General features: G+C 70.9%; 54 protein-coding genes. 21 read left to right on the top strand and 33 right to left on the bottom strand.

All coding sequences use genetic code 11. The annotated features are described in order from the left end of the window. Positions 1-4 precede the first annotated feature (4 nt). Positions 5-631, bottom strand: coding sequence for a 3-oxoacid CoA-transferase subunit B (locus AB0878_RS11535; RefSeq protein WP_366578909.1), 627 nt, complete (start codon positions 629-631; stop codon positions 5-7). Beyond that, entirely contained in the window at positions 628-1,338 is a 711-nt protein-coding gene (locus AB0878_RS11530; RefSeq protein ID WP_366579352.1) for a CoA transferase subunit A, read from the bottom strand. Before AB0878_RS11530 ends, AB0878_RS11535 begins: the two co-directional genes overlap by 4 nt. Positions 1,339-1,480: 142 nt before the next feature. On the opposite strand from AB0878_RS11530, the gene AB0878_RS11525 reads away from it, so the two are divergent. Continuing rightward, a complete protein-coding gene (locus tag AB0878_RS11525; RefSeq protein WP_366578908.1) occupies positions 1,481-2,239 on the top strand; it encodes an IclR family transcriptional regulator in 759 nt (252 codons plus the stop codon). An 11-nt stretch (positions 2,240-2,250) separates the two neighbouring features. Here the strand turns inward: AB0878_RS11525 and AB0878_RS11520 are convergent, their stop codons facing one another. The 3 genes from AB0878_RS11520 to AB0878_RS11510 form a co-directional block, all read right to left on the bottom strand. Beyond that, positions 2,251-3,234: a hypothetical protein gene (locus AB0878_RS11520; RefSeq protein WP_366578907.1), complete on the bottom strand. Its 984-nt coding sequence runs from the start codon at positions 3,232-3,234 to the stop codon at positions 2,251-2,253. 748 nt (positions 3,235-3,982) lie between these two features. Next, positions 3,983-4,471, bottom strand: a complete 489-nt coding sequence (locus tag AB0878_RS11515) for a hypothetical protein (protein WP_366578905.1) — start codon at positions 4,469-4,471, stop codon at positions 3,983-3,985. Further along, on the bottom strand, positions 4,468-5,919 hold the full coding sequence (locus AB0878_RS11510; protein ID WP_366578903.1) for an aromatic amino acid ammonia-lyase: 1,452 nt from the start codon (positions 5,917-5,919) through the stop codon (positions 4,468-4,470). Before AB0878_RS11510 ends, AB0878_RS11515 begins: the two co-directional genes overlap by 4 nt. 42 nt (positions 5,920-5,961) lie before the next feature. Between AB0878_RS11510 and AB0878_RS11505 the strand changes: the two genes are divergently transcribed. Both AB0878_RS11505 and AB0878_RS11500 read left to right on the top strand, forming a co-directional pair. Then, positions 5,962-6,831, top strand: coding sequence for a MurR/RpiR family transcriptional regulator (locus AB0878_RS11505; RefSeq protein WP_366578902.1), 870 nt, complete (start codon positions 5,962-5,964; stop codon positions 6,829-6,831). Next, positions 6,828-8,051 carry an MFS transporter gene (locus AB0878_RS11500; protein WP_366578900.1) on the top strand — a complete coding sequence of 408 codons (1,224 nt, stop codon included), beginning with the start codon at positions 6,828-6,830 and terminating at the stop codon, positions 8,049-8,051. Before AB0878_RS11505 ends, AB0878_RS11500 begins: the two co-directional genes overlap by 4 nt. Before the next feature lies 1 nt (position 8,052). Here AB0878_RS11500 and wrbA read toward each other — a convergent pair whose 3' ends face one another. Further along, positions 8,053-8,703 (bottom strand): NAD(P)H:quinone oxidoreductase, encoded by a 651-nt coding sequence (gene wrbA, locus AB0878_RS11495; RefSeq protein WP_366578898.1) that lies wholly within the window; start codon positions 8,701-8,703, stop codon positions 8,053-8,055. A 173-nt stretch (positions 8,704-8,876) separates the two neighbouring features. Between wrbA and AB0878_RS11490 the strand changes: the two genes are divergently transcribed. Beyond that, positions 8,877-9,332, top strand: coding sequence for a hypothetical protein (locus AB0878_RS11490; protein ID WP_366578896.1), 456 nt, complete (start codon positions 8,877-8,879; stop codon positions 9,330-9,332). Here the strand turns inward: AB0878_RS11490 and AB0878_RS11485 are convergent. Further along, on the bottom strand, positions 9,324-9,797 hold the full coding sequence (locus AB0878_RS11485; protein WP_366578895.1) for a nuclear transport factor 2 family protein: 474 nt from the start codon (positions 9,795-9,797) through the stop codon (positions 9,324-9,326). The genes AB0878_RS11490 and AB0878_RS11485 overlap by 9 nt on opposite strands. A 64-nt stretch (positions 9,798-9,861) precedes the next feature. Here AB0878_RS11485 and AB0878_RS11480 point away from each other — a divergent pair, with 64 nt between their 5' ends. Beyond that, on the top strand, positions 9,862-10,719 hold the full coding sequence (locus tag AB0878_RS11480) for a sigma-70 family RNA polymerase sigma factor (RefSeq protein ID WP_366579350.1): 858 nt from the start codon (positions 9,862-9,864) through the stop codon (positions 10,717-10,719). A 26-nt stretch (positions 10,720-10,745) separates the two neighbouring features. On the opposite strand, the gene AB0878_RS11475 is transcribed toward AB0878_RS11480, so the two are convergent. Continuing rightward, the gene (locus tag AB0878_RS11475) at positions 10,746-12,053 is read right to left on the bottom strand and encodes a Bcr/CflA family multidrug efflux MFS transporter (RefSeq protein ID WP_366578893.1); all 1,308 of its coding nucleotides are present in this window, start codon (positions 12,051-12,053) and stop codon (positions 10,746-10,748) included. A 578-nt stretch (positions 12,054-12,631) separates the two neighbouring features. Between AB0878_RS11475 and AB0878_RS11470 the strand changes: the two genes are divergently transcribed. From AB0878_RS11470 to AB0878_RS11455, 4 genes are all read left to right on the top strand, one after another. After that, positions 12,632-13,069 carry a VOC family protein gene (locus AB0878_RS11470; protein WP_366578892.1) on the top strand — a complete coding sequence of 146 codons (438 nt, stop codon included), beginning with the start codon at positions 12,632-12,634 and terminating at the stop codon, positions 13,067-13,069. Positions 13,070-13,183: 114 nt separating this feature from the next. After that, complete coding sequence (locus AB0878_RS11465; protein WP_366578890.1) at positions 13,184-14,236, top strand: zinc-binding dehydrogenase; 1,053 nt, start codon at positions 13,184-13,186, stop codon at positions 14,234-14,236. 34 nt (positions 14,237-14,270) lie between these two features. After that, positions 14,271-14,759, top strand: coding sequence for a VOC family protein (locus AB0878_RS11460; protein ID WP_366578888.1), 489 nt, complete (start codon positions 14,271-14,273; stop codon positions 14,757-14,759). Between the two features lie 14 nt (positions 14,760-14,773). Further along, a complete protein-coding gene (locus AB0878_RS11455; protein WP_366578886.1) occupies positions 14,774-15,562 on the top strand; it encodes a MerR family transcriptional regulator in 789 nt (262 codons plus the stop codon). 163 nt (positions 15,563-15,725) lie between these two features. On the opposite strand, the gene AB0878_RS11450 is transcribed toward AB0878_RS11455, so the two are convergent. The 6 genes from AB0878_RS11450 to AB0878_RS11425 all read right to left on the bottom strand — a co-directional run bounded on the left by AB0878_RS11450 (position 15,726) and on the right by AB0878_RS11425 (position 22,491). After that, positions 15,726-16,700, bottom strand: coding sequence for an NmrA/HSCARG family protein (locus AB0878_RS11450; RefSeq protein ID WP_366578884.1), 975 nt, complete (start codon positions 16,698-16,700; stop codon positions 15,726-15,728). Between the two features lie 115 nt (positions 16,701-16,815). Then, the gene (locus AB0878_RS11445; protein ID WP_354881654.1) at positions 16,816-17,424 is read right to left on the bottom strand and encodes a response regulator transcription factor; all 609 of its coding nucleotides are present in this window, start codon (positions 17,422-17,424) and stop codon (positions 16,816-16,818) included. Further along, a complete protein-coding gene (locus AB0878_RS11440) occupies positions 17,421-18,527 on the bottom strand; it encodes a histidine kinase (RefSeq protein WP_366578882.1) in 1,107 nt (368 codons plus the stop codon). The genes AB0878_RS11445 and AB0878_RS11440 overlap by 4 nt, the downstream gene beginning before the upstream one ends. Before the next feature lie 25 nt (positions 18,528-18,552). Beyond that, a complete protein-coding gene (locus tag AB0878_RS11435) occupies positions 18,553-18,987 on the bottom strand; it encodes a hypothetical protein (RefSeq protein ID WP_366578880.1) in 435 nt (144 codons plus the stop codon). A gap of 109 nt (positions 18,988-19,096) precedes the next feature. Next, positions 19,097-20,716 (bottom strand): ABC-F family ATP-binding cassette domain-containing protein, encoded by a 1,620-nt coding sequence (locus AB0878_RS11430; protein ID WP_366578878.1) that lies wholly within the window; start codon positions 20,714-20,716, stop codon positions 19,097-19,099. Positions 20,717-21,003: 287 nt separating this feature from the next. Then, on the bottom strand, positions 21,004-22,491 hold the full coding sequence (locus tag AB0878_RS11425; RefSeq protein WP_366578877.1) for an alkaline phosphatase family protein: 1,488 nt from the start codon (positions 22,489-22,491) through the stop codon (positions 21,004-21,006). A gap of 227 nt (positions 22,492-22,718) precedes the next feature. On the opposite strand from AB0878_RS11425, the gene AB0878_RS11420 reads away from it, so the two are divergent. Both AB0878_RS11420 and AB0878_RS11415 read left to right on the top strand, forming a co-directional pair. After that, complete coding sequence (locus tag AB0878_RS11420; protein WP_366578875.1) at positions 22,719-23,075, top strand: hypothetical protein; 357 nt, start codon at positions 22,719-22,721, stop codon at positions 23,073-23,075. Positions 23,076-23,193: 118 nt separating this feature from the next. Further along, entirely contained in the window at positions 23,194-23,529 is a 336-nt protein-coding gene (locus tag AB0878_RS11415) for a DAK2 domain-containing protein (protein WP_366578874.1), read from the top strand. A gap of 55 nt (positions 23,530-23,584) precedes the next feature. On the opposite strand, the gene AB0878_RS11410 is transcribed toward AB0878_RS11415, so the two are convergent. From AB0878_RS11410 to AB0878_RS11390, 5 genes are read right to left on the bottom strand one after another with little or no spacing between them, the layout of a single operon-like run. Then, positions 23,585-24,583, bottom strand: a complete 999-nt coding sequence (locus tag AB0878_RS11410; protein WP_366578872.1) for a hypothetical protein — start codon at positions 24,581-24,583, stop codon at positions 23,585-23,587. Between the two features lie 42 nt (positions 24,584-24,625). Next, the gene (locus AB0878_RS11405; protein ID WP_366578870.1) at positions 24,626-25,924 is read right to left on the bottom strand and encodes an aldehyde dehydrogenase family protein; all 1,299 of its coding nucleotides are present in this window, start codon (positions 25,922-25,924) and stop codon (positions 24,626-24,628) included. Between the two features lie 21 nt (positions 25,925-25,945). Beyond that, positions 25,946-27,475 carry a CoA transferase gene (locus tag AB0878_RS11400; protein WP_366578868.1) on the bottom strand — a complete coding sequence of 510 codons (1,530 nt, stop codon included), beginning with the start codon at positions 27,473-27,475 and terminating at the stop codon, positions 25,946-25,948. Then, positions 27,472-28,392, bottom strand: coding sequence for a 3-hydroxyacyl-CoA dehydrogenase NAD-binding domain-containing protein (locus AB0878_RS11395; protein ID WP_366578866.1), 921 nt, complete (start codon positions 28,390-28,392; stop codon positions 27,472-27,474). The genes AB0878_RS11400 and AB0878_RS11395 overlap by 4 nt, the downstream gene beginning before the upstream one ends. 9 nt (positions 28,393-28,401) lie before the next feature. Beyond that, positions 28,402-29,136, bottom strand: a complete 735-nt coding sequence (locus AB0878_RS11390) for an acetoacetate decarboxylase (protein ID WP_366578864.1) — start codon at positions 29,134-29,136, stop codon at positions 28,402-28,404. Positions 29,137-29,219: 83 nt separating this feature from the next. Between AB0878_RS11390 and AB0878_RS11385 the strand changes: the two genes are divergently transcribed. After that, positions 29,220-29,987, top strand: coding sequence for a methyltransferase domain-containing protein (locus AB0878_RS11385; RefSeq protein WP_366578862.1), 768 nt, complete (start codon positions 29,220-29,222; stop codon positions 29,985-29,987). Here the strand turns inward: AB0878_RS11385 and AB0878_RS11380 are convergent. The 5 genes from AB0878_RS11380 to AB0878_RS11360 all read right to left on the bottom strand — a co-directional run bounded on the left by AB0878_RS11380 (position 29,984) and on the right by AB0878_RS11360 (position 37,148). Then, positions 29,984-31,150 (bottom strand): S53 family peptidase, encoded by a 1,167-nt coding sequence (locus tag AB0878_RS11380; protein ID WP_366578860.1) that lies wholly within the window; start codon positions 31,148-31,150, stop codon positions 29,984-29,986. The two genes, AB0878_RS11385 and AB0878_RS11380, sit on opposite strands and share 4 nt — an antisense overlap. A gap of 14 nt (positions 31,151-31,164) precedes the next feature. After that, positions 31,165-33,198, bottom strand: coding sequence for a hypothetical protein (locus AB0878_RS11375; RefSeq protein WP_366578859.1), 2,034 nt, complete (start codon positions 33,196-33,198; stop codon positions 31,165-31,167). Positions 33,199-33,414: 216 nt separating this feature from the next. After that, complete coding sequence (locus AB0878_RS11370; protein ID WP_366578857.1) at positions 33,415-34,869, bottom strand: NAD(P)/FAD-dependent oxidoreductase; 1,455 nt, start codon at positions 34,867-34,869, stop codon at positions 33,415-33,417. Further along, positions 34,859-36,325: an AMP-binding protein gene (locus AB0878_RS11365; RefSeq protein WP_366578855.1), complete on the bottom strand. Its 1,467-nt coding sequence runs from the start codon at positions 36,323-36,325 to the stop codon at positions 34,859-34,861. The genes AB0878_RS11370 and AB0878_RS11365 overlap by 11 nt, the downstream gene beginning before the upstream one ends. Before the next feature lie 70 nt (positions 36,326-36,395). Then, complete coding sequence (locus AB0878_RS11360) at positions 36,396-37,148, bottom strand: SDR family oxidoreductase (protein WP_366578853.1); 753 nt, start codon at positions 37,146-37,148, stop codon at positions 36,396-36,398. 127 nt (positions 37,149-37,275) lie between these two features. Here AB0878_RS11360 and AB0878_RS11355 point away from each other — a divergent pair, with 127 nt between their 5' ends. Beyond that, positions 37,276-37,872: a TetR/AcrR family transcriptional regulator gene (locus AB0878_RS11355; RefSeq protein ID WP_366578852.1), complete on the top strand. Its 597-nt coding sequence runs from the start codon at positions 37,276-37,278 to the stop codon at positions 37,870-37,872. A gap of 45 nt (positions 37,873-37,917) precedes the next feature. Here AB0878_RS11355 and AB0878_RS11350 read toward each other — a convergent pair whose 3' ends face one another. Then, entirely contained in the window at positions 37,918-38,748 is an 831-nt protein-coding gene (locus AB0878_RS11350; RefSeq protein WP_366578850.1) for an alpha/beta hydrolase, read from the bottom strand. A gap of 260 nt (positions 38,749-39,008) precedes the next feature. On the opposite strand from AB0878_RS11350, the gene AB0878_RS11345 reads away from it, so the two are divergent. After that, on the top strand, positions 39,009-40,583 hold the full coding sequence (locus tag AB0878_RS11345; protein ID WP_366578848.1) for a hypothetical protein: 1,575 nt from the start codon (positions 39,009-39,011) through the stop codon (positions 40,581-40,583). 13 nt (positions 40,584-40,596) lie between these two features. Here AB0878_RS11345 and AB0878_RS11340 read toward each other — a convergent pair whose 3' ends face one another. The 4 genes from AB0878_RS11340 to AB0878_RS11325 all read right to left on the bottom strand — a co-directional run bounded on the left by AB0878_RS11340 (position 40,597) and on the right by AB0878_RS11325 (position 44,361). Next, positions 40,597-41,265, bottom strand: coding sequence for a response regulator transcription factor (locus tag AB0878_RS11340; RefSeq protein WP_366578846.1), 669 nt, complete (start codon positions 41,263-41,265; stop codon positions 40,597-40,599). Beyond that, complete coding sequence (locus AB0878_RS11335) at positions 41,262-41,894, bottom strand: HAMP domain-containing sensor histidine kinase (protein WP_366578844.1); 633 nt, start codon at positions 41,892-41,894, stop codon at positions 41,262-41,264. Before AB0878_RS11335 ends, AB0878_RS11340 begins: the two co-directional genes overlap by 4 nt. 102 nt (positions 41,895-41,996) lie before the next feature. Beyond that, a complete protein-coding gene (locus tag AB0878_RS11330; RefSeq protein ID WP_366578842.1) occupies positions 41,997-42,629 on the bottom strand; it encodes a hypothetical protein in 633 nt (210 codons plus the stop codon). Between the two features lie 211 nt (positions 42,630-42,840). Next, positions 42,841-44,361, bottom strand: coding sequence for a polysaccharide deacetylase family protein (locus tag AB0878_RS11325; RefSeq protein ID WP_366578840.1), 1,521 nt, complete (start codon positions 44,359-44,361; stop codon positions 42,841-42,843). A 180-nt stretch (positions 44,362-44,541) separates the two neighbouring features. Between AB0878_RS11325 and AB0878_RS11320 the strand changes: the two genes are divergently transcribed. The 5 genes from AB0878_RS11320 to AB0878_RS11300 are packed head-to-tail and all read left to right on the top strand — an operon-like array spanning position 44,542 to position 50,351. Beyond that, positions 44,542-45,234, top strand: coding sequence for a response regulator transcription factor (locus AB0878_RS11320; protein WP_366578838.1), 693 nt, complete (start codon positions 44,542-44,544; stop codon positions 45,232-45,234). Positions 45,235-45,239: 5 nt separating this feature from the next. Next, positions 45,240-46,523, top strand: a complete 1,284-nt coding sequence (locus tag AB0878_RS11315; RefSeq protein WP_366578836.1) for a nucleotide sugar dehydrogenase — start codon at positions 45,240-45,242, stop codon at positions 46,521-46,523. Between the two features lie 29 nt (positions 46,524-46,552). Next, positions 46,553-47,536 carry an NAD-dependent epimerase/dehydratase family protein gene (locus tag AB0878_RS11310; RefSeq protein ID WP_366578835.1) on the top strand — a complete coding sequence of 328 codons (984 nt, stop codon included), beginning with the start codon at positions 46,553-46,555 and terminating at the stop codon, positions 47,534-47,536. A 44-nt stretch (positions 47,537-47,580) separates the two neighbouring features. After that, entirely contained in the window at positions 47,581-48,609 is a 1,029-nt protein-coding gene (locus tag AB0878_RS11305; protein ID WP_366578833.1) for a glycosyl hydrolase family 18 protein, read from the top strand. After that, positions 48,606-50,351, top strand: a complete 1,746-nt coding sequence (locus tag AB0878_RS11300; RefSeq protein WP_366578831.1) for a glycosyltransferase family 2 protein — start codon at positions 48,606-48,608, stop codon at positions 50,349-50,351. The genes AB0878_RS11305 and AB0878_RS11300 overlap by 4 nt, the downstream gene beginning before the upstream one ends. Positions 50,352-50,839: 488 nt before the next feature. Here the strand turns inward: AB0878_RS11300 and AB0878_RS11295 are convergent, their stop codons facing one another. Next, positions 50,840-51,745 carry an aminoglycoside phosphotransferase family protein gene (locus AB0878_RS11295; RefSeq protein ID WP_366578829.1) on the bottom strand — a complete coding sequence of 302 codons (906 nt, stop codon included), beginning with the start codon at positions 51,743-51,745 and terminating at the stop codon, positions 50,840-50,842. Between the two features lie 95 nt (positions 51,746-51,840). Further along, the gene (locus AB0878_RS11290) at positions 51,841-52,983 is read right to left on the bottom strand and encodes an FAD-dependent monooxygenase (protein ID WP_366578827.1); all 1,143 of its coding nucleotides are present in this window, start codon (positions 52,981-52,983) and stop codon (positions 51,841-51,843) included. A 98-nt stretch (positions 52,984-53,081) separates the two neighbouring features. Here AB0878_RS11290 and AB0878_RS11285 point away from each other — a divergent pair, with 98 nt between their 5' ends. Continuing rightward, entirely contained in the window at positions 53,082-53,783 is a 702-nt protein-coding gene (locus AB0878_RS11285) for a TetR family transcriptional regulator (RefSeq protein ID WP_366578826.1), read from the top strand. A 201-nt stretch (positions 53,784-53,984) separates the two neighbouring features. Here AB0878_RS11285 and AB0878_RS11280 read toward each other — a convergent pair whose 3' ends face one another. Continuing rightward, complete coding sequence (locus AB0878_RS11280) at positions 53,985-54,341, bottom strand: arsenate reductase family protein (protein WP_366579348.1); 357 nt, start codon at positions 54,339-54,341, stop codon at positions 53,985-53,987. 19 nt (positions 54,342-54,360) lie between these two features. Further along, a complete protein-coding gene (locus AB0878_RS11275; protein WP_366578825.1) occupies positions 54,361-54,960 on the bottom strand; it encodes a hypothetical protein in 600 nt (199 codons plus the stop codon). A 151-nt stretch (positions 54,961-55,111) separates the two neighbouring features. Between AB0878_RS11275 and AB0878_RS11270 the strand changes: the two genes are divergently transcribed. Continuing rightward, positions 55,112-55,642, top strand: coding sequence for a GNAT family N-acetyltransferase (locus AB0878_RS11270; protein WP_366578823.1), 531 nt, complete (start codon positions 55,112-55,114; stop codon positions 55,640-55,642). Positions 55,643-56,008: the final 366 nt, after the last annotated feature.

Genomic DNA, 56,008 nt, shown 5'->3' with positions numbered 1-56,008 from the left:
ACCTTCACACCACCGGGGCACCGGTCCGGGCCCGGACACCGGCCGCGTCCTCCCCCGGCGCCACTTCCACCAGGCGCAGGCCGTCCGGGGTGACGTCGAGGACGGCGAGGTCGGTGATGATGCGGTCGACCACGCCGGCACCGGTCAGCGGGAGGGTGCAGCGCGACACCAGCTTCGGCTCGCCGTCCTTCGTGACGTGGTCGGTCAGCACCACCACGCGTTTCGTGCCGGCGACCAGGTCCATCGCGCCGCCCATGCCCTTCACCAGCGTGCCGGGCACGCTCCAGTTGGCGAGGTCCCCGTTGGCGGCGACCTGCAACGCGCCCAGCAGCGCCAGGTCGATGTGGCCGCCGCGGATCATGGCGAACGAGGTGGCCGAGTCGAAGAAGCTCGCGCCCCGGGCGACGGTGACGGTCTGTTTGCCGGCGTTGATGAGGTCGGCGTCCTCCTCGCCCTCGACGGGGAACGGGCCCAGGCCGAGGATGCCGTTTTCGCTCTGCAGCGTGACGTGGACGCCGTCGGGCACGTGGTTGGCGACCAGTGTCGGAATGCCGATGCCGAGGTTCACGTAGTCGCCGTCGCGCAGTTCGCGGGCGGCGATGGCGGCCATTTCGTCGCGGGTCCAGCTCATGCGTGCGCCACCTCCTTGGGGCGGACGGTGCGTTTCTCGATGGCTTTTTCCCGTTTCCTTGCGAGGACGAGCCGTTGGACGAACACACCCGGCGTCATCACGTGTTCCGGCTCGACGAAGCCGTCCAGCAGGATCTCGGCTTCGGTGAGGCAGACGCGTCCGCAGGCCGCGACGAGCGGGTTGAAGTTGCGCGCGGCCAGGCGGTAGGTGAGGTTGCCGGCGCGATCGGCCGTGTGGGCGTGGACCAGCGACACGTCGGCGACGATGCCGCGTTCGAGCACGTAGGTGCGGCCGTCGAACTCGGCGTGGGGCTTGCCTTCGGCCACCGGGGTGCCGACGCCGGTCGGCGTGTAGAACGCGGGGATGCCCGAACCGCCGGCACGCAGGCGTTCGGCGAGAGTGCCCTGCGGGACGAGCTCCACGTCGAGCTCTCCGTCGAGGAACTGGCGGGCGAAGAGCTTGTTCTCGCCGACGTAGGAAGCGACCACTTTGGACACCTGGTGGTTCTCGAGCAGGAGCCCGAGGCCCTGGCCGTCGACGCCCATGTTGTTGGACACCACGGTCAGGTCGCGCACGCCGGAGTCGCGCACGGCCTCGATGAGGTCCGTGGGGTTGCCGCTCAGGCCGAACCCGCCCACGGCGAGGGTGGCGCCGTCGGTGAGCAGGTCCGCGAGTGCTTCGGCGGCACTGGGGTGGATCGTCGGCAAGGTGTTCCTCCCGTCCACTGAATGATCGGACGGAGTCACTCAAGGGCACGCCAACGGGCCTGGTCAACGGTGTCGCTGCGGTCGCTCGGTCGGCGGTCACTGGTCGATGGCGGCGTTCACTCAATGAACGTAAGCTGCGGGCATGACCAGCGCCCCGGACCACCTCGTCGGCCGCGCGGCCGCCGTGCTGCGTGCGCTGTCCCACGGCCAGGGCGCCACGACCACCGAGGTCGCCCGCGCCGCCGGACTGGCTCGCCCGACCGCGCACCGCCTGCTCACTGCGTTGGGCGACGAAGGGTTCGTGGACCGTGACCAGCGCACCGGCCAGTGGCACCTGGGCCCGGAGCTGTACCTGCTCGGTGAGGTCGCCGCCCAGCGCTACGACGTGACCGAGCACGCCCGCGCGAGCGTCCACCGGCTGGCCGAGGCCACCGGCGAGAGCGCGTTCTTCTCCGCTCGCCGCGGCGACGAAACCGTGTGCCTGCTGCGCGAGGACGGCAGCTTCCCGATCCGCTCCTTCGTCCTTTACGAGGGCGCGCGCTTCCCGCTCGGCGTGGTCTCGGCGGGGCTCGTCGTGCTGTCCTTCCTGCCCGACCGTGACATCGACGAGTACCTCGGCCGCGTCGACCTGACGCAGATGTGGGGCGCGGCGCACAGTGCCGGCGAGCTCCGCGCCCGCATCGCGCGCACCCGTGAGACGGGCTACTCGCTCAACCCGGGCCTGGTCGTCGAAGGCAGCTGGGGCCTGGCGGCCGCGGTGTTCGGCCGCTCGGGCGCCCCGGCGTGGGCGCTTTCGCTGACGGGTGTCGAGTTCCGCTTCCCGCCGGACCGGCTCACCGAGCTGGGCGCGCTGCTGCTGCGCGAAGCCCATGCGCTGACGCGGAAACTCGCGTCGGCGTAGGCGGACGGCACTCAGTTCTTGCGCGCGAGGGGCCAGCGGCGGCCGATCGCGACGTGCAGGATCACGGACACGCCGAGGGCGTTGAGGGTGACGTGGCCGACCCAGCCGATCGGCGTGCCGCGGTTCCAGTGCAGTCCTTCGGCCAGCGCCAGCAGGGCCACGTGCAGCACCGCGGCGAGGGCCAGCGTCAGCAGGAGTGACACGGTTCGTTCGAGCCACGCGGGCCAGCGCGCGGGCAGGGCGTCTTCGAAGAGCATGCCGACCACGAGCCCCGCGGCCACGAAGTCGCCGGCGAGCGCGGACAGCGTCGGAACGGGCAGCTCCCGCAGCACCACGTAGGTGAGGATGCCGGCGCCGATCGTCGCGACGTTCGCGCAGACGAACCGCACCCACTGCTTGCGCAGGTAGTGGAACGGCCAGCCGCGCCACATCACGAACAGCAGCACCTGCCACACGCCGATGAACGTGAGCACCGCGCCGAACACACCGGGATCGATCAGTCCGGGGCCACCGCCGCGGAACGGGGTTCCGCCGAGCAGCAGCACGTACAGCAGGATCGCGACCGCCCACGACAGCACCACCGCGCAGATCCCGCCGGGGATCGGCTTGAGCCACAGCCGCAGCGGCCAGTGCTCGCTCACCAGTGTCAGCTCCAGCATCACCACGAACGCCGCGCCCGCGAGCGGCAACGTCACGGGGAACGTGCTCAGCTCGAGCCTTTCGGGCGTCGGATCGAAGATCGCCGCGAACGACAGGTGCCCCACCACGGCCTCACCGAAGAACGTGAGCACGATCCCGCCCACCGCGATGAGCGCCAGGTCCGCCCAGCCCGCCCAGTCCGGCCCGAGCCGCGTGCCCGGCCAGTCCTCCCACCAGAACGCGATCATCGACACCACCGGCAACGCGAACGTCACGATCGGCGCCAGCACCAGCAACGACGACTCCGCACCCCCGGCCCCCACGGCGATCAGCACCGCCACCACGACCACCGGCACGAGGCCCGCCAGGCCGAGCCCGGGCTGCCGCGCCCAGCGCGACGTGCCGGGCCCGGTCGGGTCGTCCCGGCGGTGACGTTCGCGCCGGCTGATCGCGGGGTGAGGTGTGGGTGCTGCGGTGCCCGTGGTCTGCTCGGCTTGCTCTGTCCGACGGGTGCTGTCGGTGCTGTCGGTGCTGTCGGCTCGACCGGATCGGCCGGGTTGGCCGGGTTGGACTTGGCCCGGTTGGCCGGGTTGCCCTTGGTCGGGCTGACCGGGCTGACCGGGCTGACCGGGCTGACCGGGCTGACCGGGCTGACCGGATCGGCCAGGTTGGCCCGGTTGGACTTGGCCCGGTTGGCCGGGTTGCCCTTGGGCGGGCTGACCGGGTTGACCGGATTGGCCTTGGGCGGCGCCTTCCGCTCTGCCACTCACCGCGAGCCGCACTCTCCGCCGGTCACGAGCCCGTCCGCCTGACGCCTGCGCCGCAGTCCCATGCTCGTCCTCCGCCGTACCGCTCTTGTCGCCGACGTTCCGGTCCCCCGGAACACCGCACCGCGCACCCCGACGAGGCCGTCCACGTGACTCGGGTGCGGCCAGGCTAATCAGCGCCCGAGGTCATCTCAAGAACGCCACCACCGGCGATGACGTTCGGGCACCCCACCATCCCCACCCGACGGTCGGAAAATCCTTTTCGGACACTGGCCGCGCCGGATCCCCGGGAACGATCAGGTTTTTCACATCACGCTTGGCCGGGCCGGCCGCGGACTCAGGAACCGGCTCGGCGGACAACGCGCAGTCGCCTCGCCGCCGCACTCCGGATGCGCCGGGTGGCGCCGCTCGTACTCAGGGCTTCGAGGGTCTGCTCGGCGTTGATCGTGGTGGCCGCCCGCAGTTGCAGCCAATTCGTCCAGCGTCGTACGTCGAACTCCGGGCCGTCGCCCGCGGCCATCGTCTCAAGGACAACGAGCTCGCGCGCCCGAGTGGCCGCGTACTCGCGGCTGCGCCCCTCGGGGAGAGCCGCCACGAAATCCGCACGTCGAGCGTCCGGCAGAACCTCCAGCGCCCGCACGACCACTGCGGCGGCGATCGGCAGGTCCGGCTCGTCTGCGATCAGGTCCAGGACCGCCGGCCACTCCTCGGCCCGCCCGATCGCCTCGGCGTACACGGCCCACCGGGCGTGCCCGTCGTCGAGGTCACGGGGGTCGGCGCCGAGCCTCCCCGCGAGCGCCGCCAGCCGTACGTCGAAAGTCGTCACAGCACTGCGAGCCGATCCAGCAACCGTTCCGCCAAGCTGATCTCCGCGCTCAGCGGGTGGTCCTCCGCGAGGTACGGCAGGGTGCCCTCCGCGAGGCGGAAGGCTTCGCGCAGCGGGGTGTCCGGCAGGGCGACCCCGGAGAGGCGCAGGGCGCGCACGGCGGCGAGGAGTTCGCAGGCCAGCACGGTGCGGTAGGCGGCGGTCGCGGCGACCGTGCTGCGGACGGCGTGCGTGGAGAAGCTCGCGTGGTCCTCCAGGCCGCGGGAGATGACCGCGGTGCCGAGCGTCACGGGGGACGAGGCGTGGCGCAGGGTGCCCAGGGCGTCGTGGGCGACGTATTCCAGGATCATGATTCCGGAGCTGCCGGCGGGGCCCTGGGCGAGAAAAGGGGGCAGGCCGCTCAGATCCGGCTCCACCAGGTCGCCGAGGCGGGCCGTGGAGAGTTCGGCGACGTGGTGCAGCGCGGCGCGCAGGTGGTCGAAGGCCAGGGCGACGTGGGCCGTCGAGAACTGGCCGTGGTGGTAGGCCTGCTGGGTCTCCACGTCGATCAGCGGGTTCTCGGCCGCGGCGTTGATGTCGATGTCCAGGACCCGTTCCACCGAGGCCGCCGCGTCGAGGGCGGGGCCCTGGACCTGGGGGAAGGCGCGCAGGCCGAACGGGTCCTGCAGGCGGCGGCCCTCCACGACCTCGTCGCCTTCGAGGAGCAGCCGGCGGAGTTCGGCGGCGCAGAACACGGCGCCGGGGTGGGGGCGGGCGGCGTGGACGCGCGCCGAGTAGGCCTCGGCGGAACCGCCGAGCGCGCAGAAGGTCAACGCCGTCACCACGTGGGACGCGGACAGCAGCCGGCGCAGGTCGTGCCAGGCCAGGACGGCTTCGGCGAGGGTGGCGGCGTTGCTGGAGATGAACGCGAGCGCGTCGCCGGGGCTGATCGGCAGCGGGTCGAGGTCGCCGGCGGCCCAGGGCAGTTCGCCGGCCAGTGTCAACGCGACCTCGGCCAACGCGGTCAGGTCGCCGGTGCCGATGGCGCCGCGCGAGTGCACCAACGGCAGCGCCCCGACCCGTAGCGCGGTCTCCAGCGCCCGCAGCAGCCGCGGGTGCACGCCGCTGCCGCCGGCCGCCAGCTGGTTGAGCCGGATCGCCATCACGGCGCGCACGACCTCGTCCGCCAGCGGCTCGCCGGTGCCGCCGGCGTGGCTGCGCAGCAGGCGCAATCCGTGGTGGTCGGCGGACTCCGGGTCGACGACCGTGTGCCGGTTCGCGCCGACGCCGGTCGTGCGGCCGTACACCGCGCGTTTGGCCCCCAGCTCCACCGCCAGCTCGTAGCTCGCCGCGGCGCCGGTCACGGCGTCGGGTGCCAGCTCCGTCCACGCGCTGCGACGAGCCACACGGACCACGTCGGCACAGCGGAGGCCGGATCCGCTGATCTCGATGCGGCTGGAGTCGGTCATCGCCACCCCTCTTGACAAGTTTTCATTCATTCCTAGAGTGACATGAAACTATTCATTCTCGAACAACGCAAGGACGGGAGGCCCGGGTTGTCCCGGTCGCTGCACGAGCTGCTCACCGCCCACCGGCTGACCCCGGCGCAGCGGCGCATCGCCAGCTACCTCACCGACCACGCGGCCGAGGCGGCGGCGCTGACCAGCGGCGAGCTCGCCGAGTACGCGCAGGTCAGCCAGCCGTCGGTCACGCGGTTCGTCGCGCTGCTCGGGTTCGACGGCTACGCCGGGTTCCGCCGCTACCTGCGTGAAGCGGCGGCCGAACCCGAGCCGGAGTGCGGTGGCAACAAGTTCCAGGCCGCCATCGACGCCGACCTGCGCAACCTCACCGCCCTGCGCGCGCAGCTGGCCGACGACACCCGCCTCAGAACGATCGCCGCGGAGCTCATGGACTCCGTCCCGCTCGTCGTCGCCGGCTACCGCGTCTCGGCCGCGCAAGCCGCGTCGTTCGCCTACCTCGCCACCAAGATCCACCCGGACGTCCGCCTGCTCACGGACCCCGGCAGCGTCTTCGGCGACGCCCTGCGCCACGCCCACCGGTCCGGCGCCCGGACGCTCGTCCTCGTCGCGCTCCCCCGCTACCCCCGGGAGAGCGCCGCGGCCCTCGATCAGGCTCGTGCACTCGGCCTGCGCACCCTCCTGATCACGGACCGGCCCGTCTCGGCGCTCACCCCGCTCGCCGACGACGTGCTGCACGCGGGCGTCGCCTCCGAGTTCGTGTTCGACTCCCACGCCGCGGTCGCCTCCCTGACCGTGGCGCTGGTCGAGGCGATGGCCGACGCGGCCGGCGCCCTGGCCCGGCAACGACTGGAAGGTTTCGAAGACTATGCCGCAGAGCAAGACCTCTTCCTCCCCGAGTGAGGCAGGGGCAACGGCGTTCGACGACGTCCATCGCCCTGCCGTTGATCGCGTCGCAGCTCGGGTTCGGCACGGTGTGGGAGGGGCTGCTCGGCGCGTCGGCGCTGATCGGGATCTTCCTCGGCAGCATCGTCGTCGGCTGGGCGGCGGACAAGATCGGCCGCCAGCGTCTGTACACAGTGGACTTCCTGCTGATCGCCGTCGCGTCGGCCGCCGAGTTCTTCGTGACCAGCCCGACGCAGCTGTTCGTCCTGAGACTGCTGATCGGCATCGGGATCGGCGCCGACTACGCGCTCGGGTCGACCCTCGTGGCGGAGTTCGTGCCCCGCAAGTACCGCGGTGGGCTGCTGGCGTCGCTCACCGTGTTGTGGACCGTCGGTTACGTCGCCGCGTTCTTCCTCGGCAACTACGTCGTGAGCCTCGGCGGCGAGTCGTGGCGCTGGCTGCTCGCGTCGAGCTCCATCCCCGCGATCGCCGTGGTGCTGCTGCGCATCGGCGTTCCGGAGTCGCCGCGGTGGCTGCTGTCGCAGGGCCGCGTCGACCAGGCCCGGGCGGTCGTGCGGCGGCTGCGCGGCGACGTCGAGGCGTTCGAGGACCTCGTGCGCAACCACGTCTCGGCGCGGCGCGTGCGCTACCGCGAGCTGTTCGGCAAGAAGTACTGGCGCAACACGGCGTTCGGCACGATCTTCTACAACGCCCAGGTGGTGCCGTACTTCGCCATCTACACGTTCCTGCCGCTGGTGCTGCTGAAGATGGGCGTCGGCGAGGAGGACACGACCAGCGACGGCCTGCTGAACCTATTCCTGCTCGCCGGCAGCCTCGGTGGCCTCTGGCTGGTGGCGAAGATGTCGCGGCGCGGTCTCACGATCTGGTCGTTCGTGGTCCTCATCGCCACCATGGCACCGATGGCGATCTGGCCCGACGCGCCGACCGCGTTGCTCTTCCCGCTGTTCCTGGTGTTCACGTTCACCATGTCGGCCGCCGTGAACCTCGACCAGGTCTACCCGCCGGAGCTGTTCCCCACCGACCTGCGCAGCTCCGGCGTCGGCCTGCTCAACGGCCTCAGCCGTGTGGGCTCGGCCATCGGCACCTTCCTGCTGCCCCTGGCCCTCGACGGCATCGGCTTCTCCCCCACCATGCTGATCCTCACGCTGGTGCTGGTCGGTGGCCTGGTCGTCTCCCTGCTGTGGGCACCGGAGACGAAGAACTCGACGATGGACTGATTCATCGCGCAGCCCCGGCCGCGAGCCGGGGCTGCGCGAGACCGGTTTTCAGGGCCGCGGCCATGGTCGCCACGCGGTGGCCCTGCGCGCGGGCCGCGGCCAGCGCCGGCTCGTCGACGGTGATCGAGCCGTCCTCACCCGTGATGTGGCTTGCGCCGTAAGGGTTTCCACCCGAGTCGTCGACGTGGCCCTTGAAGCCGGGCGGCACCAGCACGCCGCCGAAGTGGTAAACGGAGTTGTACAGCGCAAGCAGCGTCGTCTCCTGCCCGCCGTGCGCGGAGGCGCTCGAGGTGAACCCGCTGTAGACCTTGTCCACGAGCAGGTCGCGCGCCCACAGCCCGGTCAGCGTGTCGAAGAACTGCTTGAGCTGGCTCGCGATGTTGCCGAACCGCGCGGGCGTGCCGAACACGATCCCGTCGGCCCAGAGTAGATCTTCGTGCGTGGCAACGGGAACGTGGCCGGTCGCGGCCAGGTGCTCGCGCCAGCCCCGGTTGCGGGCGATCGCGCTCGCCGGCGCGATCTCCGCGACGCGCCGCAGCCGCACCTGGGCCCCGGCCGCCACCGCGCCTTCGCGCACGGCCTCGGCCAGTGTGAACACGGTTCCGGTCGCGGAGTAGTAGACGACGGCGATCCGGCAGCACCCTTCGGACATGACCCGCTCCCCTCGCTCTTCCGGCTCACAAGACCGTATCATTCAATACGGTTTCACTTGAAACATTGATCGAAACTCACCAACGTGACGCCCACCTCATCCCGCACGGGCGAGGACTCCCGCACGCGCCCGGTCCACCGTGGGGCGACGGGAAACCGACGAGAGGCACGGCTATGTCTGACTACATCCGGATGCAGGGAGCGGACCCGCGGGCGATGGACTCGACGAGGCCGGGCTTCGCCGAACCGACTGCGGCGAACGGCTGGACCGTGTTCGCGGCGACGATCGCGATGCTCGCCGGTTTCTTCAACATCATCATCGGGCTCGTGGCGCTGTTCAAGAACAACTACTACGTCACCGCGCCCGGTGGCTACCTCGTGCTGAACCTCACCGGCTGGGGCTGGCTGCACCTCATCGTCGGCGTGCTCGCGGCCGCCGCCGGCGCCGCGCTGTTCAGCGGCGCCGGCTGGGCCAAGGTCGTCGTGGTGATCCTGGCCGGGTTCAACGCGCTGGCGATGCTCGCGTTCATCTCGGCCGCCCCGGCGTGGGGGCTGATCGTGATCACGCTCGACGTGCTGGTGATCTGGGCCGTGATCGCCCACTCCGTGCAGACCGAAAGTTCACTCTGAGAGCTTGACGGACAAGACCTCACCCAGCGCGGGTGAGGCCTTGCCCGTGAGCGGGGTGCTGTCGACGTAGTGCATCTCGTACACGCGCTCGGTGAACTTCCAGCCGTCGGCCGTGCGCCGGTAGCGGTCGTGGTACACGGACTGGTTGAGGTGCGAGCTGCCGTCGCGCAGCCGCCCGAACTCCACGATGTAGGCGCGTCCGGTGGCGGTGTCGCCGTCGAGGCGGATCGAGCCCGGGTGCACGGTCTGCAGGAAGTACTCCCACAGGTCCCGGGCCCGTTCGATGCCCCGGCGGATCTCGGCGCGGCTCGCCAGCTCGATGCCGCCTTCGGGGATGCGCAGCACGCCGTCTTCGGTGAACAGCGAGGCGAGGCGGTCGTAGTCGTGCGTCATCCCGGCGTCGGTGAACTCCGCGCACAGCGCGCCGAGCTCGACGCGGTCGGCGATGGCCTGGAAGTCGGTCATGGTTCTCCTGTCACATCCTTCGTCCGTGGTCCGTCAACGTTCTGACGGACCACGACGGAGGAACCTGACAGTGGACGCGATTCTGGTGGACCAGTTCGAAGCGCACCGCGACCACCTGCGCGGGGTCGCCTACCGGATGCTCGGCTCGGTGACCGAGGCCGAGGACGCCGTGCAGGAGGCCTGGCTGCGCCTTTCGCGCGCCGACCCGGACGGCGTGGTGAACCTCGGCGGGTGGCTGACCACGGTCGTCAGCCGCGTGTGCCTCGACGTGCTGCGCTCGCGCAAGTCCCGCCGCGAGGAGCCGCTGGAGACGCACGTGCCGGACACGATCGTCGCGGCGGCGGACCCGGATCCCGCGGAACAGGCCGTGCTCGCCGATTCCGTCGGGCTCGCGCTGCTCGTGGTGCTGGAGACACTGTCGCCGGCCGAGCGGCTGGCGTTCGTGCTGCACGACCTGTTCGGCGTGCCCTTCGCGGAGATCGCGCCGATCGTCGGCCGCACTCCCGCCACCGCGGCCCAGCTGGCGAGCCGCGCGCGCCGCCGCGTCCGCGGTGCGGCACTGCCGGACGCCGACGTCGCCGCCCAGCGCGAGGTGATCGACGCATTCCTCGCCGCCTCGCGCTCAGGCGACTTCGACGCCCTGCTGGCGGTGCTCGACCCGGACGTCGTGCTCCGCGCCGACGCCGGCGTGGCCGGTGGTTCGCGGCTCGTTCGCGGCGCCGCCGCGGTGGCCGGCCAGGCCGTGCTGTTCGAACAGCTCGGCGCCGAAAGCCGGCCCGTGCTCGTCAACGGCGCGGCCGGCATCGTGGCCCTCCTGGACGGCAAGCCGATGTCGGTGTTCTGCCCGACGGTGCGCGCCGGCCGGATCGTCGAGATCAACATCCTCGCCGACCCGGAACGGCTCGCCCAGCTGAACCTGTGACGCTGAACCTGTGCCGCGGCGGCCGGTCAGACCGCGTCGGCGCAGGCCACCGCCTTGGGCGCGGGCTCCGGCTCGGCCACCGGCTCGTCGCCGGCCGGCTCGCCCGGCACCGCGAGCTGCCACGGGCGGGCGACAACCCACAGCACCACGCCCGCCAGCAGGATGCCGCTGAACATCACGATCGCCATGGCGGCCGCGTTGTTGCCGATCAGGCCCACGACCGGCGACACGGCCGCGCCGATGCCGAACTGCACGGCACCCAGGAGCGAAGCCGCGGTGCCGGCGTTGTCACCGTGGGAGTTGAGGGCGACCGCGGGCGCGTTGGGCAGGATCAGGCCGGCGAAGAACAGCACCGCCCACACCGGCACCGCGACGCCGAACATCCCGCCGAAGCCGGTGAGCGCCGTGAGCAGCAGGACCGCCGCGGCCACGACGGCCGCCACGCTCGCGACGAGCAGCACCTGGGCCGGCTCGTAGCGGTTCATCAGCCGCGCGTTGACCTGCGTCGCCGCGATCAGCCAGATCGCGCTGGCGCCGAAGAGCAGGCCGAACTGCTGCTGGTTGAGACCGAACTCCTGCTGGAACACGAACGAGCCGCCGCTGATGAACGCGAACAGCCCGGCCATCGCGAGGCCGGCCACGATCACCAGGCCGATGAACGAGCGGTCGGTGAGCAGCCCGCGGTAGGAGCGGACCGTCGCCTTGAACTCCCACGGCTGGCGGCGCGCCTTCGGCAGCGTCTCCGGCAGGGCCAGCGCCGCGGCGATCGCGCTCGCGAGCCCGATCACGGCGAGCACCACGAACACGCCGCGCCACTCGGTCCAGCTCAGCAGGGCGCTGCCGAGCGTCGGGGCGAGCACCGGGGACACGCCCATCACGAGGATCAGGCGCGACAGCAGCTTCGCGGCGTTGCGGTCGGTGTAGAGGTCGCGCACCACGGCCAGCGCCAGCACCGCGCCCGCGGAGGCGCCGAGGCCCTGCAGGATGCGCGCGCCGGTCAGCAGCTCGACGTTCGGCGCCACCAGGCACAGCAGCGAGGCGGCGACGTGGATCAGACTGCCGGTGATGAGCGGGATCCGCCGGCCGAACGCGTCGGACAGCGGCCCGACCAGCAGCTGCCCGAGCGCCAGCCCGAGGACGGTGCCGGTCAGCGTCAGCTGGATGGTGGACTCGGACGTGAGCAGGTCCTGCGCGATGGTGGGCAGCGCAGGCAGGTACATGTCGATGGACAGCGGGCCGAGTGCCACGAGGACACCCAGGATCAGCACCAGCTTGAGCTGTCCGCCCCCAGCGGACACTCGCGCGCCGGGTGCGGCTTCCAGCCTGTTCGTCACAGCATCTCCCTCAGTCGGTAGCCACCTCACTCCTACGACGAACGGGGCTCGCCTATTCCGACATCCTGCCCACATCACACCGCGCCTTTTTGCGCGTGACACCTCGTGGTTGTGCCGCTACGACAAGGCAATCCGGAATTCACGTGCCGGAAACGTCCACAGTAGACAGTTCGTATACGACAGATCGCTCACGAGGGGAGGCTCTGTCATGGTCGTGGCGTACGGCTGCGGCCGCCCCGCGCAGCTCGTGCTCAACCGGGCGCTCGGGCGCGACCTGGCCCACGCGGCCCAGACGGTTTTCACGGGTTCCGCCGGGATCGGGCAGCCCAGGACCGAGCGGACCGCATCGTCGGCGGACACGCAGCGAACGCGGCGGATGCAGCAGGTCAGCGGCGCGTCCGCGGCACTTCCAGGGCCGGCGGCGAGGCTGAAACAGACGACGAACGACGCGGCCTCCAGGCCGGGAACGGTACCGAACGCGTCGGAACGGACACTTCCGGCACGACCGAGGTGGACCTAGCGTGCGAAGCAGGTACCGTCGCCGAGGGGGCGGCGGGCCGATCCGGAAGGCGGCCACCATGCCGATCCTCAGCGCCCTGGGCGGCGTCCACCACCTGCGGCTCACCGTGACCGACCTCGACCGCTCGCGCGCCTTCTACACCGAGGTGCTCGGCTTCGGCGTGGCGGCCGAGTCGCCGGGCAGCCCGGACGACCCGGCCATCCGGGCCGACCGCGAGGCGCTCTACGGCGGAGTCGTGCTCGCCAACGAGAACCTCGTCCTCGGCCTGCGTCCCGTGGCCGACAAGGCCGACCGGTTCGAGTCCGAACGCGTCGGGCTCGACCACCTGAGCTTCCAGCTCGGCTCCATGGCCCGGCTGCGGGAAGCGCAGGAGCGCCTCGACGCCACGGAGGTCGTGCACGGCACGATCCGCGACCTGCCGGCGTTCGGCATCGCGATCCTGTCGGTCGACGACCCCGACGGCATCCACCTGGAGCTCACCGCCGCGCTCGAATAGTCCACTCAGGACGGTCCGGTGCACGGATGCCGGTACGGACGGTCAGCAGTCGTTGCTCCCGGCGACCCTTGATCATTAGGGTCGGCGCATAAGCCGACCCGAAGAGGAGTCCCCATGAGCGGCCTGCCGGCCACGATGCGAGCGGCGCGGTTCGACGCGGCGTCGAAGAAGCTGAGCGTGGAGACGGTGCCCGTGCCGGCCCCGGGACGCGGTGAGGTCGTGGTCAAGGTCGCGGCGTGCGGGATCTGCCACTCGGACCTCTCCCAGCTCGACGGGGCCTTCACCCCGCGGCAGCCGGTGATCACGCCCGGGCACGAAACGGCCGGCACGGTCGCGGCCGTCGGCGAAGGGGTGAGCTTCTGGTCGCCGGGTGACCGCGTGGTCGTGGCCGCGGGCCGGCCGTGCGGCACGTGCCGCGAATGCCGCCACGGCGGCGGGATCGACTCGTGCGAGAAGCTCCAGATCATGGCCTTCGACTACGACGGCGCCTGGGCCGAGTACCTGCTCACGCCCGCGACGACGCTGGTCGGCGTGCCGGACCACGTGCCGCTGGAGCAGGCCGCGGTGCTGGCCGACGCGGTGTCGACCCCGTACGGCGCCGTCGACACGGCCGGGCTGCGCCCCGCGGAAGCCGTGGGCATCTGGGGGCTCGGCGGACTGGGCACGCACCTGGTGCAGCTCGCGCGCATCTGCGGCGCGTCGCCGATCGTCGCGCTCGACCCGCTGCCGGCGGCCCGCGAACGCGCGCTCGGCCTCGGCGCCGACTTCGCGCTCGACCCGCTCGACGAGGCCACGCCGGACAAGCTCGCGGAGATCACCGCCGGCCACGGCCTCGACGTCGCGTTCGACTGCGTCGGCCGCGGCGCCAGCCTCACGCAGGCCGACCGCGCCCTCGGCCACCGCGGCCGGCTGGTGCTCGTGGGCATGTCCCCCGATCAGCTGGACCTGGGCGCCGAGCTGAACTTCGTGCGGCGGCGCCACACCGTCGTCGGGCACCTCGGTTACCGCATGAAGCACCTGGCCGATCTCGTGGAACTGGTCGCCCGCGGGCGGCTGGACGTGTCGGGCTCCGTGAGCGCGATCCTGCCGCTGGAGGAAGCCGCCGAGGGCGTGCGGCGCCTGCGCGAGCACGAAGGCGACCCGATCCGGATCCTGCTTCGGCCTTGACCCTGACGTCGCAGGAGGGTCCAGCATCGAGGGCGTGACCGAATACACCAGTCCCGTCCCGATGCCGGCCCTCGACGCGATCGCGCCGGAGCCCTACCGCGGCATCTACGGCATGCCCATGTTCCCGATGATCCCGACGGCCGACCTCGAGGAGTCGAAGGACTTCTGGTTGCGCGGCCTCGGGTTCATCGACCTGTTCTCCATTCCCGGCCGGATCACCCACCTGCGGCGGTGGGCGTTCCAGGACGTGCTGCTCGTGCCGGGTGAAGTCGGGCCCGCCTCCGCGTTGGCCATCAGCTTCTCGTGCGTCCTCTCCCAGATCGACGAGGTCGCCACGCGGTGCGAACAGCTGCGGCCGGGCTGCACGAGCGGTCCGGAGGAGAAGCCGTGGAACTCCGTCGAGCTGACGGTGCAGACACCCGAACGGGTGCGGATCGTGATGACCGCCGCCCGGCCGATCGACCCGGACAGCGTCCAGGCCGCCGAGCTGCGCGCCGTCGGAATCGACGTTCCTCGGGGATGAGCCACACTGGCCTGATGAGCGAAGGCCTCACCGTCGGCCGGACGGCGGCGCTCGTGGGGGTCAGCGTGAAGACGCTGCACCACTGGGACGCCATCGGTCTCGTGCGTCCGAGCGAGCGCACTCACGCGGGGTACCGGGTGTACTCGGGCGACGACATCGCCCGGGTGCACCGGGTCCTCGTGTACCGCGAGCTGGGGTTCCCGCTCGCCGAGATCGGCCGGCTCCTCGACGACCCGGCCGTCGACGCCCGCGAGCACCTCCGGCGCCAGCGCACCGAGCTCGTCGACCGGATTTCCCGCCTGGAGACGATGGTGTCGGCCGTCGACCGCATGCTGGCCGCCGCGAAGACCGGCATCCAGCTCACCCCGGAACAGCAGGTGGAGATCTTCGGCTCCGACTGGCGCCCGGAATGGGTCGGCGAAGCCGAAACCCGCTGGGGCGACAGTCCTCAATGGACCCAGTACGCCGAACGCGCCGCCGCGCTGAGCCCTGCCGACTGGCGGGAAGTCACGGCTCGCGTGGAAAAACTGAACGCCGACCTGGCGACCGCGCACCGGTCCGGCGTCATCCCGGGCTCCGCCGAGGCCAACGCCTTGGCCGAACGCCACCGCGCGGCCATGACCACGTACTTCGACTGCCCCCACGCCCGCCACGTCTGCCTCGGCCGGCTGCTGGCGGAGGACGAGGGGTTCGCGGGCTACTACAGCGGGTTCTCGCCGAACCTGGCGCCGTGGCTGCGCGAGGTGATCAACGCGAACGCCGCGGCCCACGGCGTCGACCCGGAAACCGCCACCTGGGACTGACGCGCTCGCCCGGCCGACCAGGAAGTGCCCGCCGGCGGCGCAGTGCGACCAGCCCCGCCGGCGAGCGTTCCCCCCGTGCGGCGGCGCCTCACCGCCGCCGCACGCGACCCGGACCGCCGCGGGCCGTCCCCCGACGACGTCTCACGGCGGTCCGGAACCCGGATCAGTCGGTGACGAGCTCCGACTTGTGCTCCCGCAGCCACTCCTCCAGCGGCTTCAGCCGCGGGTTGATGCGGCGCGCACGCTCGAGGTCGCGGGACTCGACGAACGAGTCGGCGGCGTCGGCGTAGAACTGGTACATGTTGCCGACCTCGACGGCGCCCGGGTAACCGGCGGCGCGCGCCTCGTCGTGGGTCTGCGGCCGGTAGACGACGTCTTCGCCGAGCACCTTCGCGAACAGCTCGGCCAGCTGGACACCGGTGTAGTGAGCGCCCGCCAGGCCGACCGTGCGGCCGATGTAGGTGGGGCCCGCGAGGAAGATGCCGTAGGCGGTGCGGCCGATGTCCTCCGACGCGACGAGCGCCATCACGGCGTCGCCCATCGGGTTGGTCAGCTCGAGCTTTCCGTCGGCGCCACGGTGCACGCCCTGGCCCTGCAGGAACGCCTCGTAGTAGAAGGTGGTCTCCAGGAACGTGGTCGGCACGCCGTGCTCGGTGAAGAACCGGTTGGCCTCACCCTTGGCGTCGAAGTGCGGCACCGTGTACTTCTCGAGCAGCGTCGGCAGCTGCGTGCCCTGGTGCGCGAAGTGGGGACGCGTGTCCTCCAGCGTGGACCAGACCACGTGCTTCAGGTCGGCCTTCTTCGCCGCGCGGGCGGCGGTCTCCGCCTGGTCGAGCTCCATCTGCGCCCGCGTGCGCGCCGCTTCCTCCTCGGGCGTGCGCTGGACCCAGAAGTTCGTGACCACGTAGGCGCCATACGCGCCTTCGAACGCGCGCAGCACGCTGGCCTCGTCGTCGAGATCGGCCACCACGACCTCCGCACCGCGCGCCGCCAGCTCCTTCGCCGCCGGGGACTCGACGTCGCGGGTCAGCGCACGAAGGCTGAACGGTCCCTGCGGGTCGTCGAGAATCGCACGGGCCAGACCACCGCCCTGCGAACCGGTCGCTCCCACCACGGCAATGATCTTCTTGTCGGTCATCGGGTTTCCTGCCTCTCTCGTCGGATGTTCGCCGAACGAGTTCCAGGTTGTCCCTCTTTTCCGTGCGGCACCTCGCCACACCGTGGGTACCCACGGCGGGGGACGGCACGGGCTGTCACAGCCAGCCGCGCTCGTCGGCGACCCGCAGCGCTTCCATCCGGTTGCGCGTCCCCGTCTTGGCGATCGCCGCCGACAGGTAGTTGCGCACCGTGCCCTCCGACAGGTACAGCGTGGCCGCGATCTCGGCCACCGAGACCCCCGACCGCGCGGCAATCAGCACGTCGCGCTCGCGCGCGGTGAGCGGCGACTCCCCCGCCGCCAGCGTCGCGACGGCCAGCGCCGGATCCACCACGCGCTCACCGGCGACCACGCGGCGGATCGCGTCGGCCAGCGTCTCGGCCGGGGCGTCCTTCACCACGAACCCGACGGCGCCCGCCTCCATCGCGCGCCGCAGGTAGCCCGCGCGCCCGAACGTGGTCAGCATGACCACGCGACAGCCCGGCGCTTTCTTGGCGAGCACGGCCGCCGCGGCCAGCCCGTCGAGGCCCGGCATCTCGATGTCCAGCAGCGCGACGTCCGGCTGCTCCGCCAGCGCCGCGTCCACCACCTGGTCACCGCGGCCGACCGACGCGACGACCGCGAAGTCGTCCTCCAGCTCCAGCAGGGCGCACAACGCCTGGCGCACCAGGGCCTGGTCGTCGGCGAGCAGCAGGCGGATCGTCATGCCGGCGCTCCGTTCATCGAACGCGGCGCGGGCATCGACACGCACAGCCGCCACCCCCGCGGCTGCACCGGCCCGGCCTCCATCCGCCCGCCGGCCTCGGCGACGCGTGAGCGCAACCCGTCCAGACCGTTGCCGGCAGCAGCCACCGCGCCCGCTCCGTCGTCGCGCACTTCCACCTCCGAAGCCGAAATCCTGACGGTGCAGCTCGTCGCGCGGGCGTGGCGCGCGACGTTGGTCAGCCCCTCCCGCACGACCCAGCCGAACAGCTCCTGGTGCGCGCCGTCGACCACGTCCGTCGCCGTGGGCAGGTCGGCCGTGACGCCCGACGCGCGCAGGAGCTCGCGGCCGCGCGCCAGCTCACCGGCCAGGGTCACGTCGGGACTGCCCGACACGGCCGCGCGCACGTCGGCGAGCGCTTGGCGCGAAAGGCGTTCCACCTCGCCGATCTCCTCGAACGCGCGTTCCGCGTCCGTCTTCCCGAGCCGGCGGGCGAGATTGCTCTTCACGGTGATCGCGGTGAGCGAGTGCCCGAGCAGGTCGTGCAGGTCGCGCGAGATCCGGGCCCGCTCGGCCTCGGCCGCGAGCCGCTGTACCTCCGCGCGCGCCTCGACCAGCGCCCGGTTCGCCCGGACCGCCTCGGAGAAGGCGTAGACCATCAGTGCGGTGAACACGAGCGCGATCGCCTGCGACCACGCCGGCCCGGAGTGCCACGGCCGTACGGCCGGCGGCACCACGATCGCCGCCAGTCCGGCCCCCAGGAGCACCGCCACCGCCGCCCGGCCACGCAGCAACCGCATCAGAAACGCCACGACGACCGCGGCCAGGAAAAACGCGTCGGCCTGCGCGAAGGGCAACGCGGCGAGGAACAGCACCGCCTGCGCGCCCAGCGACCACCAGAACACCCGCGGGGCCACGCGGTCCGCGGCGATCGCGGCCACCACGTAACAGCAGCTGAACAACCCCACGAGCACGCAGCCCACCACCGCGGTGGTGCCGCCGCGCGGCACCAGGCCGGCCACGGTCACCGCCGGGTACACGAGCATGCCGGCGTCGAGGACGAACCTGCGCCGCCCGAGCACCCAGCGATCGACGTTGTCGTCCACGTCGGGCACGCTACCGGGATCGTGGTCAGGACCGCGCGAACAACGAGCGGACGTGCCGCCCGTTGACGATCAGCACCACACCCAGCAGGAGCAGCGCGCACACGCCCTGCTCGGCTCGCAGCCACACCGGGAACGCGCCGGGCAGTGCCGCGATGACGACCAGCGCCACCAGCATGATCGCGGTGACCAACCGCAGCCGCAGGTAGGCGCGGCGCGAGCCCTTGCTCGTCCGGAGGGTGAAGGACAACGTGAGCAGGGCACTGGCCACGACGATCACCGTCCGCACCCACACGGCGTCGGTGACCATCGCGGAGTTGTTCCGCAGCAGGACCACCGCTCCGACGGTGAGCACGCTGAGCGTGAGGTAGGCGATGACGAGCAGTCTCGTGGTGCGGAAGGCCGAGAGGCTGCGCGGGTGGTTGAGGTTTTCGTGGGACACGGCGGCGGATCCGGCGTTCATGACTGTCCTTTCCGGACGGTGTGGAGTGCTCCCCTTGTGCTCCACTCATCCTGGGCGCACGCGCCGGCTCGCAGCAGTGAGCCGGCGCGTGAAGCGCCCATGACATTTGTCAGGAATCCGACGGCGGCCCCGTTTCCGTCAGCTTGCCGTCGGCGAGCGTGAGCCAGCGGCCGAGACCCAGGTCGGCGAGGAAGCGGTCGTCGTGGCTCACGACCACGAACGCGCCCTGGTACGCGTTGAGCGCGCCGGTGAGCTGCTCCACGCTGGCGAGGTCGAGGTTGTTCGTGGGCTCGTCGAGCAGGAGCAGCTGCGGCGCCGGCTCCGCGCACAGCACGCACACCAGCGTCGCCCGCAGCCGCTCGCCACCCGAGAGCACGCCGACCGGCAGGTGCGCCCGCGGTCCGCGGAACAGGAAGCGGGCGAGCAGGTTCATCAGGTCGGCCTCGGGCAGCTGCGGCGCGGCCGCGCGCAGGTTCTCCGCCACGGTGCGGTCGTCGTCCAGCAGGTCGAGGCGCTGCGAGAGGTACGCGACGCGGCCGTCGGCCCAGGTCAGCAGCCCGCTGTCGGGTTCGAGCAGGCCCGCGATGAGCCGCAGCAATGTCGACTTGCCGACTCCGTTGGCGCCGATCAACGCGATCCGCTCCGGCCCGCGGATCGCCAGCGTCGCGCCTTCACCGGCGAACAGCTCCCGCACGCGCAGGCGCTCGCCGTGGAACACCGTGCGCCCGGCGGGCACCGCGGTGTCGGGCAGCTCCAGCACGATCGTGTCGTCCTCGCGCGCGGCGCGGTCGGCTTCGTCGAGCCGGGCCTTGGCGGCGCCGAGCCGCTGGGAGTGCATGTCGTTGGCCTTGCCGGCCGACGACTCCGCGCGCCGCTTGATGTTGCCGAGCGCGATGCGCGGGATGTCGGAGCCGGTGCGGGCGCCGGTGGACGCCCGCCGCGCCGCGCGCTCGCGGGCCTGCTGCAGCTCGCGTTTCTCGCGCTTGACCTCCTGCTCGGCCGAGCGCACGTTCTTCTCCGCGACCTCGCGCGCGGCCTTCTTCGCGCCCTCGTACTCGGTGAAGCTGCCGCCGAACAGCCGCAGCGAACCGTGGTCGAGCTCGGCGATCCGGTCCATGCGGTCGAGCAGGTCGCGGTCGTGGCTGACCAGCAGCAACGTGCCCTTCCAATCGCCGAGCACGGCGTGCAGGCGGCGTCGGGAGCCGCGGTCGAGGTTGTTGGTGGGCTCGTCGAGCAGCAGCACGTCGGGCTGTTTCAGCAGCTGCGCGGCCAGGCCGAGCGACACGATCTGGCCGCCGCTGAGGGTGTCGAGCCGGCGGTCGAGCCCGACGTCGCCGAGCCCGAGCCGGTCGAGCTCCGCGCGGGCGCGCTCCTCGATGTCCCAGTCGCTGCCGACTTTCGCGAAGTGCTCTTCGCTCGCGTCACCGCCTTCGATGGCCGCGAGCGCGCGCACGATCGGCGCGATCTCCAGCACCTCGGCCACGGTCGGCTCGCCGGCCAGCGGCAGCGTCTGCGGCAGGTAGCCGAGCACGCCGTCGGCGGTTACCGAACCGGCGAGCGGGTGGAGCTCGCCGGCGATGAGCTTGAGCAGGGTGCTCTTGCCGGCGCCGTTGGGCGCGACGAGACCGGTGCGACCCGGCCCGAGCGTGAAGGACAGGTCTTCGAAGACGGGGGTGCCGTCGGTCCAGGAAAAGGACAGGCCGGTGGCGACGACGGAGATCTTGGACATGACAGGACTCTCAAGCTGCGATGCGGGCGTGCGTGAGCCGCCCGGAGAACGACAGGGCAGGGTTTGAAGGAGGAGACGAAAAAGTGCGGTGTCGCGGCGGTCGAAAACCGACCGTGCGCACCGCTGTCGTCGCCGGATTCACCCGGAGATGTCGTCCTCAGCCACCATCGCGGTGGTCAACTCCCTGGAAACTCGTCCTGCAAGTTCCCCGCGATCGTATCAGCCGAGAGCCGCGCGCGCCGTCACCCGTCCGTCGCGAATGGACGGACGGGTGACGAACGCCGAGGTCAGGAGGTCTTCGGCCGGTGGCCGGGCTCCTGGTGCGGGAAGCTCTGCTGCGTGGTCGGGATGGGCGGCAGCTTGAACTGGCTGACCTCGTACTGGGCGAGGTTGTACTGGCCCGTGGTGTCGGGCAGCGTCGGCGCGTGCTTGGTCGCGTCGTGGAACCGGAACGCCGAGGTGAGGTCGCCCACGGTGCGGCGGCGCCAGTCGGTGATGTTGGTTTCGCGCACGCCGGTCACGTGCTCCAGCAGCCGCAGCTGCGAGGTGTGGTCGGACAGCTCCGAGCACACCCAGCCGCCGACGGTCCACGGCGACACGATGATGCACGGCACGCGGAAGCCGAGGCCGGTGGGCAGCCCGGCGCCGTCGACACCGGTCACCGACGTCTTGAACACGAACTCACCCGGGGTGCCGGGCTTCGGCGTGGGCGGCACGACGTGGTCGAACAGGCCGTCGTTCTCGTCGTAGGACAGGATGAACGCCGTCTTGGCCCACACGTCGGGGTTGGCCGCGATGGCGTCGATCTTGCCGGCGACGAAGGTCGCACCGGCGGCGGGCAGGCCGGCCGGGTGCTCGTCGAAGCCCGCCGGCGGCAGGATCCAGCTCACGGTGGGCAGCTGGTCGTGGGCCGCGTCGTACTCGAACTGGCCGAGCGGCTGCGGGTTCATGCACTTCTCGAACAGGTCGTCGCCCGGCTTCGCGTTGAAGTACTGGGCGATGTGCTGGATCGCGGCGAGCCCGGTGACCGAACCCGGCTGGTGGTAGACCTTCCAGCTCACGCCGGCCTCGGTGAGGCGCTCGGGGTAGGTCTTGAACGAGTACTGGCCGTTGGGCGCGCTCGTGGTGAGCGACGGGCCACCGAAGTCGCCCGCGGCGTCGATCGTCCCGGCCATCCACATGTGCCGGTTCGGGCCCGTGGGGCCGAGCACCGAGCAGTGGTAGGAGTCGAGGATCGTGAACGCGTCGGCCAGCGCGTACTGGAACGGGATGTCCTCACGGGTGAAGTAACCCATGGTGTACTGGCCGTTGGTCTCGCCGTCGGCGGCGCGGTGGGCGGGCAGCCACTGGTCGTTCTTGCCGCCGTTCCAGGCCTGGTGCTGCACGGCCCACTCGTGGCTCGTCGACGGGATCGCCTGCGCGGCGGTCGACTTCGTGTCCAGGTGGTAGGGCAGCAGGTAACCCTTGGGGTTCTTCGTGTCCTTCTGGTAGAAGACCGAACTGCCGTCCGCCTGGCGTGCGACGTGGGGGTCGCCGAAGCCGCGGACGCCGGACAGCGTGCCGTAGTAGTGGTCGAAGCTGCGGTTCTCCTGCATCAGCATCACGACGTGCTTGATGTCGGAGATCCGGCCGTTCTTCGGGGCGGGGGAAGCGATCGCCTTGCGAACGTTGGCCGGCAGCGCCATCGCGGCGGCGGCGAGACCGCCCGCGGCGGCCGCGGAACCCAGGAGGCGTCTGCGCGTGAAACCGTTGCCCTGGTCGGTGTTCTCGGTCATCGAGGTCCTTTCGGGGTGGGAGCCACGAGGAACACTCGTCCGCCGCGGTGAGCCGTTCGCCCAGGAGTGGATGAGCAGTGGCTGAACTTCGGCCGAACTCGCCATGGCGCAGTGACGTGCGTAACTCGATTTCCGGACGAAGCGGTGGAACCAGACGTAGGATGCGTCCACTGTGGAGTGTCATTTTTCCCGTCAGCGGAACGGCCGGCGGTTGCTAGGGTGCCGGTGTGAATCGCACGATCGCGGTGAACTACCCCGCGCCGATCCCGGTCGGCCACGTCGTCGAGGTGACGGAGTTCGCGGACACGCGCCCCGAGAAGAAGCGCCGCGGGTTCGACATGAGCGAGGCCTTCCGGCACCCGGTGCTGTTCGACCGGACCACCGGGATCCGCTACCTGAACCACGTCCACGCGGCCACGGGCGGCAATGGCGGGAACACGTTCACCCCGGTGCTCTACCCGGTAGTCCCCCGACCGGACCTCGCGGTGTCGGCCGTCTGGCTGGGCACCGTGGTGGCGTGCGCGCTCGTGATGAACGAGGGGCTGAACGGGCAGCACACCACGTTGGTGCTGGCGCCGGCCTGACAGGTCAGCCGGCCGGGCCTGCGGCCCGCGCCGAGCTCGGGGGAGATCGTGCGCGCGGTTTCAGGCGGAGCGCAGGTTGGTGGCGAAGTCGCCGTCGCCGGCGCGGCGGTCGAGGTCGGTGAGCTCGCTCCTCGGCCTTGACCACGCCTTCGTTGGCGACTTCGGCTTCGGCCGGCCTCGCCGTCGTCCGACGCCTCGGCAAGGCCCAGGTCGGCCACAAGACCATGGTCGACGCGATGGCCCGGCCGCCACGGCCCTGTCCGAAGCCGCCACCCGCGCCGACCCCCTGCCCACCGCGCTGCGCTCCGCCGCTGACGCCGCGGACGCGGGCGCCGCCTCGACCTCCCGGCTGCTGGCCAAACGCGGCCGGGCGAGCTACGTCGGCGAAAACGCCCGCGGCGTCACCGATCCGGGGGCGCTGACGGTCGCGTTGTTCTTCGAAGCGGCCGCCTAGGGTCCTTTGTGGAGATCCGTGTGCGCTGGTCTTCTTGACGTTCCCTTGTGGAAGATCAGGGCATGGCCGGGGCCTGGCGGGGGCCCATGGCCGCGCCGGCGATGACCAGGACGGCGCCGACCAGGAGGAGGATCGGGCCGAGGCCCAGGGAGGGGAAGTTGCCCCAGTAGAGGGTGGCGATGCCGGCGACGTGGAGGATCAGCATGACGGCCGCGCGGCCGCTGAAGACCGTGCGGTACCACCAGAAGCTCGCCCGCGTGAGTTCGCGGCTGCGGATGCCGCTCAGCAGGAACGCCGAGCGTTTGGCCCGGAGCGCGCCGAGCGTCCACGGCAGCACCGACGCGGCGGTCGCGGCGGTGATCAGGAAGGCGAGGAACTGCACGTACGTCGCCGCGAAGCCGGAGGCGGCCGCGTTGTCGCTGGCGGCCTTCACGAGGTCGAGGAAGGTCATCGTCACCGACTGAGTGCCGTTGGTGAAGGTGATCCACGAGACGCCGAACAGCGCGACCAGCTCCAGCACCACGCCGAGCACGGCCGGGATCGCGCCGAGGCCGGGCTGGGTCAGTGGACCGGCCGCCTGGCCCGGCTGCTGGGGAAAGCCCTGTGGCGGCTGCGAGAACGGCTGCTGCGGAGCGCCCCACTGCTGCGGCTGCCCGTGCTGCGGGAGGGGTTGCTGGTAGCCCGGCGGTAGGTCGCCGGCCTGCTGCGGGTACCCGGCCGGGCCCGCCTGCGGGTAGCCCGGCTGAGCGGGCTGCCCTTGCGGCGGGGTGCCCCACTGCTGCGGCTGACCGTGCTGGGGCAGGGGTTGCTGGTAACCGGGCTGCGGGTACCCGGCCTGGTTCGGCTGCGGGTAACCCGGCTGGCCCGGTTCCCCTTGCGGCTGCGCGTAACCCGGCTGCGACCCGGCGGCCTGGCCGAACCCCTGCTGCGCCTGGCCGGTCTCGGGATGCCACTGCGGCGGCTGACCCGGCTGTCCCGGCGCCGGATACCCCGCCGGGCCCCCCTGCTGACCTTGCGGATAACCCTGCGGTTGCTGACCCCCTGGGTGGCTCATGATCCAGGATCGTAGCCGCCCCCGGGGGATTCCACCGAGTCGTCAGGACAATGGCTTGTCGAGCACCGCTTTGAGGTTGCTGAACGTGTCGATGGAGTACCTGCCGTGGTAGCGGCCCATGCCGCTTTCGCCGACGCCGCCGAACGGGAGTTCCGGCGCGACGAGGTGCAGCACCGGCATGCCGAACGTCACCGCACCGGAGGAGGTTTCGGTGAGGATGCGCTGTTTGACCTCTTCGGACCCCGTGAAGGCGTACAGCGCCAACGGTTTGTCGCGGCCCGTGATGAACGTGATGGCGTCGTCCAAAGACGACACGGCCAGCACGGGCAGGATCGGCCCGAAGATCTCCTCGCCCATCACGGGTGCGTCGGGCGCCACCTCGGCGAGCACGGTCGGTGCGATGAACTTGGCGTCGCGGTCCGTCTGACCGCCGGTGACCACGCGGCCGCTGGCCAGGAGCTGCGACAGCCGGTCGAAGTGCCGGGTGTTCACGATGCGCCCGTAGTCGGGGCTCGCCGCCGGGTCGTCGCCGAACTTCGCCCGCAGCGCCTCCGTCAGCAGTGGTTCGAGGCGCGCCGCCGTGTCGCCGATGGCCAGCACGTAGTCGGGCGCGACGCAGGTCTGGCCGGCGTTCATGAACTTCGTGTCCACGATCCGCTGCGCGACCACCTTGAGGTCGACGTCGGTGTCCACGATCACCGGGCTCTTGCCGCCCAGCTCCAGCGCCACCGGCGTGAGGTGCTTCGCGGCGGCGGTCATCACGATCCGCCCGACGACGCCGTTGCCCGTGTAGAAGATGTGGTCGAAGTGCTGCTCCAGCAGCTCCGTCGTCTCCGGGATCGCGCCCTCCACCACGGCCACGGCCTCGGGGTCGAGGTACGCCGGCACGTGGCGCGCGATGGCGGCCGACACCGTCGGTGAAAGCTCGCTCGGCTTCACGACGGCGGCGTTGCCCGCGGCGAGCACCCCCACCAGCGGCGCCAGCGCGAGGTGCAGCGGGTAGTTCCACGGCCCGATGATCAACGCCACGCCCAGCGGCTCCCGCACCACGCGCCCTTCGGCGGGCAGCAACCGCTCCGGCAGCCCGGCGGGTTGCGGCGCGAGCCACTCGTCGAGGTGTTCCAGGGTGTCGTCGACCTCGTTGACGATGAACATCAGCTCGGTGCGCCGGGCCTCGGTGGCGTTCTTCGCGAGGTCGGCTTGCAAGGCGGCGAGGAAGTCGTCCTCCTGCTCCAGCAGCATGCGCTTCAACGCGCCGAGCTGCTCGCGCCGCCACGACAGCGGCTTGGTGCGGCCGGAGGCGAACGACTTGCGCAGGCGGGAAACCACGTCCGGGATCATGATCACGACCCTACTGTGTTGTCAGTTGCCAATCCGACCACAGTTGCGGCGGGGCGACCGCGGCAGCCACTCGGCGCGCCCGGACCCGCGTGGCACGAGGATCGTCGACAACTCACCCGGCGTCTCCGACATCCGCACCTGGTCGGTCACGCCCTGGTAGAGCCCCAGCGGCGTCTCGGCCGTGAACGTCTCCGGGTCGACATACGCGTGCAGCTCACCGGTGCCGGCGACCGTGCGCGAGTACTCCTTGTCGAACACACCCAGGCTGATGATCCACAACGCGATGCGCGTCAGCGAGATGTGGATGCGGTAGCTGCCGCCTTCGGTCGCCCGGCGCATCAACGCGGCGCAAATCCCGGTGGTGGCCAGCCACGGCACGAGGTAGTCGTTGACCACGCCGATGTGCGGCAGCACGGGCTGGTCCGGCGAGCCCTCCAGCGTCATCATCCCGGCGACGCACCCCGCCGTCTGGTCGAAGCCCACGCGCTGCGCCCACGGCCCGCGCTCGCCGTGCAGCGACACGGTCGTGTGGATGATCCCCGGCCGGAGCTCCGCCGCGCGCTGGGCGGACAACCCGAGCCCAGCGACGAGGCCCGGCCGGCGGTTGGCGTAGAAGACATCCGCGCCCCGCACCAGCTCGTGCACCTTCGCCAGCGCCGTCTTGTCCCGCAGATAGTCCACTGTGGCCGATCGGACGCCGACGTTCGCCGTCGAGTACGTCACCGGGTTCTCCCACTCGGTGGGACGCCACAGGTTCAGCGCGTCGGCACCGTGCTGCGCCAGCGCGCGCCCGATGGCGGCGCCGGCGATCACGTGTCCCATACCCAGCGCGCGCACGCCGTCGAGCGGCTGACGAGCGCCCTCCGACAGCGGTTCGGGGTCGGAGTCGCCGATCTTCTCGATCTCGATCAACGGCAGGTCCGCGAGCACGTCGCGGTATTGGCGCGTCTGGAGGAACTCCTCCGTGCTGCGCACCATCGGCATCACGAGCCCCGCGTCGGCGCCGGCCTCCTCCAGGTCGAGGGCGTTCCAGCGGGCGACGGCGTTGGCCACGGCGGGTTCGTCGTCGTAGGTGCGCAGGAGCTTGAGCGTGGCGGACTTGAGCTTGGGGTAGATGTCGAGCGGCATCACCCAGCGGCCGTCGCCGGCACGGTAGAACTTGAGCGTGAACGGGCTGCCCGGGTCGGCCGTGTTGGTGGGCGGCAGGCCGTTGATCAGCTCCCACTTCTTGTCGTAGAACGGGCACAGCCGGTGCGGCGCCGTGCGAACGTCCATGCTGATGTCCTGGCCCGGCCCACCGCGGTGGCGCCACAACGCGGCCAATGCCACGGACTTCGCGACGAGCCCGATCGCCGGCGCCGCGCCCAGCCGTACCGCGCTCGGCACGATCGGGTCCGCGCCGAGGAACTCGACGCTGCCACCACAGTCCTTTTCGGACAGTCCGGCGTCGGCCAGCACTTCGGCCAGCGCGGCGTGGATGTCGAACCGGTCGTCGGCCTCGGAACGGATGGGGTTGGCGAGCGCTTCGCGGATGCGGTCGGTGACGGTCATCGCTGCTCCTGTCCCGGTGTGGTCCCCAACGCCCTCATCACGGCGATCTGCTTCTCGTCCCGGGCCTTCGCCAGCTCGTCGATCGTGCCGCCGAAGTCCTCCGACTGGGCGCTCAGCAGCGCGACGGTCGGTTCGTCCAGGTCCGGCGTGCCCAGCTGGCCCCAGCGTTTCTGCAGGCCAGGGCCCAGGTGCTCGAGGAAGTGCGGCAGCCCGCCGGCCCCGCCGCCCAGGTGGAAGCTCAGGAACGGCCCGCTCACCGCCCACCGCTGCCCGAGCGAGGACGTGACCACCTCGTCGAGCTGCTGCTCGGTGACCACCCCCTCGGCGACCAGGTGCACGCACTCGCGGAAGATCGCGGCCTGCAGCCGGTTCGCGACGAACCCGGGCACCTCCTTCGCCAGCACGATCGGCTTCTTGCCCAGGCTTTCGTAGAACTCGACGGCCCGCGCCACGTTCTCCGCCGACGTCTTCTCCCCCGGCACGACCTCCACCAGCGGAATCAGGTGCGGCGGGTTGAACGGGTGCCCCACCACGAGCCGTTCCGGCTGCCTCAGCGCCGTGGCGATGTCCGTGGCGGGGATGCCCGACGTGGACGTCAACAGCAGGGCGTGCGCCGGAGCGTGCGCTTCGATGGTGCTGAAGATCTGGTGCTTCAGATCGAGCCGTTCGGGCCCGTTCTCCTGCACGACGTCGGCCTGCGCGACCGCCGTCGCGAGGTCCGGTTCGAAGCGCACCGCCAAGTCGTCTGCCGGCAAGCCGAGTTCCCGCAACGCCGGCTTCAGCTCCTCCAGCCCGGCGCGCACGGTGTCCTCGATGCCGGGCGCCGGGTCGCTGACCGTCACGTCCAGGCCGCGCGAGGCCATCAGCCCCGCCCAGGACACGCCGATGACCCCGCCACCGACGATGGTCGCCTTCATGGTTTCCCCTCAAGCCAGGTAGTCGTGCACGACCGCGAGCCGGCCGAGCGTGAGGTCGGTCAGGAGGTGGCCGGCCGACACGATCTCCAGCACCGGCAGGTCGGCCAGCGGCGCCAGCGCGTGGGCCACGAGGTGCAGCCGCGCGGGCCCGGTCCAGGCGCCCTTGATCGTCACGTCGGTGATCTGGCTGCGCGCGAGCTCGCAGATGCGCGGGCGCCCGTCGTAGCCGGGCACGATCTTGAGCATGAACGTCGGCGCGGTCAGCTCCGCACGCGCCTGGGCTTCGTCGAGCGTGCGGTGCTTGTACCCCATCGTGGCGAGCGCGACCTGGATCGAGCCGTAGTCGAGCGAGCCGACGAGGGTGTCGGAATCGGTGTACAGCCTGGGTTTGCCGAGCTTCTTCGGGTACGCGGCGACCTCGCGGCCGCTCGCGATGGCGGGCAGGCTGTCCACGTACATGCCGAGGATGAACTCACCGGCTTCGTCGCCGTGGCGCACCATCGCGACCTGGCCCGACTCGGTGTAGTCGCCGAGGCCGGTCACGTCGGGCATGCGCATCACCTCGAACCGCACCAGCGGCTCGTCGACGACCAGCGGTTCCGGCACGAGCGCCCGCAGCGCCGCCGGATCCGTCCGGTAGGTGATGTTCAGGTATTCGCGGTCGGTGAAGCGGTAGGGCCCGCGCGGGAAAGCCGGCGCGGCCAGGGGCGTGGTGAGCTGGGCGAGGACCTCGTCCTCACGCATGAGCGACTTCCCGCAAGATCACGAATCGCAATCTACCTGCGACTTTCCGCCGCCGCATCTCGATGGCGGGCATGATGGGCGCCATGGCCGCACCGACCTTCGACTTCGACGCCGAGCTCCAGCGCTACCAACCGCTGCTGCGTGAGGCCGCCGCCGTGGGACCCGGCGACACCGTGCTCGACCTCGGCTGCGGCAGCGGGGCGACCACCCGCGAAGCCGCCCGCCTCGCCGTGCGGGGCTCCGCGCTCGGTGTGGACGTCTCCGCGCCCGGCGTGGAGGCCGCGCGCCGGCTCGCGGTGGCCGAAAACGTCACCAACGTGCGGTTCGAGCTGGCCGACGCGCAGACGCATCCGTTCCCCGACGCGCACTTCAGTCTTGCCTTCAGCCGGCTCGGCACCATGTTCTTCGCGAACCCGGTCACCGCGTTCGCCAACGTCGCCCGCGCGCTGAGGCCGGGCGGGCGGCTGGTGCAGCTCGTGTGGCAGGTGCGCGACCGGCAGGAGTGGGTGTCGGAGATCAGCCGGGCGGTCGGCAACCCGCCGGTGCCGCACACCAGCCCGTTCACCCTCGGCGACCCCGCTGTGGTCCGCGAAGTGCTGACCACAGCGGGGTTCTCCGACGTGCAGCTCGCCGGCTTGTCCGAACCCCTTTACTACGGCCCGGATCCCGCGACCGCCGCCGATGTCGTGCGGCCGTTGCAACTGGTCAGCACCGCGCTCGACCCGCTCGACGAAAGCGAGACTTCGCGGGCGCTCGAGCGGCTTCGCGAAGTCATGGCCGAACACCACACCGCCGACGGCGTGTGGCTCGGCTCCCGCGCGTGGCTCATCACCGCGCGCCGAGGCGCCTAGAAGCCCGCCAACCCGTCCGGAGTGCCGACACCCGTCGGGGCGTCGTAACCGGCGGCGGCGACGCACAGGTAGTCGCCACCGCACTTGTGCCCGCCGGAGAGCCGGTCGTTGGAGCCCTCGGTGACGTCGAAGAAGTGCGCCGCCGCGGCGTAGACCGTGGCCGCGGACGTGGTGCCCGCGTGGCCGGCCCGGGCGATCAGGCCGGCGACGAACGGCGCCGACGCGCTCGTGCCGTCCGCGGTGAACCAACCACCGGCCGGCCCGAAGTAGAGCGACAGCTGCTCGGCGACGGCGGAAACGTCCGCGACCGTGCGGTTGCGGCAGTGCGTGTCCTTCTGCCACGCGGGTTTCGCGACGTAGGCCGAGCAGCCGCTGCCGCCCGAGACCCACGCCGTTTCCGAGAAGCCACGCGGCGACGAGTCGTGCGCGAGCACCGTGCCGCCGACAGCCACCACGTTCGGCAGCACCGCCGGATAGCTCGCGGCGGTGTACCCGGCGTCACCCGACGAGACGACGGTGGTGACGCCCGGGTGCTGGTAGCTGTCCGCGTAGGCGAGCGAAACACCGCTCTCGCGTCCGCCGTAGCTGTTGGTCACGATCTTCGCGCCGAGCCGCACGGCCGTGTCCTCCGTGGCGGCCAGGTCCGGGAACTGCGGGCTGTCGCCCTCCACCACCAGGATCCGGCACGACGGACACGCCGCCGACACCATCGATACGTCCAGTGTGGACTCCAGGTTCCAGCCGAACTCCGTCCCGGGCAACGGCGCGGCCTCACCACGTTGGTTCACCTTGCGGAAGCAGCCGGTGTCCGAAGTGCACGGTGGCAGCCCGTACTGCGCGCGGTAGGTGTTGAGGTCGTGCTCCAGCGTCGGCGAGTCGTAGGCGATGGAGATCGCCACGAGGTCGCCCGGACCGGCCTCGGCGGGAAGCCGGTACGCGGCCGCGAGGTCCGTGGCGCCCCAGCCGTCCGGAACGTCGGCCGCCGCGGCGGAGGTGGGTGGGACGTAGCTGCTCAGACACCGTGCCAAGGTCGGGCCGACAGCGCCGCAGGCCGTGCGGGGTCCGGTGACGGCGTCCGCCGAAGCGGTGGTGGCTGTGGTGGAGGCGAGCGCCGCCCCCAGGATCGCCGTGACGGCGAGGATTCTGCTGAACCGATCGAGCACAGTGGACACTCCCCTCAGAAGTTCACGTGGTAGGCGGCAGTGAGCGTCTCGGCGACGGTGCTGCCACCCGCGTCGGCAGCCGACACTCGGAGCGCGACGTCCGTCCCGTCAGGACCCTCCGGCGCCACCGAGTAGGCCGCGTGGAAGGTTCCTCCCGGGCCGGGCGTGACGGTGGCGTCCTGCCAGGTCGTGCCGCCGTCGGTGGAGAACTGCACGATCGCCGTCGAGACGGCACTGCTCGCCGCGCCTTGCATGCGGGCAAAGGTGATGTCGAGCGCCTGCGCGCCGTGCGGGGTGGAGCCGTCGACGCCGAGGCCGCCGACCGCGTACGTCGGCATGAGCAGCGGTTCCACGCCACACGCGGTGTCGGGCGCCTCGCCCTTGCTGACGCGGCAGATGAACGGCGCCGGCAGCACCGGGCCGTCGACGTGCTGCGAACGCCACGACCATTCCGTGTGTGTCGCGGTCGAAAGCGCGAAGAACGGTCCGCTGTGCGTCGCGTCCACGGTCAACCCGAGCGTGCTCGGTGTGGCGCCCACGGTCTGCGTGAACTGCACTTGCTCGCCCGGTGCGCCTTCCGCGACGACCGCGCCGTCCTGGGTGAACCGGTAGTGGCCGGAGAAGGTGTCGCCGGGCTCCCCGTAGAGGCCGGTGCCCGTGTGGCTGGGTTCGTTGTCGGTGAAGGGCACGAGGTCGAACGACACGTCGTCACCGTCGCGCACGGCGCCGGGGACGAGCATCGAGCTCTGCGGAACGGGCGTGCCTGCCACGGTCGCCCCGGCCGGGTGGAGCGGGAATTCGTTGTAGCCCTCGGTTTTGCGCTGCCCGCCGGTGTAGACCTCGGTGGTCGCGCGCTGGGCGCCGTACCAAGCCTCCAACCCGCCTTCGGTGCGGTAGTACTTGGCCGTGCCGCCGAACCACATCAGGTCGGGTGCCGCCTGCACGTACTCGATCTGGTGCCGGGGCAGCGCGATCGGCACGGACGGGCGGCTGCTCACGGTCTCGAACGTGAACATCCCGCTGCGCTGGTGGCGTCCGAGCGAGGAAACCTCGGAATAGTAGCTCGCGTCCACTGTGGCCACGTCGGCGTCGGTCACCGGGTAGCGCTGCTTCGGAATGGTGCCACTGCTGGCCTTCTGCAGCCAGTACTCGTACGGCGTGCCGGTGCCGGGCGCCGAGACGAGGTGCGCGTACGGGTAGGTCTGCAGCTCACCGATCCGCACGGCCTTCGCGACCGGCGAGATCCACATCGGCACACCGGGGCCGGCGTCGTAGTCGAAGGTGACCGCCGGCCCGGTTTTCGCGGCGCGGCGGACGAAGAACCCGTTGTCGTCCAGGAGCGCCGGACGCGGGGTGACCCAGGTGACCTTGCTGGTCGCCTTCGCGGCATCCATCCGCACGGTCGCGTCGGCCTTCACCGTGAACTCGGGGTTCACGACCTCCCGCACCCCGCTGACGCTGCCGTCGGCCGCGGTGGTGAAGAAAACGCTGACGGCGCTGTAGTTCCCGGCGGGCACGCTGTACTTCGCCGTGCCGTCGTAGAAGAAGTTCACGGCCTCGTTCTCGTCGAGCAGGGTCGAGTCGTCGAGGTTGGTGAGCAGCGAGATGCCGGTGTCGGACGGGGTGCCGTCGGCTTCGTTCGCGGCGAGGGTGAGCGTGTTCAGCACGCTGCGGGGCTGCGCCTTCGCCGGCGCCCCGTACGTCACACCGTTCGCGAACAGGCCGCGGCCGCCGAAGGTGCCACGGGCGCGATCCTCCGTGTACTGCTTCGCCAGCTGCGCACCGAAGTTCCGCGCGGCCGCGCGGTCGAACGTGCGCGTCGGCGTGGTCACGTGGTCGGTCGTGGCTTTGTCGACGTCGAACAGGCCGAGGTCCAGGCCCTTCCCCAGATAGGGCACCGCGGTCGCGGGGATCTCGTAGTTCCGTCCGCCGAGGCCGAGGTGCACCAACGACCTCGCGGGGCCCTTGGCGGCGGCCGGGACCACGTCGTCGCTTTCCCGGCCGCCGCCGAGGTCGTGGACCGTGACGACGTCGCCCGTGATGAGCAACGCCGTTCTGTCGTGTGGTTGTTCTGCTTGCGGTTGTGTCACTTGCGGCGCTGCTGCTGCGACCCCTGCCCCTGTCGCGACGAGCGCCACGACCCCCAGCACGGTCAAAGGGTTACGCACACACACCTCCAGTAGGGAACGGATCACCCGCTACCTACGTGAAGGGCCCGGCGGAGGTTCCACCGCCGGTTCGAATTGCTCCGTTCGGCCCAGCGATCAGGTCACCGAGTAGTCCGACGCGCGGAAGCGCCGGGTCCGCCGCCAGAACTCCACGGTGCCCGCCGGCCACAGCACGGTGTTGCGGCCGGACTTCGGGTCCTGGTACCAGCTGCGGCACCCGCCCGTCTGCCAGACGGTGGCGGCCATCCGCGAGTCGAGCCAGTCGTTGAACGCGTCCTGCACCTCGGCGCGCACCTCGAACGCCTTGGCGCGGCGCAGGCGGCGCAGCGCGGCGACCACATAGGACGCTTGCGCCTCGATCATGAACACCTGGGAGTTATGACCCAGCCCCGTGTTCGGGCCGACCATGAGGAACAGGTTGGGGAACCCGGCGACGGTCGTGCCGAGGTAGGCCTCGTTGCCCTTGCTCCACGCGTCGGCGAGCGTGCGGCCGCCGCGGCCTTGCACCTCGAACCGGATGGTCTGCTGCGTGTCGAAGCCGGTGCCGTAGATGATCACGTCGGCGGGCACCTCAACGCCGTCGGCGCCGACCACCGCGTCCGGCGTCACGGACGCGACCCCGCCCGAGCGCACGTCGACGTGCGGCTTCGTCAGCGCCGGGTACCACGTGCTGGAGATGAGCAGGCGTTTGCAGCCGATGGCGTAGTCGGGCGTGAGCCGCGCGCGCAGATCCTCGTCAGGGACCTGCTTGCGCAGCAATCGTTTTGCGAGGCCCGCGGTCTGCTCCATCGCGGCCGGATCGGCGACGAAGCCGACCGCGCGGCGTTCGTGGATCCAGTACAGCCGATCGCGCACGTACCAGCGGAACGGCGGGAACCAGCGCGCCCAGAACCGGTGCCGGGCGTCGAACGCGCGGTCGGCCTTCGGCACGATCCACGGCGGCGTCCGCTGGAACACCGTCAGCGCGGCGACCTGGTCGACGATCGCCGGCACGAACTGGATCGCGCTCGCTCCCGTGCCGATCACGGCCACGCGTTTGCCGGTCAGGTCCACGTCGTGGCGCCACTGCGCGGAGTGGAACACCTCGCCGCGGAACGACTCCACGCCGGGCAGTTCCGGGTATGCCGGGTGGTGCAGCGGACCGACGGCCGACACGACGAACCGCGCGCGGTAGGTCTCCCCCGTCGCCGTGGTCACGTCCCAGCGCCCGGCATTCTCGTCCCACGCAGCGCGCGTGACGCGTTGCCCGAAGCGCAGCCGGTCGAGCAGCCCGCGCCGGCGCGCGACGTCGTGCAGGTACTCCAGGATCTCCGGCTGACCGGCGAACAGCCGGCTCCAGTCAGGCTTCTGCGCGAAGGAATACGAGTACAGCGGCGAAGGGATGTCGCAGCCGCAGCCGGGATAGGTGTTGTCGCGCCAGGTGCCACCGAGGTCGTCGGCCGCTTCGAGGACACGGAACGACCGGAATCCGGCCTTGTCCAGCCGCGCCGCGATGCCCAGGCCGCTGAAGCCCGCGCCGATCACGACGACGTCGACGTGCTCAGCCGGCATTCGAGAGCTCCCGTTTGAGGACCTTGCCCGAGGGGTTGCGCGGCAGCTCCGTCACGAACCGCCACTCCACGGGCACCTTGAAGTCGGCGAGCAGCTTCACTGCGTGCTCGCGCAGGCTTTCCTCGCTCGGCGTCCGGCCGGGCCGCGGCACGATCACCGCGCGCACGCGCTCGTCGAAGATCGGATCGGGCACGCCCACCACGGCGACCTCGGCCACGTCGGGGTGCTGCGCGAGCGCGCTCTCCACCTCGAGGCTGTAGATGTTCTCACCGCCGCGGATGATCATGTCCTTGAGCCGGTCGAGCACGCGGACGAACCCGTCGCCGTCGATCGAACCGACGTCACCCGTGTGCAGCCAACCGTCCACAAAGGTCGATGCGGTGGCCTCCGGGTTGCCCCAGTAGCCCGCGGCCACCACGGGTCCGCGCACGCACAGCTCGCCGACGGTGTCGCGCAGGTCGCGCGGCGGCTCGCCGGGCAGGGCGATCGCGACCTCGACGCCGTCGACGACCGGGCCGACGCTCCACGGGTGGCTCAGGTACTCCGCGCCGGCGGTGAAGGTGACGATCGACGTGCCTTCGGTGAGGCCCCAGACGTTGCCCAGCACCAGATCCGGCAGCTGCTCCTTCACCTGCGCGGGGAACGGCTCCGGCACCGGCGAGCCGCCCATCACGAACAACCGCAGCGACGACAGGTCCGCGCCCGCGTCTTCCGCCTTCAGCAGGATCAGCCGCAGCATCGCCGCGACGCCGGCGAAGAACGTGATGCGCTCGGCCGCCATGAGCGCCACCGTGGTCTCCGCCTTGAACGCGGGCGTGAACACGCAGCACGCGCCGTTGGCGAGGAAGCCGATGAACTGCGACACGATCGCGGTGGCGTGGAACATCGGCGCGGCCACGAGCGTGCGTTCGCCGGGGCCGGCGCCGAGGCGTTCGCGGACGGTGCCGGCGTTGAACATCAGGTTGGCGTGCGTCTGCATCGCGCCTTTCGGGCGGCCGGTGGTGCCGGAGGTGTAGAGCAGATGCGCGACGTCACCCGGCTCGACTCGCTGACCCGGCAGTGAGCCGGGGTCGGCGGTTTCCCCGGCGTCGGCCGTGAGCGCGGCGGCGTCGACGGCACCGGCCAGGTCGCGGTCGGTGATCACGAGCTTCGCGCCGGAATCGGCGAGGACGTGGTCGATCTCGGGCCGGGCGAACCGCGTGTTCACGAGCACGCCGATGGCGCCGGCGAGCTGCACACCGAAGTAGCTCACGGCGTACTGCCAGCCGTTGGGCAGCAAGATCGCGACGCGGTGCCCCGGCTCCACGCCGAGCTCGCGCAGCCGCGTGGCCACCACGGCGGAGCGGCGCACCATGTCGGCGTGGGAGATGCGGGTCTCGCCGTCGACGAGGGCTTCGCCAGGGCCGTGTCTTTCGGCGACGTCGAGCAGCATGGCGGGCAGGGTTCTCGGGGACACGCGGATCTCCTGGGTGCTCAGCGGTACAGGGTGCTCAGCAGTGAACGGGTGCTCGGCGGTGAACGGGTGCTCAGCGGTAGAAGCCGCCGCGGGTGAGCCCGGAGCCGCCGTCGAGGCGCAGCGCCTGGCCCGTGGTGTACCCCGCGGCCGGGGACAGCAGGTAGAGGACCGAGCCGACGACCTCGCCGAGCGTCGCGACGCGGCCCATCGGCACGCCGGCGAGTAGCCGCTCGCGGGCCGAATCGGGCATCGCGAGCACCTTCGGCGTCGCGAAGAGTCCGGGCTCGACCGCGTTCACGCGCACACCGTCGCCGCCCCACTCCGCGGCGAGCGAGCGCGTCAGGCCGAGCACGCCGGCCTTCGCCGCCGCGTACGCCGCCTGGCCGGGCAGGCCGTCCTCCGCCGCGACGGAGGAGAGGAACACGATCGAACCGCCGGATTCCTTCAACGCCGGGTAAGCCGCACGGGCGAGCACGAACTGCGCGACGAGGTTGGCGTCCACATCGGACCGGAACGCGTCGAGCGGGAATGTGCTCGCGCGGTGGACGGTGTCGACGATCCCGGCGGCGCCGATCACGGCGTCGAGCCCGCCGAGCCGTTCGACGGCTTCGGTGACGGCTCGCGCGGCGGCCGCTTCGTCGGTGAGGTCGGCGACGAGGTGTTCAGGTCCGGCTGGGTCTGCGGCAACGCGGTCGATCCCGACCACCCGGGCGTCGACCTGCGTCAACGCGGCGACGAGCGCCCGGCCAAGCCCACCGCCGGCGCCTGTGACCACCACCCGGCTGCCCGGGCGCGGCAGCGGCGACCAGTCGTGTTCGGTCATGAGATCCTTGTCCCGTGTCGATCGATTGATCGACACCCAGATCTACCAGGCTAGGTTCGCCTCGTCAACGTGCCGATCGTACGATCAGCCCACGTTCACACCCCGCCTCGTCGCCGGAAGGAGGGCCGTGGCCAGGAAGAAGTCGCTTGACGAGGGGCCCGATCTCCGGGTCCTGATCCTCGAACGCGCGAGTGAGCTGTTTCACGAGCGCGGCTACAGCGCCACGTCGATCCGCGACCTGGCCGACGCGGTGGGCATCTCGTCCTCGACGATGTACCACCACTTCACGAACAAGCAGGAAGTGCTGCACGCGATCGTCTCGCGGTTCATGACCGACTTCGTCGACGCGACTGTGCCCGTGCTGCGCGACGAGTCCCTTTCGCCCGGCGAACGCGTTCGGCGGGTCGTGCGCCTGCACCTCGAGCTGAGCGACGACCGGCGCCCGGAGCTGCTGGTCGGCAACCCCATCCGGTACGCGCTCGACCCCGCCCAGCAGGCCGAGGGGATCAAGCTGCAAACCGCGTACCACGACGCGTTCCGCGATGTCCTCGCCGAAGGCGTCGCGGCCGGCGAGTTCCGGATCGCCGACGTCACCGTGACCACGATGGCCGTGCTCGACATGCTCAACGGCGTGCGCGAGTGGTTCGTCCCGTCCGGCCGCCTGACGCGCGACGCGATCGTGGCGCAGTACACCGCGCTGGTGGAGCGGCTGATCGGACAGTGAAAAAGCCCCGGCCGAAGTTCGGCCGGGGCTGTTCGAGTCGTGGAGTTACTTCGTGGTCGCTTCGGCGGCGCTCAGGATGATGTCGGTGACCTTGTCGGGCCGCGAAACCAGCACGGCGTGCGAAGCACCCGGCACGACGACGGTGTGGGCGTGGGCGCGCTCGGCCATCCACTTCTGCGCGGCCGGCGGGATGTTCTTGTCACCGGTCGGGATCAGGTCCCACACCGGGATGTTCTTCCACGAGGGCGCACCCGACGGCTCGCTCAGCGCGGACGCGGCGACCGGGCGCTGACCGGCGGCCATCTGGCGGGCCTGCGACAGCGGGACGTCGGCCGCGAACTGCTTCGGGAAGAGGTCCTGCTTCACGTAGAGGTCGGTCTCACCGCCGGGGAGGGTGACCTGCTGCAGGGTGTCGCCGAGCGTGCTGCCCGGGAACTTGTTGGTCAGGTCGAGCGCGGACTCGCCCTGGTCCGGGATGAAGCCCGCGATGTAGACGAGCGCCTGCACCTTGGGGTCGTTCAGCGCGGCGCTGGTGATCACCGAGCCGCCGTAGGAGTGGCCGACCAGCACGACCGGTCCGTCGACGCTGTCGACCAGGGCCTTGATGTAGGCACCGTCGGACGCGACCCCGCGCAGCGGGTTGGCGGCGGCGATCACCTTGTAGCCGCGCTGCTCGAGCCGTGTGACCTCGCCGTTCCAGCTCGACGTGTCCGCGAACGCCCCGTGCACCAGCACGATGGTCGGCTTCGCCTTCGCCGGCGCGTGGTGGTCGGCCTGCTGCGGCGCCGCCGAAGACGGCACCGCGACGAACACGGCGGCCGCAGCCAACGCGGCGGTCGCGGCGGCGATCCGGGCCAGGCGAGTACGTGTGCGCATCTCTTGCTCCTCGTGAAGTTCGGGCTTCGCTTGAAATGAACAGTACAACTAAATTGTGTGCAATCAAGTTGTGCATAGTGCGTGAAAGATCATCGTAAGATCTGGAATACCGAAGCCCCAGGCCGACGACGGGCTCCGCCCACAGATCTGGACGGGCGAGACGAGCCCGACACGTGGTCTGATCGTGGGAGCATCGGGACACTTCGACTAAAGTTGCCGCTCCGTCGAGGTCACAGGCTCGTCCAACCACGGGGTGCGTCATGACCACCACGTCCACGTCCGCAGCAGCCGGACGCGTCGAAGCCGCCAGACCACGCCGCCGTGCTCTGGTCCTCACCGGACTCGGCCTGCTCGTGCTGTTCCTCGCCGGCGCCTGGTCGGCGTGGTTCTTCACCATCGACGACGCGTTCATCAGCTTCCGCTACGCCGCCAACCTCGCCGCCGGCCACGGGCCGGTGTGGAACGTGACCGGCCCGCGCGTCGAGGGCTTCACCGACTTCTCCTGGGTGCTGTGGTCGGGGCTCGGCTCGTGGCTGGGGCTCGCGCTGCCGCTGTTCGCGAAGGTGACGTCGCTGGTCTTCGGCGTGCTCACACTGCTGATGCTGGTGACGACCGGCCACCGCCGGGGCGGCCTCGCCGGCGCTCTGGTGGCAGGCGGCGCGTACGTGGTCTTCCTGCCGACCTACTTCCACATCACGAGCGGCCTTGAGACCGCCGTGTTCGCAGCTGTACTCCTGCGCGCGGTGGTGCTGGGACTGCGGGTCCTCGACGGCGAGCGGGTGCACCCGTGGGAACCGCCGTTGCTGTTGCTGGTGCTCGGGACACTGCGGCCGGACGGTGTGCTCGCCGTCCTGCCGACCGTGGCCGTCTGGCTGTGGACGACGCGGCGCAGCCGGGCGACGTGGTGGTGGACGGCGGGCGCGGCCGTGGCCGGCGCCGGGTATTTCGTGTGGCGCTGGCAGTACTACGGGCAGCTGCTGCCCAACACGTTCTACGTCAAGTTCGGCGACCTCTCGTCCGGCCGGCTGTGGACGGAGCACACGTTCTGGCTCCTGCTGCCCCTGCTCGTGCTGACGCTGTCACTGCTGCTACGCCGCGACACCCGCGCAGCCGGCGGACTGCTGGTGGCCACCGTGGTGCTGACCTACGTGACCTACGCCGTGTCCGGGCCGACGATGGACTACCTCGACCGCTTCGCCGACCACGGCGTGCCCGTGCTCTGCCTCGGCGCAGGCCTCGGCGCGGCCGCGCTCGGCGGGCGGTGGCTGACGGCGCTGACCGGGGTCGTCGCGGTCGGCTGGTCGGCCGTGGCCGGCGCGACCGCGCCCGACCTGGGCATGATCGCGAACTACGGGCCTGACCTGCAGCGCGCACACGTCGCGATCGGCAAGGGCCTCGGTGCGGCCGACGTGCCGGCCGAGGCGCGCACGCTGGCCGTGGCCGACGCCGGCGCCATCCCCTACTACAGCGGCTGGCAGGCCATCGACTACCTCGGCCTCAACGACGCGCAGATCTCCCGCGGCGCCGATCCGACCGAGGTCATCCTGAAGGCGCACCCGACCGTCTTGATCATCACGTCGGGCTCACCGCAGATCGCCGAGTCCCGCTACGGGGTGCGCAACCGCGAGGTCACTGCCGGATACCAGGAAGTCGCCGTCGTGCGGATGCGGGCCGACTACTTCCAGACCGTGTGGGTGCTGCCCGAGTGGGCGGGCACGGTGCGCGACCACGTGAACGCGGCGGTCGCCGAGGCCGCGCCGGCGAACGACCCCGGGCGGTACGAGCTCACCGTCGACCGGTGGCTTGACCGGCTCCGGAGCCAGTTGCCCGGCTAGGTCCACAAAGGACTCAGCCGAGCCGGGCCTCGAACCCCGAGGCCGCCGACACCGACGGCACCAGCGCGTGGCGCACGGCCAGCGCGGCGGCCTCCAGGCGCGAGTGCACGCCGAGCTTCACCAACACGCCCTGCACGTGGCTGCGCACCGTCGCCGTGGACACGCCGAGGCGGCGGGCCATGGTCTCGGTCGTGTCGCCGTCGATGAGCATCGCGAGGCACTGGCGTTCGCGGCTGGTGAGGAAGCGTTCGCGCAGGTCGATCTCGCGGGAGCGGTCCGCGGCGGGCGCCGAGGTGCGCACGGGGACGTCGACGAGGGTTTCGCCGGCGATCACGCGGTCGATGGCGTTGATGAGGTGCTCCACGCCGCACGTCTTGTGCACGTAGCCGGCCGCACCGGAGCGCAGGGCGTCGGCGACCGCGCCGTTGCCGGGGCTGGCCGTGAGCATGATGACCCTGGTGCCCGGGCTCGCCGCGAGCGTCGCCGCGACGCCGTCTTCCACGGGGCCGGCGCCGAAATTGCGGTCGAGCAGGCAGACGTCCGGGCGCGTCTCGCGCACGGTCGCCACCACTTCCGCGAGCGTGCGGGCGGTGCCCACCACCCGCAATCCGTGCCGCTCCAGCAACCCGGCCAGCGCTTCGAGAAAAACCTTGTGGTCGTCACCCAGGACGATGCTCGTCATTCGTGCTCCCCTTCACTCAGGCGGCTGGGGAAGACGATCCGCACGCAAGTGCCCTCCGGTTCACCCGGTCCGACCAGGGCCTGCGCACCCGTCGCCTCGGCGAGGTGCGCGACCGTGACCAGGCCGAGCGACGCCGTTCCCGGCGGAATGCGCCCGAACCCGGGCCCGTCGTCCGTGATCGACACGGTGACCGGCGAGTTCGCCGTGAGCTCCACGCGTACGTGACCGTCGGGCCCCGCGGCACGCACCGCGTTGCCCAGCACGTTGGCGAGGATCCGCCACAGCACCGTGCCGTCCGCGTGGACGGCAGCGGCCGCTCCGTCCACGAGCACCACCGAAGGTTCGCTGACCCGATCGGCCAGCTTCACCAGCTGCGCCAGCATCGGCCGCAGCGGCACGATCTCCTCGTGCGTCTCGGCTGCCAGCGCGTGGGAGACCAGCGTGCGCAACCGCGAAACCTGCTCACCGATCAGCTCCACGCCGGCCACGTCCTTCAGCTCCGACTCGACCAGGAAGGCCAACGTCGTGATCTCGTGGCCGAGATCGTGCAACACTCCCCACAGAGCCTGAACGGTGCGATCCTCGCTGCGGCGCCCGGTGGCCGCCCGGCGTTCCGGCACGGTTTCCATGGCTTTTTCCCTCGCCTTTACCTTTCCCCGACCGAAGGGAGTCGTCCGCGATCTTGGGGACGTTACTCACGCATAACCCGGGCGTCGGCGAATAGGCGGGAATCAGCTGTCGTGCGTGACACCGCTCGTGGTGACGATGATCTTCCAGGGACCCGGCGGCACAGCCGAGTCGTCGACGAACTGCCAGTCGATCCGATCGTTGTCCCCGTTGAGCTCCGCGAATCCGAGGCATCCGTTCAACGCAGGTGAGACGTCCATCCCGGCGCCGTTGAAACGATCATTCGCCGGCCTGGCGTCGGCCGTACCGAACACGTACTCGGCGTCGTCGTACTGGCCCGGACCAGCGTCCTGGATCTGGCCGTAGCAGATCTTGCCGTCGCGGCGGATGCGTACCCAGCGATTTTTCAAGAGGCTGAAGCTGCGGTCGGAAACCTGCGCGGAATAGCGTTCGTCAGATGCCCACGGAACCACGGCCGCGCGTTGGCGATTTGCCACCTCGTCTCCCACATCGTCATAAGGAACATCGAGGTAGAACGGGTTTTCCCGCGGCGTCATGCGCGTGGGAAAGAATCCGTTCGCCGCCGTTCGTGGTTCGGTGTCGCAGTTCCCGGCGGTGACCACGCCGTCGCAGCCGCCGTAGTGGTCGAGCCACCGGTCGTCGTACGCGGACTCGACCTGGCTGCCGTCCGCGGCGTTCGGGTCGAAGATCTCGCCGACCCAGAACGTCGTCGCCACGATGTTGGTGTGCCAGGGGTAGGACGAGGGTGCCGACGGCGGGACGACGGGCGCGGCCGAGGGCGGGTCCGCCGGCGCGCCCGCCCCAGGGGAGTGGACGGGCGCGCCGGTGCAGGACGCGGTGGTCAGTACGGCCGCCAGACCCCACACCGCGTATCTGACCCGGGTCGCTGCCCGGCGGCGAGCGCCGGGCAGCGACGGGGAACGGGCGTCAGTCACCGGGCTCCACGGGAGCGATGACCTGCCCAGGACGCGTTGCCGGGATGAGCGGCTTCGCGTTGCGGCCGAACGAGCCGGCCTTGGAGGAGTTGCGGCTCGTCACGCTGAACCGCTGCGGACCCGTGGTGGACGCCTTGATGGCAGCCGCCGCGGCAGCACCGGCACCCGCGGCGAACGAGTAGTCGTCCGTCGTCACCGAGCCGTTGGCGATGAGCCCGAGGCCGAAGCTCAGTCCGGTCGCGCCCGCGGGTGCTGCCGGAGTCGTGAACGTGGCCTGGGTCCAGTTCGGCGCCGCCGCGAGCCACGGGCCGGACGTCCAGTACGCCCAGAAGCCCTGCGTGTTGCGGTAGTACAGCGAGAACTGCGTGATCGCTGTCGACTTGTACCAGACGCCGATCGTGTAGGTCTTGCCCGCGGCGATCGTCGGGGTACAGGCCCCGAGGTCGAACGTCGGCAAAAGCTTCGCGTCACCGTCGGTGTAACTGGCGACGTCGAGCTTCTGCGCGTACGTGCCCGTGTGCTTGTCCGTGGTTCTCGTCCACGTCGGCGTGTTGCCGCCGTAGCCGCCCGGCATGTAGCAGTCGGGGAACCCGGTGCCGCTGGTCGAGGTTTCGAGCGAGGTGTTCACCAGGCCGGTGTTCGCCGACGCCGGCGCTGTCACGACCGCCTTCGTCGCGCCGCCGATGGCCTGCTGCATCGTCTTCACCGTCGTGCCCACGCTCTTGCGCCCGTTCAGCCACGAGAGGAACTGGTCGAGCCGCGAAGTGGAGATCGACAGCTCGTCGCACCCGGTGCCGTCACAGACGTGGTGGAAGGTGAAGGTGAGCAGACCGCCGTTGCGCTCGGCCGCGGTCACCGCGCTCTGCATCTGGGCCAGGGTCCAGGTGTTGTCGTCCTCGTCGAGCGCCTTGATCTCGTACGCGTCGGCGGGCTTGGTCGTCTCGGCCGCCGGACAGCCGGCGCACCCGTGTGCCGAAGCCAGGTCACCGAGACCGCGGGCGCTGTTGAAGCCGCACGCCTTCACGTTGTTCTTGACGGAGGTGTTCAACGCGGCGTACGGGTACGCGAAGCTCGTGACGGCGAAGCCCATCGCGGCCAGTGAAGCCCGGCCGTTGCAGATCTGGCGCTTCGCCTCGTCAGCGGGCACCGTGGTGAGGTCGGGGTGCGTCACCGTGTGACCACCGATCTCGTGGCCGGCGTTCTTGATCGTCTGCAGGTTCGCCTGCGTCAGGTAGTTGGGCGCGCCGACCGAACCGCTGATGATGTAGAACGTGCCCTTCATGTTGTACTTCTGCAGGATCGGCAGCGCGCTCATCTGATCCGCGTTGCCGTCGTCGAAGGTGAGGACGACGCCGAGCGGCCGCGCCAACGACGCACCCGCTGTGGAACCGCCCACCACCAACGCGGGCAGCACGCACAGCAGCGCGGCCGCGCAGACCGCGAGCCGCGCGCGTGCCCGCCGGAAATCGAATCCCTTGCGGGCCTTGCGGTGTTTCCGCGTTCTTCTTTCCATGGGTGGCCACCAAAATGATCGGGGATACCTCCGCTGACCGTATTGTCAACCCCCGGCACCCGGATCCCCATAAGGGACGAGGCGGCCTACCGCAGATGCCGGATCTCCGTCATCTGTATGAGCCGTCTTTCGCACAGCTGACTGAGGACAACCGGTTTCGGTGCCTGTTTGCTTTGCGGCGTGGACATCACCCGCCTGTTCCTGATCGAGGACCACCGCATGGTGGCCGACGTGCTGACGTCGAGCCTCGCCGCGGTGCCCTGGATCAGGGTGGTCGGCACGCGCGCCACCTCCGATCCGACGCTGCGCTCCGCGCTCACCGCACAGCAGCCGGACGTGGTGACCGTGGAGCTGGAGTCACTCACCGACGTACGTGAGCGGATCCGAACCTGGCACGACGCGGCGCCGAGGGCCCGCTTCGTCGCCCTCACCGCGAGCCGGGACCGAGATCTCGCGGTGTGCGCTGCCCACGCGGGGATCGACACCTGGATCCCCAAGGAAAGCTCGCTCGACGACCTGCTGGACCGCGTCCGCGGCGCTCGCGCCGGGCACGCGTGGTACCCGCCGGAGCTGCTGGCCGTGCTGTTCGACCGGCTGCGCCGCGACGGCGCCACTCCGCACCGGCCGGCTTCGAGCCCTCTCGACGTGCTGAGCGAGCGTGAACGCGAAGTGCTGGTGGCGATGGTCGACGGCGACCGCAGCGACCAGATCGCGGCTCGGCTCCAGCTTTCCCGCAACACCGTGCGCACCCACACCCGCAACCTGTTCCGCAAACTGAAAGTCCACAGCGGACTGGAAGTCGTCAAGATCGCCCGAGCTGCCGGCATCGAGCCCCACGGCGAGGCGCCGTTATGGAAAGGGGAAACCCCTTGACACTCATGGCCGAATCACCCCTCAGCGAGACCGAAGGCCTCATCTCCGTCGCCATCGTCGGCATGGGCTACGTGGGTCTGCCGACCGCGCTGGGCCTGCACGCCGACGGCGCGCGGGTGCTGGGTCTCGACACGAGCGCCGAGCGGCGCGAGTCGATCCTGGCCGGTGAGCCCGACCTGGTCGAGGCCGACCTCGCGCGCCTCGACCTGGCCCGGCGCGACAACCGACTCGACCTCACCGGCGACCCCGCGCGGCTCGCCGAGGCCGACGCGGTGATCATCTGCGTCCCGACGCCGCTGGACCGTTACCTGACACCGGATCTGGGCCCGCTGCGGTCGGCGTGCCGGTCGGTGGTCGAGCACGCGCGCCCGGGCCAGACGCTCATCCTCACCTCCACCAGCTACGTCGGGACCACCCGCGAGATGCTCGCGGAACCGTTGCGGAACCGGGGTCTCGTGATCGGCGAGGACGTGTTCGTGGCGTTCAGCCCCGAGCGCATCGACCCCGGTGTCGCCGAGCACACGCAGCAGAGCACGCCGCGCGTCGTCGGGGGCTGCACGCCGGCGTGCACCGACCACGCCCGGCGCGTGCTGGAAAAGCTCACTCCGCTCCTGCACGAAGTCTCCTCGGCCGAAGCGGCGGAGCTGACGAAGCTCTACGAGAACTCGTTCCGCGCGGTGAACATCGCACTGGCCAACGAGTTCGCCGGCATCTGCTCGACGCTGGAGCTCGACCCGATCGAGGTGACGCGCGCGGCCGCCACGAAACCGTACGGGTTCATGAGCTTCTACCCCGGCCCCGGCGTCGGCGGGCACTGCATCCCCTGCGACCCGCACTACCTGCTGTGGCAGCTGCGCGAGGCCCACGGGTCCGCGCCGTTGATCAGCCAGGCCATGACCTCGATCGCGCACCGGCCCGGCCAGGTCGCCGACCGCGTCACGGCCACGTTGTCGGCCGCCGGACGCGGCGTCGCGGGCGCTCGGATCGTGGTGGTGGGCGTGACGTACAAGCCGGGTGTGCGCGACCTGCGCGAGTCGTCGGCGCTGGAGATCATCGAGCGGCTCGCGGCCGGCGGGGCGAAGGTCGAGTACCACGATCCGCTCGTGCCGGAGCTGAAGCTGGGCGGGCGCTCGTTCCAGAGCAACCCCGACCCGCACGGCACGGACTTCGACCTCGTGCTGATCCACACCGTCCACCCCGGACAGTCCTACGACTGGATCGAACACTGCCCCTTGGTACTCGACGCCACGTACACGTTCGACGCGGCCACCCACCGCGAACTGGTCTGAATCTCTTGTCTACCGAAAGGGCGTATCCCATGCGGTGCTTGGTGACCGGCGGGGCCGGTTTCATCGGTTCCCACCTGACCGAGCGGCTGCTCGGCGAGAACCGCGAGGTGGTGGTGCTGGACGACTTCAGCACCGGCACCGAGCAGAACCTCGCGGCCGTCGCCGGCGACCCGAGGCTGCGGATCGTCCGGGGGTCCGTGTGTGATCCGGCCGCCGTCGAGTCGTGCATGGAGGGGGTCGCGCAGATCTACCACCTGGCCGCGGCCGTCGGCGTGTTCACGATCATGCAGAAGACCCTCGACAGCCTGCGCACCAACCTGCTGGGCACCGAGGTCGTGCTCGACGCGGCGCTGCGCCACGACGCGCGCATCCTCGTCACGTCGACCAGTGAGGTGTACGGCAAGAACACCTCGATCGGGCTCAAGGAGGACGACGACCGCGTGGTGGGGTCGCCGTTGAAGAACCGGTGGTCCTACGCCGAGGCGAAGGCGCTCGACGAGACGTTCACCTCCCTGTACGGCAGCGAGCTCGGCGTGCGGACGGTGCTGGTGCGGCTGTTCAACACCGTCGGCCCCCGGCAGCGCGGCCGCTACGGCATGGTGGTGCCGCGGTTCGTGGACCAGGCGCTGACCGGGCAGCCGTTGACGGTGTTCGGCACGGGCCGGCAGACGCGGTGCTTCTGCCACGTGCTCGACGTGGTGCCCGCGCTCGTGGCGCTGCTCGACGACGAGTCGGCGCACGGCACCGTCTACAACCTCGGCAGCCCCGAGCAGGTGAGCATCGAGGAGCTGGCGGAGCTGGTGATCGCGGCGACCGGGTCCGACAGCTCGATCGTGCGGGTTCCGTACCAGGAGGCGTACGGCGAGGGGTACGAGGACATGCAGCGGCGGGTGCCGAACTGCGCGCGGGCGGCGCAGCAGGTCGGGTTCCGCGCCGTGCACAGCCTGCGGGAGACCATCGACGCCGTCATCGAGGACCGGCGGACGCAGCTGCGGACCGCCGTCGCCGGTTGATGAGGCACCGACCCGGCCGGTCGCGGCACCGCGTCCGGATCGCCGTGCTTCTCGTCTGTGAGCTGCTGGTGCTGACGTTGCTGCGGGACGGAGGAGCGCGCGCGGCCGTGCAGCCGCTCACGATCGCGTCGGTCCCCTACTGGAACCTGGCCGGGGGGACCTCGACGGTGCAGGCGCACGAGTCGCAGGTCTCCGAGGCGTCGCCGTGGCTCTACGGCCTCGACGCCCAGGGCCGGCTCGTCGAGCAGTCGCGGCGCACGGAGGATCTCGCGCGGCTGCGGGCCACGGGCGTGGAGATCACGCCGACGATCGCGAACGTCACCGAGGGGCGCTGGCACCCGCAGATCGTGCAGGCGATCATCCACGATCCCGCGGCGACCGCGCGGCACATCTCGGACATCGTGGGGCTGGTCGTGCAGGGTGATTTCTCGGGCGTGGACATCGACTACGAGGAGCTGCGCGCGACCGACCGCGCCGCGTTCACAGCGTTCGTCGCGCGGCTGGCAGATGCGTTGCACGCCAACGGGAAACGCCTGTCGGTGGACGTGTTCGCGAAGACGACCGACGCCGGCTACGACGAACGCAATCGGGCGCAGGACTACGCCGCGCTGGGCCGCGCGGCCGACCAGGTGCGGTTGATGGCGTACGACTACCACTGGCAGACGTCCGCGCCGGGCCCGATCGCGCCCGAGGGCTGGGTCCGTGACGTGCTGACGTATGCGGCGTCGCAGATCCCGCGCTCGAAGATCGTGCTGGGCGTGCCGATGTACGGCTACGACTGGGTGGGCCACAACGCCGTGCCGGTCACGTGGGTGCAGGCCTACGGGCGGTCGAGGGAGTTCGGCGTGCCCGTCGAGTGGGACGGGTTCAGCGAATCGCCTCACTTCTCCTACACCGACGCGACTGGGCAGCGCCACGAAGTGTGGTTCGAGAACGCGTACAGCGCGTCGATCAAGTTCACGCAGGCCCGGCAATTCGGGATCGGCGGGGTGTACCTCTGGCTCTTCGGCACGGAGGACGACCTCGTCTGGTCGAAACTCGACACCTACTGGACTCCGGCGGAGGCACGATGATCCCCCTGTGGCTGCTGGCAATTTTCGTCTTCGGGGTGAACTTCACCCTGTGGGGCACCGCCGGTCTGGCGCGCGCGCTCGAAGACCGCGTGCGGCCACCACAGCCGCCCCGGCCGTCGCCGATGCCGCGCTCGCGGCCCGCCCGCGTGCACCGCTCGCGCGTCGCCGTGCTCATGGCCGCGCACAACGAGGAGGTGGTGATCGGCGAGTCACTGGCCGCCATCACCCGCCTCGTGCCGGCGTCGAACGTCCACGTCGTGTCCGACGGCTCCACCGACCGCACTGTTGAGCTCGCCCTCGCGTGCGGCGTGAACGTCACCGAGACGCCCACCAACGTCGGCAAAGCCGGCGCCCTGGAGGAAGGCGTACGCCACTTCTCCCTCGCCACCCGCTACGACGCCGTCCTCCTCCTCGACGCCGACACCCGCCTCGACCCGGACTACTTCGACGCCGCCCTCCCGCAGTTCGACGACCCCGACGTGGTCGCCGTCGCCGGCTGCGCCGCCACCGACTGGTCCGCTTCTCGCCGCGGTTTTCTGGCGTTCCTGTTCACCGCCCACCGCGCCCGCATCTACGCGCTGCTGCAACGCCTCCTCAAGTTCGGCCAGACCTGGCACCGCACCAACGCGACCCTCATCGTCCCCGGCTTCGCCAGCCTGTACCGCGCGGAAGCGTTGCCGCACATCGACATCAACCCCCCGGGCCTGGTGATCGAGGACTTCAACATGACGTTCGAGGTCTACCGCAAACGCCTCGGCAAGGTCGGCTTCTCACTGAAGGCCATCGCCGTCACCCAGGACCCGGACGCCTTCCGCGACTACGTCCGCCAGACGCGCCGCTGGGCCCTCGGGTTCTGGCAAAGCGTCCGCCGCTTCCGCCCGCACGCCGACCTGTTCAGCTTCATGCTGGGGCTATACGTGCTGGAACTGGTGCTCGCCAGCCTCTTCATGGCCTTGCTGCCACTGGCGGTCGTCCTCCTGCTCCTGGCCCTCATCCCCGGCTTCCTGTCCGTCCCCATCGCCGGCGACGTCACCCTGGCGATCGGCCACTACGTCAACCTCCCGACCATCGCCTTCGGCATCCTCGTCCCTGACCTCCTCCTCACCCTCGCCGTCGTGCTCACCGAACGTCGCGCCCGCTACCTCCTCATGGCGCCCCTCTACCTCCCCCTCCGCTGCCTCGACGCCTGCGTCGCCCTCTGGACCCTCCCCCAAGCCTGGCGCGACGGCTCCGGCCGCTGGCAAAGCCCCACCCGCCGCAGCACGGACATCCCCGCCACTCCAGACCTGGCGACAATCGGCGCCAGCTCTGGTATTGGTTCCGGCGCTGGTGTCGGTTCCGGCGCTGGTGCGGGTTCAGGCTTGGCTGCTGTCAGTGCCGGCATGCCAGCGGGCACGAGTTTGGCCGCGGGGCCAGGCCAGGGCACGGGTACCGGCTCGGCCGCAAACCCCGGTCCGTCTGCGGGCACCAGCCATGGTTCGAGTGGCAGCACTCGCCTTCTCCCATCGCCGTTCCCCCGCGGCATCCCTACCCACAACGGCTCCAGTCCGACACTCCCCTCCCACACGAACGGCTCCAGCCCCACAATTCCCTCCCACACCAACGGCTCCAGCCGAACCCTCCCGTCACTACCTCCAACCACCCCCAGCCCATCCCCCACGTCCGACACCGAACCGGACTGGCCACCCGAGTGGCCCCCGGACTGGCCGCCCGACCCCTACACACGCGAAAAGGTCGGCTGACCCCTCCACCACCGGAGCGCCCCTCTGCCGGCCCACTCTCCGCGTACCGATCACGGATCTCCCACCTCACGCCGGCGCCGCCTGGCCACCCACCGAGCGGCGCCGGCACGGCAGCCGGACCTGCGCATCCGCTTGCGACCAAGCAGCGCCTCATGCGACGCGGCACCAGACCGACCCACCGCACCGCATGCGATCGCGGGTCTGCCCGCGGGCCGTCCAGCCACTTTTGCCCGGCGGCCAAGCGGTTCCGCCGCCGAAACACGCCCGTGCCCGCAGCGGGGCAACGCCGCTACTCCACCTCGGCGAACAGGTCGTTGGTCAAGTCCGCCCGACCGCGCAGCAACGCCACCGCCGAACGAGGCCTGCGGTCGCGGTGGGCCGGTGCCGCTACTCCCCTTTCGGCAAGCAGCTCGTCCAGCCAAGGCTGCCTGGCCACCACGCGATCCACCACCGAACCAATCCCGCTACCGGAGCGCGGTGTGGCGCCGCTACTCCACGTCCGCGAGCAGCTCCTCCAGCCGCGCGGTGTCCGTGGCGCCGGCGGGGCGGTTCGGGTCGGGCAGCAACGCCGTCAGGGCCCAGGCGCGGCCGCGGGCCCACGTCGCGTCGTCCACGGCGAGCTTGGTCCGGAAGACCGTGCGGGACGGGCCGTCGAGCAGGGTCCACGCCGCGATGAGGTCGGCGGCCGGGTCGCCGATGGCGAGGGTGCCGAAGTCGATGACCGCGGTGAGGCGGCCGTCGCGGGCGAGGAGGTTGGCGGGCGCGGGGTCGCCGTGCACCCACACCGTCGGACGGTCCCAGGCGGGCACCGCGAGCGCCGCGTCGAACAGTGCCGTCGCGGCCACCGTGTCGATACGGCCCTCCAGCGCGGCGAGCCACGGGCGCACCCGCGACTCCACCACGGCCGAGTCGCGCTCGTCGCCCATGCCGACCCCGCGGAAGCCGTTGCTCCACTCCGGCGGCGGACCGCCGGCGGTGTCGATCGCCTGCAACGCAAGGAAGAACTCCGCGAGGTCCGCAGCCGCCGTACCGAGGTCCGCGAGCTGCCCCGGGTCGGGACGCCGCCCGTCGAGCCACCGGTAGACCGACCACGGGAACGGATACTCCGCAGTCGCCTCCCCCTGCGCCAACGGCACCGGAACCGTCAACGGCAGGCGCGGCCCGAGTCGCGGCAGCCACCGCTGCTCACGCTCCACCTGTCCCTCCCACCGCGCGAACCGCGGCAGCCGCACGGACATCGTGTCGCCCAGCCGGTAGGTGGCGTTGTCCACTCCCGGCGACGGCACCGGCACGACCGGAAGCTCCGCCCACTGCGGAAATTGCCCGGCGACCAGCCGCCGCACCACTTCCACCGTGATCGTCACTTCATCGGACGACATGTCCCCTGCGGTCAACAGGCCTCCCCGGGTCGATGGCTCAGATCCAAACCACCGGCCCACCCGCTGTCCACCGAATTCCGATCACCCCCTCTCCACCAGGAATCACTCCGTCACGCGCTCTTCGCCAGGGCCAGCTTCTGCGCGGCATTGACCAACGGCACCAACCGCGTCCCGAAGTTCCGCACCGCCATCCCCGCCCGCGTGGCGGGAATAAGCATCGCGGCCGCGACAGGAACGTTGCGCTGCCTCGGATTCACCAACTTCCGGTGCGTCGCCTCATAACGCCGGAACGCCGCCACCGGATCGTCCGGACTCGCCGCCAGCTCGGTGGCCAGCGTGTGCGCGCCGGCCATCGCCAGCGTCGACCCGTCACCGAACAGCGAGACACACGACGCCGCATCACCCGCCAGCACCACTCGGCCCGAGGACCAGCTCGGCAACCGCACGCGCGAAACCGAATCGAGGTACAGGTCGCCGGCAGCGTGCACCTGGTCGAGCAGCTCCGGCACCCGCCACCCCGCTTCGGCGTACGCGGTCTCCAGCAACCGCTTGTGCTGCTCCGTGTCGCGGTAGTCGAAGCCCGGCACCGCCGCGTGGCGGAACATGAACGCCACGATCCCGCGCTCCCGCGACGGGTGCACCGCCACCGCACGGCCCGGCGAGTTGTACATGACGATCTCGCTCCGGTGGGGCACCGGCTCGTCGAGCGGCATGGTCGCGACGTACACCCCCATGTGCTCCACGAACTCCGACTCGGGGCCGAAGGCCAGCCGGCGCACGCCGGAGTGCAGCCCGTCCGTGCCCACCACGAGGTCGAACCGCCGCGGCGCGCCGTGTTCGAAGGTAACGTCCACCCCGCCCTCGTCCTGCTCGAGTCCGGTCACGGAGTCGTGGAACACGTATTCCGCGTCACCGATGCTTGCCTCGTACAGGATGCGCGCGAGGTCCGTGCGCGCCAGTTCGACGTCGGTGCCACCACCGTCGCCCATCGCCACGCGCCCGACAGTCTTCCCCCGATCGTTCACGAACCTCATGCCACGCACCGAGGTGGCCGCCTCCCGCAGCTGCTCGGTGAGCCCCATCTTCCGCGCGACCTCGGCGGCCGGCCCGCGGACGTCCACCGGGCTCCCGCTCGAACGCAGCCCCGCCGCGCGCTCCACCACGGTCGGCCGGTACCCCGCACGCGCCAGCCAGTAGGCAAGCGTGGGTCCGGCGACTCCCGCGCCGGAGATCAGCGCCGTCTTCGTGGTCATGATCCGTCATCCCCTCTCGCCGCGGTCCTCCTGACCGACGGTCAGGATCGACGGTACACGCCTGTCCACCGGTCAGGCAAGGAGGTAGATTCGACACCATGAACGAAGTCGTGCCGCCCGACACCCGCGCGCGCATCCTGCAGGTCGCGATGGACCTGTTCGCCTCGAACGGCTACCACGCGACCTCCGTGCGGGAGATCGCCGAACGGGTCGGCGTCACCAAAACCGCGGTCCTGTACCACTTCCCGGGCAAGGCCGAGATCATGGCCGCGATGGCCGAGCCGATGCTGGTCGACCTGGAAGCCACCGTCGGCGCGGCGGAGGCGCTGGACGCGAACCGGCAAGCGGCCCGCGAGGCGATCTTCGAAGGTCTGCTCGACGTCTGGCTACGGCACCGCGATCTGCTGCGGCTCAACCTGCGCGACCTGGGGCTGACCGCGTCCCAGTCGGTGTTCGACCGCTTCCGCGACAGCATGCTGCGCGCGAACAAGATCGTGGCCGGCCCGGACTCCGACCTCAACCTGGACATCCGCGCCTCGCAAGCCATCGCCATGCTGAGCGACCCGGTGGTCCTGTATGCCGACCGCCCGGCCGAGCAACTGCGCGCCGCCGTGCTCGACGGCGTCCACCGCCTGTTCGACGAACCCAGCCCCCACACCGGGCGCGGCAGGCCGACCGTGATGACCGGCAACCTGCTCGTGATGTGCCGCAAGCTGCACGACCAGGGGTTCTCGGCCGCCAAGATCGCCGATGAGCTGGGCGTTTCCCGGGCGACGGTGTACCGCCATCTCAAGGACTAGCTTTATTGAGACGCTTTATGATACTTTTGAGACATCAGCGACGCAGCGAAACTCAATGAACACGTCAACGAGTACAAGGCAGCACGGCACACGACGGCACCGGCACGACAGCTCCGAGACACGAGCACTGAAGTCATAGCGCGGAGAGAACCGCATCAGGAGGCGAATGAACGAAGCAGACCACCCACGCGGAGCGAGGCGTCAGCCCAGGACGGACCGGACCGTCTCCTCGTCGCGGGCGACGACTGTGGTGCCGTCGTCGGCCGTGATGATCGGGCGCTGGATGAGCGCCGGGTTCGTCGCCAGCGCCTCGATCCAGCGGGCACGGTCGGCGGGCGTGCGCGGCCACGACTTCAGGCCGAGCTCGGTCGCGACCTTCTCGCCGGTGCGCGTGATGTCCCACGGGTCGAGCCCGAGCCGGTCCAGCACGGCCTCGAGCTCGGCCGTGGTCGGCGGGTCCTCGAGGTACCGGCGCACGGTGTAGGTGGCGCCGGCCTCGTCGAGCAGCGACACGGCGGAGCGGCACTTCGAGCAACGCGGGTTGACCCAGATTTCCACGAGGGTCACCGTACGCGACCTACTTCGCGAACGCCTGCTGCTGGCACTGGTCGGCGAGCTTGTCGAGGTTGTCGTAGGTGTCGGACGAGCCGTCGTCGATCTGCCACGTGAGGCCGTCCGGGTCGACGCTGGTGTCCGGGGCCACGTGCACGTGGGCGCCCTTGGCGGTCATGCACTTGACCATGGCGTGGAACTCGTCGTTGAACTTCGGGTTGGTCCGCGGGGAAAGCTCTGGCGGCTGCAGCGGCAGCTTGCTCTTGCAGGCCGCCTCGGCCTTCTTCGACTGGGGGCTGTCGTCGTTCATGTCGAGGGCCGGCGGGCTGTTCGGGTCGCCGACCGGGCCGGCGTGCCGTCCGTCGAGGACGGCGTGGCCGTTGGTGCGGAGGCAGGAGTCGTAGGCGTCCCAGTAGGACTGTTTCTCCTCGGGCGAGCTGTCGAGGCGCAGCTGCGGGCGACCGGCGTCGGAGTCGGCCGTGGTGGCCGGCGACGAGGCGGGGGCACCCGCGGAGGCGCTGCCTGTGTCGAGCGTGGCGACCTGCGGGGCGGCGGGCGGGCCGGAGCAGGCGCTGAGCAGGACGAACGCGGCGCCGGCGACGAAGAAGGAGATGGATGAACGCACGTCGTGAGCGTGGCAGGAGGTTGTGAGGAAGCTATGACGATGGAGTCAGGAGGCCACTAGGACGAAGCCGCGAGGGTCAGCGCCCCACGGGTCGCGGCGGGTGCCACGGATCACCCGCCGGTGGAGGGGTGTTTCGGCGTACCGTTCAGCCATGGACATGCCTCTGGCCACCGACCGCCTCGTGATCCGGGATTGGTCGATCGACGACGCCGAAGCCGCGTTCCGCATCTACGGCACGGACGAGGTCACCCACTGGCTGACGCCCGCGATGGACCGCGTCACCGACGTCGCCGCGATGCGCTCGGTGCTGCAAGCGTGGCAGGAAGCCCAGCCGAACCTGGCCCCGCCGCGCGGCCGCTGGGCCGTGGAGCGCACGTCGGACGGCGCCGTCGTGGGCGGCCTCGGGATCCGGCTGTTGCCGCCGTTCCAAGAGGACCTGGAGCTGAGCTGGCAGCTGCACCCGGACGCCTGGGGCCAGGGCTACGCGACGGAGTCGGCGCGCGCGCTGATCGAGTGGGCGTTCACCCAGGACACCGAGGAACTCTTCGCCGTGGCGCGCCCCTCCAACACACGCGCCATCGCAACCGCCAAACGCCTCGGCATGCAGTGGGTCGGCGAAACCACGAAGTACTACGACCTGCGGCTGCAGGTGTACCGCATCCGCCACAGCGACATCATCTAACGGCGCGGCGCGGGCGCGCACGGCAGAGTGGCCACGCACCGGTGCGCCCGCACCCGCACCGAAGGAACGGCAGCGATCCCGCGCCAGCCCAGCGGCGCGGTAGAGCGCCCACCCGAAAGAGTGTCAACGCGCCGGTGCACCCACACCCGCGCCGAAGGGCGGCGGCGCTCGAGTCAGCGCAAACGGCGCGGCACGCCCAGCCGACAAAGCGGCAACGCGCTCGTACGCCCACGCCGAAAGGGCAGCAGCACTCTCAGGCCAGCGCAACAGCGCGGCACGCCCAGCTGACAAAGCGGCAACGCGCTCGTACGCCCACGCCGAAAGGGCAGCAGCACTCTCAGGCCAGCGCAACAGCGCGGCACGCCC

Origin of the sequence: Amycolatopsis sp. NPDC047767 (assembly GCF_040704195.1) — a bacterium.
In the GTDB taxonomy this organism is placed as follows: domain Bacteria; phylum Actinomycetota; class Actinomycetes; order Mycobacteriales; family Pseudonocardiaceae; genus Amycolatopsis.
This window is presented reverse-complemented; position numbering and strand designations above follow the sequence as displayed.

Excerpts from the sequence above, each read along its gene's own strand:
- AB0878_RS11535 (WP_366578909.1), bottom strand. The coding sequence starts at position 631 with ATGAGCTGGACCCGCGACGAAATGGCCGCCATCGCCGCCCGCGAACTG.
- AB0878_RS11525 (WP_366578908.1), top strand. The coding sequence starts at position 1,481 with ATGACCAGCGCCCCGGACCACCTCGTCGGCCGCGCGGCCGCCGTGCTG.
- AB0878_RS11510 (WP_366578903.1), bottom strand. The coding sequence starts at position 5,919 with ATGACCGACTCCAGCCGCATCGAGATCAGCGGATCCGGCCTCCGCTGT.
- AB0878_RS11505 (WP_366578902.1), top strand. The coding sequence starts at position 5,962 with ATGAAACTATTCATTCTCGAACAACGCAAGGACGGGAGGCCCGGGTTG.
- wrbA (WP_366578898.1), bottom strand. The coding sequence starts at position 8,703 with ATGTCCGAAGGGTGCTGCCGGATCGCCGTCGTCTACTACTCCGCGACC.
- AB0878_RS11490 (WP_366578896.1), top strand. The coding sequence starts at position 8,877 with ATGTCTGACTACATCCGGATGCAGGGAGCGGACCCGCGGGCGATGGAC.
- AB0878_RS11485 (WP_366578895.1), bottom strand. The coding sequence starts at position 9,797 with ATGACCGACTTCCAGGCCATCGCCGACCGCGTCGAGCTCGGCGCGCTG.
- AB0878_RS11470 (WP_366578892.1), top strand. The coding sequence starts at position 12,632 with ATGCCGATCCTCAGCGCCCTGGGCGGCGTCCACCACCTGCGGCTCACC.
- AB0878_RS11465 (WP_366578890.1), top strand. The coding sequence starts at position 13,184 with ATGAGCGGCCTGCCGGCCACGATGCGAGCGGCGCGGTTCGACGCGGCG.
- AB0878_RS11455 (WP_366578886.1), top strand. The coding sequence starts at position 14,774 with ATGAGCGAAGGCCTCACCGTCGGCCGGACGGCGGCGCTCGTGGGGGTC.
- AB0878_RS11450 (WP_366578884.1), bottom strand. The coding sequence starts at position 16,700 with ATGACCGACAAGAAGATCATTGCCGTGGTGGGAGCGACCGGTTCGCAG.
- AB0878_RS11445 (WP_354881654.1), bottom strand. The coding sequence starts at position 17,424 with ATGACGATCCGCCTGCTGCTCGCCGACGACCAGGCCCTGGTGCGCCAG.
- AB0878_RS11435 (WP_366578880.1), bottom strand. The coding sequence starts at position 18,987 with ATGAACGCCGGATCCGCCGCCGTGTCCCACGAAAACCTCAACCACCCG.
- AB0878_RS11430 (WP_366578878.1), bottom strand. The coding sequence starts at position 20,716 with ATGTCCAAGATCTCCGTCGTCGCCACCGGCCTGTCCTTTTCCTGGACC.
- AB0878_RS11425 (WP_366578877.1), bottom strand. The coding sequence starts at position 22,491 with ATGACCGAGAACACCGACCAGGGCAACGGTTTCACGCGCAGACGCCTC.
- AB0878_RS11410 (WP_366578872.1), bottom strand. The coding sequence starts at position 24,583 with ATGAGCCACCCAGGGGGTCAGCAACCGCAGGGTTATCCGCAAGGTCAG.
- AB0878_RS11405 (WP_366578870.1), bottom strand. The coding sequence starts at position 25,924 with ATGATCCCGGACGTGGTTTCCCGCCTGCGCAAGTCGTTCGCCTCCGGC.
- AB0878_RS11400 (WP_366578868.1), bottom strand. The coding sequence starts at position 27,475 with ATGACCGTCACCGACCGCATCCGCGAAGCGCTCGCCAACCCCATCCGT.
- AB0878_RS11395 (WP_366578866.1), bottom strand. The coding sequence starts at position 28,392 with ATGAAGGCGACCATCGTCGGTGGCGGGGTCATCGGCGTGTCCTGGGCG.
- AB0878_RS11390 (WP_366578864.1), bottom strand. The coding sequence starts at position 29,136 with ATGCGTGAGGACGAGGTCCTCGCCCAGCTCACCACGCCCCTGGCCGCG.
- AB0878_RS11385 (WP_366578862.1), top strand. The coding sequence starts at position 29,220 with ATGGCCGCACCGACCTTCGACTTCGACGCCGAGCTCCAGCGCTACCAA.
- AB0878_RS11370 (WP_366578857.1), bottom strand. The coding sequence starts at position 34,869 with ATGCCGGCTGAGCACGTCGACGTCGTCGTGATCGGCGCGGGCTTCAGC.
- AB0878_RS11360 (WP_366578853.1), bottom strand. The coding sequence starts at position 37,148 with ATGACCGAACACGACTGGTCGCCGCTGCCGCGCCCGGGCAGCCGGGTG.
- AB0878_RS11350 (WP_366578850.1), bottom strand. The coding sequence starts at position 38,748 with ATGCGCACACGTACTCGCCTGGCCCGGATCGCCGCCGCGACCGCCGCG.
- AB0878_RS11345 (WP_366578848.1), top strand. The coding sequence starts at position 39,009 with ATGACCACCACGTCCACGTCCGCAGCAGCCGGACGCGTCGAAGCCGCC.
- AB0878_RS11340 (WP_366578846.1), bottom strand. The coding sequence starts at position 41,265 with ATGACGAGCATCGTCCTGGGTGACGACCACAAGGTTTTTCTCGAAGCG.
- AB0878_RS11335 (WP_366578844.1), bottom strand. The coding sequence starts at position 41,894 with ATGGAAACCGTGCCGGAACGCCGGGCGGCCACCGGGCGCCGCAGCGAG.
- AB0878_RS11325 (WP_366578840.1), bottom strand. The coding sequence starts at position 44,361 with ATGGAAAGAAGAACGCGGAAACACCGCAAGGCCCGCAAGGGATTCGAT.
- AB0878_RS11315 (WP_366578836.1), top strand. The coding sequence starts at position 45,240 with ATGGCCGAATCACCCCTCAGCGAGACCGAAGGCCTCATCTCCGTCGCC.
- AB0878_RS11310 (WP_366578835.1), top strand. The coding sequence starts at position 46,553 with ATGCGGTGCTTGGTGACCGGCGGGGCCGGTTTCATCGGTTCCCACCTG.
- AB0878_RS11300 (WP_366578831.1), top strand. The coding sequence starts at position 48,606 with ATGATCCCCCTGTGGCTGCTGGCAATTTTCGTCTTCGGGGTGAACTTC.
- AB0878_RS11290 (WP_366578827.1), bottom strand. The coding sequence starts at position 52,983 with ATGACCACGAAGACGGCGCTGATCTCCGGCGCGGGAGTCGCCGGACCC.
- AB0878_RS11285 (WP_366578826.1), top strand. The coding sequence starts at position 53,082 with ATGAACGAAGTCGTGCCGCCCGACACCCGCGCGCGCATCCTGCAGGTC.
- AB0878_RS11270 (WP_366578823.1), top strand. The coding sequence starts at position 55,112 with ATGGACATGCCTCTGGCCACCGACCGCCTCGTGATCCGGGATTGGTCG.